We start from the raw sequence: 56788 nt of genomic DNA on the forward strand, positions 1-56788 counted from the left end.
TTTTTTATCATTTTGAAGTCGATGCTTTTCCCGCTCCGCCCTTTTGACCTTTTCCTTCATGAATGTACTGATATCAAGTTTTCTTATTTCATCATCAGAAACATCCAAGAATAATTCCTGTTTCACCTTTTCGATATTCTTTTCTTCCATCAGCCTTTCATGTTCCGCTTTTCTTATATCCAGCTCGAGCTTCTCCAGCAATGCACCTTGATCGATCGCATGTTCAATCTGCTCTTTATTTTCCTTGATGAACGGATTGATTTCGATTTCCGTGAGATTCCCCTCAAGTTTGGCCAATTTATCCGTCAATGCGGCCAGTTGGGCTTTCATGGGCATTCCAACTGCCTGTAACTGTTCAAGCCTTTTTAAACCATCAACAGGAAAACTCACATCCTTGATTTTACCAATTCCAGTTTCAAGTTTCCCCTGTTCTTCAACCAAGGGTTTAATTCGCAAAAAAGTATTCATGTTAACAAGTGTTTTTTCAATCTCTTGAATATCTTCCGTGATTTCAGAAAGGTCCTCCTTAAGCTTTGCCTCTTCCTGAAGTAATGACGTATACGACTGCTGTTCTTCTTCTGAAGCTTTTACTTTTTTCTGCAATTCCTTAAGTTCTTTTATTCTCACATTAAGCTGAGGTTTTTGGCCTGATGGCTTGAACCTTAAATCCAGCTCTTTTTGCAATTTCGTTTCTGCTTCAAGAAGTTTATCATTTCCAATCAACCCAGCGGAAAGAAGATATTTACTCATGGTCCCTTCACTTAGTGTATGTAAACCCTGCAGACCTTGAAGGTCGAAAGAAAAAATGGATTGGTAATAGTTTTTATCCACGCCGTGGAGAATCTCATTCAGTTCTTCCTCGCCGCCAACCCTTCCATCTTCGAAGGTCAATTTCACATCTCCAGTAGCTTTTCCCTTCACTCGTTCAATAATGACTTCCCCATCTTTTTTTGTTATGAGACTAAGCCTTCCCCCATATTTGGCATGCATTTTAGGCTCGTAACGCGGTTCATTTTGAACCTTTGTTGGAAAACCAAAAAGCATACTATGAATGAAGGACATAATGGTTGACTTGCCTGATTCATTTTCCCCAAAGAAAATCTGCAGCTGTTCCAATTCAGGAAAACGCTGATTTTCCAGTTTGCCGTAACCATAAACATGGAGGTCTTTAATAATCAAAGCCGTTCCTCCTCCCTACACTCATTTATTCGGTTCAAACACATGCAAAAGCCATCTTTCCGCTTCTTCCAAAAGCTCCCTCTGCTCTTCCAGCTCAATTGAATCAAGAAACCTTCTTGCACCCGGATGATTATAAAGCGGGGCCAGAGCAGCCTCCGTATCATCAAATTCAGAGGCAAGCATCGATACCTCAGCCATAAATGGCGATATCCTTTCATTGGACCTAAACATTGGCATGGACTGGATGACTTTTATTTTATACACCCATACAAACGATTCACCCTGCTCCTCTTCCTGCAAAATCCGGGTCAATTCCCCAAGATATTCCCCAAAAGCGTCTGCTGCGTCCCCAACATCCAGCTTCATTTCCAAAAGAAAGTTTCTCCCATCGAAACTCTTCTTTTCAATCACTTCCTTGCATTGCTTGAACAGGGCATCAAATCCACCATCCGCGGATATTTCAATTGTTTCACTTTCCCATATCACTTCCGAGGTTTCAATAAAGGTATGGCGCTTCGTGTCCCCGTCAAATTCGACGAGCAGACACCCTTTAACGCCAGACTCCTTTCTGTTCCTGCCTTGAATGTTTCCTGGGTAAATCACTAGCGGATCTTCTGAAACCACCTGATGCTTATGGATATGGCCTAATGCCCAGTAATCAAAGTCTTTAGCAGCTAGTTCCTTCAATGAAAAAGGGGCGTATGGGCTATGTTCGGAATTGCCTTCCAAATTCCCATGAAGCAGACCAATATGATAATCAGCCCCTTCGGCTTTTATGTAGGTTTCAATCATTCTCTCCCTTACATGACGGCGTGGATAACTGAATCCATACAGGTGGACAGTCGTCCCACCGATTTTTTCAAACAGTTTCACTTCGGTTTGCCCTGAAAATACGTGGACATTATCCGGTAGCTCCACAGTAATCCATGAGCCGCTGAGATGATCATGATTACCATGGATGATATAGGCAGGGATCTGATGTCGCTGAAGTTTTTCCATTTCCCTTCGAAAGCGGACCTGTGTCCGGAGACTCCGATTTTCCCCATCAAACAGATCCCCCGATAACACGATAAAGTCAACCTGATGGGAAATTGCTTCATTAATGATATTTTGAAACGCTTTAAACGGGCTTTCCCTCAATTCCTTTAATATAGTTGAAGGCAAATCCTTCAACCCTGAGAAGGGACTATCCAAATGGAGATCCGCCGCATGAATGAACTTTACACCGCTCAAAAGTATCACCTCGATTTCTATAAACATTTCACATTTAATTTTACCATGAATAGAACATACTTTCCCATTCATTATTATTTTAATACGTCATCATGGAATCCAGTATGGGCAAATTCAACAGGAAAAAGACCGAATGGCGTGAACATTGTTCCATGCACGGCATTCGGTCTTTTTCATTAATTAAAAATATCCATACTTAAATAGCGTTCGCCATTATCCGGTGCAATGCATAATACTCGTTTTCCACTTCCAAGACGCCGAGCTTCCTGCAGGGCAGTCCAGACAGAAGCACCGCCTGAAGGTCCAATCAATATACCTTCCTTCGAAGCCATATCCTTCATGGTAGAAATGGCATCTTCATCAGCCGCTTGAACGATTTCATCAAATACCTCTGTATTTAAAATGCTTGGGATAAAACCTGGGCTCGTACCCACTAATTTATGAGGGCCAGGCTTTCCGCCCGAAAGAACAGGAGAACCCTTAGGCTCGACAACGACAACCCTTAAATCCGGCAGCTGTTCTTTTAATGCTTCACCTGTACCGGTTATCGTTCCTCCCGTTCCAGCAGTAGCAACAAACACATCCAGGTTTCCATCCATCTGATCTAGAATCTCGACTGCAGTCGTCACTCTGTGAATATCAGGGTTTGCTTGGTTTTCAAATTGCTGCGGAATAAAGCTATTGGGAATCTCCGCGGCGAGCTCCTCAGCTTTACGAATGGCTCCAGGCATCCGCTCTGATGCAGGAGTGAGGACAACTTCCGCTCCGTATGCCTTTAATATATTGATTCTTTCTTTTGACATATTATCCGGCATGACCATAATGGCCCGATAACCCTTTGCCGCGGCATTCATTGCAAGCCCAATTCCTGTATTTCCCGATGTTGGCTCTATGATCGTGGCCCCTGATTGAATGATTCCATCCAATTCAGCCTGCCTAATTAAGTTGAAGGCAGCCCGATCTTTTACGCTGCGGCTCGGATTGAAATATTCAAGTTTCACAAATACTTCCGCGTCGCCCTCCGCTGTTAAATGATTAATTCTGACAACAGGTGTATCTCCTATCAATTCCGTGATATTATTAACGATTCTTACTGTCATTCAAAAAAACTCCCTTCGATCCATACACTATCCCTCAAGATTATTATATCATTTATGAATTTTCATTAAAGAGAGAATTCCTCTAGTATAAATAGGTTTTATTCTCATTCTAAAGGAAAAAAACTATAAAGTTTGTTCGGTATAGTTATTTTCCATCATTATTGAAGATATTCAGTTACTCTTCAATATTCTCAGTGTTAATACATTTCTCTCACATAATAATAGTCAAAATTAACAGATAATGATAAAATTTTTATAAAAGTACCTATCTTTAGACAGTAATATATTGAAAAGGGAGTTTTAAAAGTGAACAGAATATACAAATTAACCGTTTTTGAACCGTCAGGGGAAAAACTATTGGATGAATCATTTACAGCCGAGAATGATGAACAAGCAAAAGAATTGGGACAAAATCTATTGAATGAAAAAAACTATCAAGATCAAACACATCGCTGTACATCACCTTCAGGTGCACTATTACTTTTTCACCGCTGATTAATAATGGGAGCGCAATCATTTTCAAACTAGATAGAGAAAAGCCGTCACAATAAAGTGACGGCCTTTCTCATTCATTTTCCGATGAAGTTCGGTTTTCTTTTTTCCACGAAAGCTTTTATTCCCTCTTGGTGATCCGCTGTTTGACGCATTTTCATTTGAGCGGCTTTTTCAATCTCAAGCATTTTAATTAATAGTGGGCGATTTTTTTCACTAAGGATCTTTTTCGTTTTTATCATGGCTTGAACCGGGCTTTGCAGCCACGCTTTCACTTTCTTCTCTACCGCATGTTCCAAGGTTCCGTCTGCCACTTCATGAATGAGGCCCTTTTCTTTAGCTTCGAGCGCTGTCAGCACTTTACCTTCCCAGATCAACTCTTTTGCACCTACTTCACCAAGACGACGCTCAAGGAAAAAGTGTCCGCCGCCATCAGGAATTAATCCAATTCCGATAAAATTCATTGCAATTTTACTATCCGAATCTGCAATAAGATGGTCGGTTGCAAGAGCTATACTCAATCCAAGCCCTGCAGCTGCACCATGAATGGCACTGATGGTCAGTTTAGGCATGAAATATAAAGTGGTGACCAATTCACTGATTCCATCCATCAGGACATCGAAAGCGTTTTCTTCGCCAGGCGAGAGCATCATCTTAATATCCCCGCCAGCGGAAAATGCTTTCCCATTTCCTTTTAAAACGACGACGTCCACTTCTTCATTCTCACTTACTTCCTTAAGTGCATAAATAAAGTCATGCAGCATTTGTGGATTTAAAGAATTCATGGCCTCAGGACGGTTCATTGCAACAGTAGCCGTCCGGTCCGAATATGTGACTAAAACAGTGCCTGCAGGTGATGTCGATTCAATACTCAATTTATTTCCTCCTCTTTCCTTCTATAACTCTATTATATATTTTTCATCCGTTATCAGAATAGGGCGAAAAGTTACAATTAAACAAACATACTATTTCTTGATATATTTATCCTGAAGCTGATCACGCAAAGCCCTTTTCAAAAACTTCCCAACACCCGTTTTCGGAATATCATCCAAAAAGACCACTTCATCCGGCAGCCACCATTTTGCAAACTGCGGCTTTAAAAATTCGATGATGTCTTCTTGAGACACTTGTCCCTTGTATGCGTCCTTCAAAACAACACAGGCAATCGGTCGTTCCTGCCATTTTTCGTGAGGCACTGCAATCACTGCCGCCTCAAATATTCCTTCATGGGCCATTAACGCATTCTCTATATCTACGGAAGAAATCCACTCACCCCCGCTTTTAATCAAGTCTTTAGTCCGGTCGACGATTTTCACGAATCCTTCTTCATCAATCGTGACTACATCCCCGGTATACAGCCAGCCATCTTTAAACGTATCCCCTGACCGCTCATCCTTAAAATATTCATTCGCTATCCAAGGACCCCTGATTAGTAATTCGCCCATTTCCTTTCCATCAGGCTTTACTTCGCCTTCCTGACCGATCACTTTAATTTCAATCATTGGCGAGACAAGGCCCTGCTTAGCCTTCAACTCATAAAGTTCTTCTTCAGGGAGGTCTTCCTGATAGCTTTTTGGTTTGGAAACAAAAACGAGCGGGCTTGTTTCAGTCATTCCATAGGCATGCAGGAATGGTATCCCATACTTTTGTTCAAATGTTTTAATCATGCTTTTCGGGGCAGCCGACCCTCCGCATAAAACAGCGCGAATGCTGCTCGTATCATGGCTGCCTTCTTCTAGCTCCTTCAATAATCCCATCCATATCGTCGGAACCCCTGCTGCAATTGTGACCTTCTCCGTTTCTATAAGTTCAGCCAAAATCTTTGGGGTGAAATAAGGTCCCGGCAAAACCATCTTAGTGCCAAACCAAACACTGGCAAAAGGCATGCCCCAAGCATTTACATGAAACATAGGCACTACAGGAAGGGCCACATCACGTTCACTTAAAGCTGTAGAATCGGCAAGCCCCAGTGCAATCGCATGCAACAAAATTCCGCGATGTGAATAAACCACCCCTTTTGGATTCCCGGTCGTGGCGGAAGTATAACATATGCCGGCAGGAGCATTTTCATCCAAGGCTTGAATGAATGGCTGTTTCGGATTCCCTTCGGCTAATAGTTTTTCATAATGATAAATAGGTGAAAGGGTCGTTTCAGGCAGCTCATCTTTATCCGTCATTATGATATATCCTTCCACCGTCGTTAACTCATCTTTAATCGCTTCCAACAGGGGGATGACATCCGGATCTATCAGTAATAATCGATCTTCCGCACTATTGACGATATAAGAAACATGTTGAGGGGACAGGCGCATATTAATTGTATGTAGGACAGCACCATGACAAGGAATCGCAAAATAAGCTTCTAAATGACGATGATGGTTCCAAGCGAGCGTTCCAATACGGTCACCTGTTTTAATACCGAATTTTTCAAGGTTACTAGTCAGCCTTCTTGTACGCTCAGCAATCTCAGCATATGTAAAAGTGTGAATTCCACCATCCGTACGCGAAACTACCTCTTTCTTCGGAAAATATTTTTCAGCTCTCTCAATGATTTGAGTCATGATCAATGGTGTATCCATCATTACAATCTCCCCCTTATATTGAAAACGTCTTCATTATATATTCGACCAGAAAAAAAATAATCCTTTTTCCCTAGGTGCGTTTTACGATTATTTTGAATTTGGGGTTATCTTGAAGATATTTCAAATAAAAAAAGGATCTAAACCAGATCCCTTTTTTTGATATTCTATTTGCCTGATTTCTTAGAATGCGGAAGCTCGTCAATGTTCCGTTTTAGGATTATCCATTCGTCCATCGGACTTAGAAATTTAAACCATCATTAGTCCTTATCCAAAAAAACAAAATCTACTTCCTGTAATGACTTTACCTTCGATCCATGGAAAGCTCTTTTAAATAGAGTAAGGATTCTTCTGCATAGGTATAAATTAAATCGATTGCGGGATAACCTTTACTTGCTTGAAAAGGATCAGCGCCCGGTGCCATGCATTCCACTACAATATGTCCATTGAATCCAGATTGGTTAATACCGGATGTGATTTTTCCAAAATCAATATGCCCCCTACCCAGGGCTTGTCTATTGCTATCCGCTACATGGACGATTTCAAGATATTCTTTTGTTTTCAGGAATGGGGTTTCCAAATCTACTTCTTCAATATTCATATGATATGAATCCAATAGCATCCTTACCTTTGGACTTCCCACTTCCTGTACGAATCGCAAGGCATCTTCCCCACTGTTCACAAGGCAACTTTCGTACCTATTCAATGGTTCAATCACAAGTGTGATATTTAATTCACATGCCTTTCCCACTAATTCCTGAACTGAATCAACTGCCCATTTCCAGTCATCACCATTTAATCCCATTGGTGAAGTCTTTCCTACAGCGGAAGGACACACAACAAGATATTTCCCCTCTACCGCCTTCACTGCCTCCATCTGCCTTTTAAAATAGTCTATGGCTTTGCGACGATTTTCAATATGGGCATTAGCCAAGTCATGTGCTTGATTGGGCCAGGCTGAATCGCCTGTCAACCCTCCAATTTCCAAGGACAATTCTTTGGACAGATGTAAAATGTCTTTCCAGTCAAAGTCGTTCACGGCTGCCCGTATTTCTATTGCATTATATCCTGTTCCTGACACGAATCGCATGATCTTATCTATAGGCATATCTCCAAAAATCCAGCTGCATATTGAAAATTTCATATCATTTACTCCTTATGCGGTTAGTAAGAACACTACCGAATTGTATCCCCTTCTCTCATTTAATTGTTCTAGATGGAACTGTCCTTGATCTTCAATAGGTGATAATAATGCTGATTTCACTTTCAGCGAATAACATGTGTTCCAGGTTGTTCAGCCTGCTTTAAACTTACTGGCATCCTTGTTTCTAGCGACCGTTTCGCGGCCCTAGCAATCCGCTCAGCTTGTAAACCGTCAAATCCAATACAACTCACCTCATGGTTCTCTAGGCATGCCGAGGCAAACTCCGTCACTTCATCCATATATGCCTGGGAATACCGTTCAAGGAAAAAGTGAAGCGGCTTTTCTTTCTTCACGTGATCATTTGTAGAGATTTCAACAGTTGTTGCCCTGTTGTTATTAACTTGTGCAGAGCCCTTATCCCCGAATATCTCAAGGCGCTGATCATATCCATAGACTGCACGACGACTGTTATCGATGACACCAAGTGCGCCATTTGCAAATTTCATCGTAATGACCGCGGTGTCAATATCGCCTGCTTCACCGATGGCTGAATCCACAAGTACAGCTCCATATGCGAATACCTCGACAACTTCACTTCCCATTACGTACCGGGCCATATCAAAGTCATGGATGGTCATATCCATGAATAAACCGCCTGAATCCTTAATGTAATCCGCACTTGGCGGTTGAGGATCACGGGAAGTGATTCGCAGGATATGTGGTAATCCGATTTCACCTTCTTGAACAAGTTTACTAACCTTTCGAAAACTTGGATCAAAGCGACGATTAAAACCCACTTGAAGCTTTACGCCCGCCCTTTTTACTGCATTGAGTGCTTCTTCCGTTTCTTCGACCGAGAAGCTGACAGGCTTTTCACAGAAAATATGCTTTCCGGCTTCTGCCGCTTCTTTAATGATTGCTGCATGTGTATTAGTAGGCGAACATATGAATACCGCTTGAATCTCAGGATCATTCAGCAATTCATGGTAATCTGTTGTGAACACTTCGATTCGTTTCTCCATCGCCCATGGTTCTAGATGTTTGGCTGCAACATCAGAAACGCCTTTAATCCGGATTTCCTGAAGTCCCTTCAAATTATCTACATGTAATCTACCAATGCGTCCAGCACCAATAATTCCAACTGTCAGTGTCATTGACTCTCCTCCTGATTAAGCGCTTAACTTTAAATGCAAATCCACTGGGTCATAACCGGTGGAATATTTATTTCTATATACTTTTTATATTTTGTTTAAGTCTCTTACTGAATTACGTTCTATAAGTAATGGTGCAAGCATGATTCTATGTCCAGACCTGTTCGGTTGCTCAATCGACATCAACAGCTGGTTAATTGCGTAACATGCCAACTCATCAATTGGCTGAGCTATTGTCGTTAAACCTGGATCAGCTAATTCTGCATGTATGGTATTATCAAAGCCAATAACCGATATTTCATTCGGAATGAATACATTTTCCTTTCTGGCTTCATTCATGAAAATTGCTGCTATTAAATCGGTTGCAGCGAATATAGCAGTGGGTCTATCTTCTAACCGCAAAATTTCCTTGGCGGCCTTTCTTGCTTCTTCAATTTTCGATTTAGAGTGAATTATATGTTCTTCATTTAAACTGATCCCCTCATCGAGCAATGACTGTTTAAATCCCTCTAAACGCAAGCAACCGCTCGCCCTGTTTAATTCGGCAATCACTGCAACATGCCGATGCCCATTAGCCAATAAATACCGTCCGGCAAGATATCCGCCCCGAACATCATCCGTGGTGACAACATTGGTTTCGACGAAAGAGGGGTGGTCCACCGAAAACATCAAAAGTGGAATATTCCTGCTTTGAAGCTTCTTGAAAATCTTTCGATCCTTCGGTTCAGTGGCGATTATGATTCCATCCACCTGTTTTTTAATAAGAAGCTCTAAATAGTCATGTTCCCTTTCCAGTTGATAATCCGTACTGCATAAAATAATGGCATACCCGATTTCACGAGCATGGTTTTCCAATGCCCTGGCAACCTCAGCAAAAAAGGGATTTGAAATATCAGGGACAAGCACTCCGATAGTGAATGTTCTCTTACCTGTCAGCGCAGCTGCAACGGCGCTTGGGTGATATTCAAGTTCTTGCATGATTTCCGTTACCTTACTTCTCGTTTTATCGCTAATTCGGCCAGTATTATTGACCACCTTCGATACCGTGGCAATTGAAACGCCGGCTTTTTCTGCTACATCGTAAATCGTAGGCTGCTTCATGTGTTTTCAAAACTCCTCCAAATTATCCTTTACTTTATTTTAGCATGAAGGAATTTTACAGGTACTATAGATTTCCTTATTTTGAAATACTCTTTAAGAATTCCAATTTTTCTTCCGCATTTTTTATTGTTATGATGTCAATTCCGCTATCTAACCGCTTATCGACCTTATCCCCATTTATAGCTTTCAAGGCATTTTCAACACCTTGATAACCCATGTTATATGGACTCTGGGCTATGGTGCCAGTTAGTTTTCCTTCCAAAATGGATTCAACCGCTTCTTCGGTTCCATCAGTGCCAATGACTTTAATATCCAGTCCTTTAGCTTCAACGGCGCGTAAAACCCCCAATGCCATATCATCATTTGCTGCAAAAACTCCCTTAACATCTCCATTTTTTTGCAGAATATTTTCCATTACTGACATCGCTTTCGTTTTATCACTATCACCAGGTTGTTCTGCAACAACTTCCAGACCTGCCTCTTCAAGAGCTTCTTTTGCACCTTTTATCCGCGCATCCGTAGCCGGATTGCCAAGTGCTCCCGAAATTAAGACCACTTCATCTCCCTTCTGAAGCGTAGAAGCCAACAATTTCCCGCCTTCCAGACCTGCAGTTCTGTTTTCTGTACCGATAAAAGTCGTTTTCCCTTCAAAATCAGCATCTGAATCTATAAGTATCACAGGTACATTCTGCGCTGCGGTTTCTAACACCGGAACGACCGTATCCGGTTGCGAAGGTGCGACGACGATGGCGCCAGGTGACTGGTTTATTTGATCCTCAAGCATATTAACCTGCTGGATCACTTCCGACTCCGCAGAAGGACCTACCACTGATACCGTAACTCCAAGGTCCTTACCAGCAGCTTTCGCTCCTGCCTCAACATATTTCCAATAAGGGCTTGATAAGGTTTTTAAAACGACTGCGACACTTTCCTCTTCACTGCCGCCCGCTTTTTTATCCCCATCACCGCAGCCAGTCACTAACGCCATACACGATATCACTAATGCCGCTCCAAACCATTTTAGTTTCCCATTCATCCTGTTACCTCCAAGTTTCATATTTGAAATGAATTAACGATTGATCACCTTTTTTTTCCTTTGCGTTGTCGGAGTACGTCTACAAACACGGCTGCGATGATGACGAAACCGATTACTGCCATTTGGAAATCGGCAGGAACATTCAGGAGGTTTAATCCATTTCGGAGCACAGCTATGATCATTGCACCTATCAATGTACCCCAAACAGTTCCGACACCTCCCATGAAGCTTGCTCCTCCAATGATGACTGCCGCTATTGCATCAAGTTCATATGATTGACCTGCGAGAGGGAAAGCGGAATTGACGCGTCCGACCATTACAAGCCCTGCAAGACCTGCCATTAAACCACTGATCGTATATACAATGATCAATACACGATCAACATTGATACCCGAGAGACGGGCCGCTTCTTTATTACCACCGATCGCATATATATAACGCCCTGTCTGGGTCCTTGTCAGGAATATATGAAAGATGATATATACTACTATTACTAACAGGAAGCTAACCGGAATGGGACCTACAAATTCACGCCCCAAAAATTGGATCAAATATGGAAAACCGGCAATCGGGGCTGCAGCCGTGATGATCAACGCGATTCCACGTGCAATGTTCATCGTCCCCAGTGTCGAAATGAACGGATGCGGCAAACGTAATTTCGTTAATAGCAGACCATTGAGTAAACCGAACCCAGCTCCTACGACCAGGCAGGCAAGCAGGCCCAAGATCGGACTGAATCCCATCGTGACTGAAACGATTCCCATAACCATGATGGAGACCGCAAGAATGGAACCTACAGATAAATCGATGCCGGCTGTTAAAATCGGAAGAAGCATACCGATTGCAAGTATGGCATTTATGGAGGACTGACGGGCTATATTCATGATATTGTTCAATGTCATGAACTTGTCCGACAAGAATGTCAGTACCGTCGTTAAAAGGATAAGACCGATTAATGGCCCGAACTTACTTACGTAAGTCTTAATGGTTCTACTTTGTTTTGGTAAATCATTCTCTGGTTTTTGCATGACTGCTTCATTCATAATTTCATCCCCCTGTTGCCGCTTTCATGATCCGTTCTTGAGAGGCTTCTCCTATCTCCAGGTCAGCGGTCATTTTCCCCTCACTCATCACTAAGACCCTATCACATATACCAAGGATTTCCGGGAGGTCCGAAGAAATCATCAGTACAATGGCACCGCCTTCAACCAACTGATTCATTAAGCGATAAACTTCAACCTTTGCACCAACATCAATCCCTCTTGTAGGTTCATCAAAGATATAAACCTTTGCCTGTGTGCATAACCACTTGGCAATAACGACTTTTTGCTGATTTCCCCCGCTTAGATTTCTGGCATGAAGATCAATATTATTTGGACGCACCTTCAATTCCCTAATATAATTGTTTGCTTCTTCACGCAGACCTTTCAAATCAATGAGTCTGAATTTATTCGTGAATTTATTCATATTTGCCATGGCAATATTGAAATCAAGCGGCTGATCCAATAAGAGACCTTCGCTTTTCCTATCCTCCGTAATAAAAGCAATGCCTGCATCAATTGCATCCCTGGGTGATTTGATCCGAACCTCCTCCCCATGTATGTAGACCTTACCTTTTCCCCTGTCATCTGCACTGAAAATGGCTCTTGCCAATTCTGTCCGTCCAGCTCCGACGAGTCCGGAGATTCCGACGATCTCACCGTGTCGGATTGAAAAGCTTACAGGTTCTTTGGTTCCGGCCACTACTATGTTTTCGACCTTGAACCCTTCACTGCCAAGCGTAAACGATTGCTTAGGATATTTTTCATCCAGCGCCCGGCCGACCATCAATTCGATCCAATGATCGGTTTCCGTTGTCTTGACCGGCAGCGTTTCAATTTTAAATCCGTCTCGAAGGATGGTAAGCCTATCACCCATTTGCCTGATCTCATCCAACCGATGGGAAATGAATAAAATCGCTATGCCCTTTTGAGTAAGTTGTTCTACACATCGATATAACTGCTCCACTTCCGTTCCGCTAAGGCTGGACGTGGGCTCGTCCATAATGATTAATTTCACATCTAGGGTAAGCGCTTTCGCAATTTCCACAAGTTGTTGCTGCCCGATTCCTAGCTCCCCCAATTGCTTATCTGCAAGTTCAGGGCTTTGACCAAGCATTTTCAAACAGCGTTTTGCTTCCTGACGCATTTCCTTTTGATTAAGTAAAGAGAATTTTCCGCCACGCTTCAATTCCCTTCCGAGGAATATATTTTCATATACCTTTAATTCAGGAATGACATTCAATTCTTGATAAATAGTCGCAATCCCTAGATTCATAGCATCAAGAGGTGTATCAAGTTGGACAGAATTACCTTCCCAAAAAATTTCTCCGGAATCTTTTTCGTATGCTCCCGTTAAAATTTTTATGAGTGTGGATTTGCCTGCACCATTTTCCCCTAGTAATACATGAACTTCACCTGCCATTACATCTAAATCAATTCCTTTTAAAACATGGTTTTGACCAAAACTTTTTTTAATCCCTTTCATTTCAAGGAGATTTCCTGAATGATTAATCATGGGCAACCTCTTTTCGTCATTTACCATCAAAGAAAGCGCTTTCCTAACTAAAGTATAATTTTTTTATATTTACTTTTCGATATATTTATTGAATATTTCGTATTTTCTGAATTATCACCACAGAGATAATGAATTAAGCTCAACCTTTTTTCCCGTTTGATAGGATTCACGTGCTGCAAATGCTATTTCAAGTGCCTTTATGCCATCGTCCACTGTTACACTTGGTATTCCTCTATCCTCAACTACCTGGAAAAAACTCGCGAGTTCCAAATGGTAGGCATCGGTAAAACGAGTTGGAAAATCGGGTAAGATATCATGCAGGTTACCCGATTTCGTTAAAATCTGTATATCATGATTTCGAAGATTCCCTATAAAGATCGACCCCTCCGTCCCAATGACCTCTCCACGGATATCGTAGCCATAATGGGCATTACGACTTGCCTCTGCATCTCCTGCAGCCCCAGATGAAAACTCCAAATAGGTAAGAGATTGATCAATATCTTGGTATTTTTCCATGAACGGGTATTTTAGGATTCTTCCATGAGCATGAACTGAAGTCACTTCGGAATTCATTAAGTACCGGGCAATATCAAAATCATGAATGGATACATCGACAAACATACCGCCGCTATGTTGGATAAACGCTTCATGGGGTGAATGTGGATCACGGGAAATACCGCGGAAGTAAATCGGATCACCGATATCACCGGCATTGATCCTATTTTTCGCTGCAACATAAGCGGGATCGAACCTGCGCATGAATCCCACCTGGCAAATGGTATTGTTATTTTCTATTATTCTTTTAATTTCATTTGCTTCACTTAAATCTATCGTAAGTGGTTTTTCGACAAATATGGACTTGCCTGCTTCTGACGCTTTTTTCAACAAATCAAAATGTGTGCTTGTAGGAGAAGCTATGATCATTACTCCGATAGTATCGTCTTTAAGGATATCCTCTGGGTCGGTCGTGAAAAATGGCACGTCCAATTCAGTTGCAACACGCTTTGCCGTCTCCATATCGACATCACATATTGCCGCAAGTTCCGCGTTTCTAATTCTTGTAACTACATTCACTGCATGCCAATAGCCAAGTCTTCCAAGTCCAAGTACAGCTGCTCGAATTTTTTTTGACATATTATTTTTTCTCCTTTTAGTTAACTTCCGTCAACACGGACTCTCTGTTCAATGATTGGTAACTTTTTTCAAGATAACGGGCCATTTGAAGCGAATGATCGACATTATAATCAGGGTTCTTCCCTTCTAAAATACAGTCATGGAAATGTTCAATCTGATTTAAATATTGATCATCTTTATATCTCTCAAAAAGGATTACATTACCATTATCATCTTTTAAAGTTATTTTTCCGTGTTCATCATTCGATACGTCGGGTCGAAATGCAGAATCGACTGTAATGCATCCTTTAGGGCCAAAGATTTCATAACGATTAATAAATGGAAGTTCCAATGAAGCTGTAACTTCAGCAGTCCTTTTCTGAGCATCCAACAATAAACAGGTCGATGTCATGTCAACACCATTGCCTTGATTCATTTTGCCGCTCATTGTGATTTGAACAGGTTTAAAGCCAACGATTTGCGTAACTGCATGCAAGCCGTAACATCCGACATCTCTCATGGCCCCTCCCCCTAGTTCCGGTTTCAAACGAATATCCCCAGAGTCTTCAAGCATCCAGGAAAAATGCGCTTTAACATGGTTGTATTCCCCGATCTTGTCGGATTCAAGTAATTCCTTAACTCGTTTATGCTGACAATGAAACTGATACATGAAGGCTCCCATGAAGACAACATCATTTTCTCGGGCTGCTGTTTTAACAGCGTGCATATCGGCTTCCGTTAAAGCTGCTGGTTTTTCAAGAAGAACATGTTTTCCCTTTTTCATGGCCTTCACCGCCCATTCTGCATGAAGAGAGTTAGGTAAAGGGATATAGACTGCGTCAATAGATGAATCTTCAATAAGATGTTCATACTTTTCATAAATATAGGACGAATTGAATCGCTTAGCCTTTTCTAAGCTTTTCGATGCTACGGCTATTAACTCTGCACGGTTTGAACGGCTTATGGCTGGTAAAAATTCATCGAAGGCTATATTGGCAGCACTCACGATTCCCCAACGAATATTTCCCATCATTCACACTCCTCATATATTTTGGGAAAGCGCTTTCCTTTTTGCTATTGTAACTCACACATTTTCATTATTCAATTACATTTACAAAAATGTCAAAAATTATTTTTCAGAATTATCAGTCTAAATTATTTCAGTATAAAAAGCAATCTACTCTAAAGAAGATTAAAGAGACCACGACTTATTTTTTATGTTTCTTTCTAGAAAAAAGAGGAAATAGTAAAGATACAATTATATTTAGAGGGAGCTCATTTATGGTAAACAAAATAAACGAAGAACTAGAGGCTTATTGTGCGAGTGAATATTCAAAGTTATCACGGGTGATCGTCTGTGAACCTCGTCATATGGAAATCAGGGAGATCATTAACGAAACTCAAAAAGAGTTTCAAGAAGAAAATATCGATCAGGCACTTGCCTTGAAGCAGCACGCCCAATTTATAAAGGCTCTTGAACAAGAAGGGATTGAAGTCATAAAACTTCCGCCAGAATTTACATATCCAGAACAAGTCTTTACGAGAGATATCGGTTTCACTCTTGGCAATACCGTTTACGTTGCTGAGTTGGCAACAGGTATCCGGCAGGGTGAAGAACAAATATTGAAATCCTGGCTCGAAACGAATGGTATCTCATTTTTCAACCTCCTCAAAAATCATATTGAGGGCGGGGATGTCCTTATTGACGGAAAGACCATCTATATTGGAATCAGTGAAAGAACGGATGAATCATCCGTCAAGCATCTTCAAACCCTATTACCTGAATACGATATCATCGCGGTTCCTTTCATTGAAACATTCCTTCATTTAGATTGTGTTTTCAATATCATATCACCGACAGAGGCGCTTATTTTTCCAGAGTCCTTTACAAAAAAAGAGATGGATTTATTAGCTTCACGTTATGACATGATTGAAGTGACTAAAGAAGAACAATTCACATTAGGAACAAACGTGCTTTCGATTGGGAATAAAAAATTATTCAGTCTTCCATGTAATAAACAGGTAAATAGTGAGCTTTGTAAACGCGGATACGAAGTCATTGAAGTCGATATAAGCGAAATCATCAAGTCCGGTGGCTCTTTTCGTTGTTGCACAATGCCACTATTGAGGACAACGAATAAGAAGACTGACCCAGCCTGAGCAGAATGAAAGATACCCGACTTGTATTGAAGTCCGGTTTCTCAGGACAGTAGGCAAACTCGATCAAAATCGAGTTTACCTACTGTTTTTTTATGGCTTGAACAATTTGGACGTTGATTGGAAGTCTCGCACCTTCCGCTCCAATCAAATTAAAATTCAGATAGAAACCATACCTGAGGAGTTGAAGGTATTGCTTTGGGTTAAATATAATAAACGTGTTCTATCCCTAATATTTCCCTTTGAGCTTTTCTAATCTTGGATAATAAGTTTATGTAATCAACCTTTTCTGGTTCATTTAATTCGCATTTAATATGGCGTTTAGATACTAAAATAACTAAACCTTCAATGGGATATGCAACGTCTAGGTGAGCATGAAAATATTCAGATTCGACTATTACACCACCCTCGGCTTCTACTTCCCCACTTGTCAAAGCACAGCTTAAACATTTGACTTCAACCGTTTTTCCATTAGACAAAGTAATTTTCCTCATTTACCCCACCCCTTTAAAAGATGACTATGTTAAATAACTCTGTTGATATTCGATTAGAGCACATGAGAGTTCTATAAATAACAAAGTACTTGGTCTAGAGGTTTTTGAAAGTACATGCATTGCCTATCTCTTCCTTTAATTAGTGCAGCAGTCTTAATATTATTTCAGAATCCTTTCTATTTAACTGTACATACTGGCTATGTTCATCCTTCGTCAATTCTACAATATTTTCATCGGGATTAACCCAAACATAATACACGGCTATTTTACTTTCGTTTTTTTCATCATTAAAATAAAAGATGAAGTCCGCCTTAGAATGATCCTTCTCCAATGCGAATTCTTCCCAATCAGCATTTTTTACTATTTCTTTTGTTTTTTCTGTTTTCCCCATTTCTATCTTTTCTTTATATGCTTCGAATTTGTAGTTTTTTCCTTCATATTTTTGAATGGAAATATGTTCTTGCTTTGTTGTACAACCTGCAGTTAACGTTATTGCTAATAGGCTAAGTGCAAGCAGGAATGGTTTCCTTTTCATTACATGCCACCTCCTCATACCTAAATGGATTAATTATCCAATATATTTCATTATACTAGTCCATTCAAAAGAGTTATAGAAATGTTTATTGATTTATTAGCAGCAAAAAAACCCTCAAGCTTTTGACTTGAGAGTTCCTTACCCCGGTATTCCTTGGGCAGATAGCCTGCATTCAACCAAACCAAACTGAAAATAGTTCCTCGTTGATACCCAGATTGTACATATAATAGATTCCGAAAACCGTGCTTATCACACCTGTCAATCGGATGAGTGAACGATTGACTTTTTTGGAAGAAGAACTTGTGACAAAGGGGATGCTTAAAATCGTCGTGAACAGAAGCATGCCTATACAAGTACCTACACCAAATATGATAATGTAGATTACCCCCTGCCACGCTGCATCTATCGTACTCATAGTAAGAAGGACTATTGCAGCACTGCCGGCAAGTCCGTGGACGATTCCCACTAACATCGATTTCAGATAGGTAGCCCGTCCTGTATGATCATGCTGCTCCGTTTGCTTCCAAGAAAAAATCGTCGTGATACCTAAATATACCAACATGATTCCCACAAGAAATTCCAATGACATTGCCCAAGCTTCCGGAATTTCGTTTTTCAAAAGGATCAGGATGACACCGAACACCAAAAGAGTAAGTGTATGGCCGATTCCCCAAAATACGCCTGCAAGTGAAGACTTCCATATTTTCTTGCTTTGGCTCGCAATCGTAGAAACGGCAATGATATGATCGGGTTCCAGGGCATGCTTTATGCCTAATGCAAATCCAATCGCTAAAACCAGCAATAAACTCATTTCCATAAAACCCCTCCTTTCCCTTTGCTAATATTTACGATAAAAGATTGCATCCTCCCGCAGGACCCTCCTTCGGAAGAGATCCTCACAAACAGAAAATACCTTTTCTATCTGTTGAGTTTGATTTGCTAATATCCGCAGTATCAAACCACGTATTGGCAGCCGGGAAAAACCTATTCTAACATTGCTTCTTAACGGGGAAAGCATTTCATCCAGTTCGTTAATGATTTCCCCGTCCACCTCTTCATGTATCAATAATAATGAGCCAAAATGACTGTATCCTTCCAATAAGAGCACAGAGTCCATCTCGTCTGAAGGATTCAGAAGCAAGTGGTCCATTATAAGCCTTTTACCATCATGGAACACGTTTAGTTTGGAGCGGATCCAATCATATGTAAATTCCGTCTTACTTTCTGACCATCCCGGTGTAAATATATCCGTCAGCAACAATCCCGCTCCACTTTCCATATGTATCGTCATATTCTGAATATATCGAGCAGATTCATAGGCAATTATAGGGTCCTGCACATAGGTAAGAAAACTCCTTTTTTTTAATACCAGCTCGGTTTCCTGCAATGCCGGCTCACCCATCGTTTTGTATACCTTTGTCGCCGACTGTGTCGTCAACGTCATTGTAGCCCCTTCTTCCAAACAAAAGAGCTGATGGTACCTGTCCCCTCCTACATAGCCGCCCCCAACATGAATGAGAAAATAGGTAGGTGAAAGTTCATCAAGAAACACAGGACGGGACAATTTGAATGCCCCGTCATAATAAGTATCCTTCACTATTGTACGATCATTTTTCAGTACCGCTTTTAAGCGAATGCTGCCTGTCCAGCTCACTGCTCAAGTCCTATAAGAAATGCCTCTGACTTTATCCAGTTCACGACATCAGTCAATCCCTTTTCGTCTTTTAAGTTAGTAAAAAAGAAAGGTTTATCCCCTCGGGTCGTTAATGTATCCCTCTCCATCACTTCCAGACTTGCTCCTACATACGGGGCCAAGTCCGTTTTATTAATAATGAATAAATCCGATTTAATCATTCCCTGGCCACCTTTCCGGGGGATTTTCTCCCCTTGTGCGACATCAATGATATAGATGGAAAAGTCAACGAGTTCAGGGCTGAAGGTCGCGGCTAAATTATCACCGCCGCTCTCCACAAAAATCAAATCCAGTTCCGGATGGAGTTCCATCAATTCATCAATGGCTGCAAAGTTCATCGAAGCGTCCTCACGTATCGCTGTATGCGGACAGCCGCCGGTTTCCACACCGATGATGCGATTTTCAGAAAGTACACCATTTTTCATTAAAAACAGCGCATCTTCTTTTGTATATATATCATTCGTTACAACTGCCATGCTGAAGTCCTTTTCCATTACCCGTGTCAGCTTCTCGACAAGCATCGTTTTTCCGGCACCAACCGGGCCGCCTACACCTATTTTGACTACTTGTTTCATCTATATCGATTTACCTCCATATGAGGTAAATCTGTCACCTCTTTTCTGGTTAACTCATGAATAGTCTTACATGTAATTGCTCATGCCTCATTTGAGCGATTTCCAATCCCGGCAGTGTCCGTCCGAGTTCATCCTCCGGAAGTCCTTTAATGAATGCAACAGCTGTCTGGATAATATCATGTGTCCATAATAACAAGGATTGTCCAGCTGTCTGACCCAAAGGGATTCCTCTTACTGCATTTTGGATCAGCGAGGATACGCCTGCATACAAACAGGCATGAATGGCCATTTCTACGGTAATGTTCAGTTCGGTACATACAAGCGCGAATACAATGGCCGGATGTCCATAACATTGTTTTCCTTGGATTTTCTTCAAGTATGCAGATAACTCTTCGGACGGATATAAGTTCGAGCATAGTTTAGCCATCTGCTGTCCAATTCTTTTCGAGGCCTCCCTGGATTCCCGGGCCGAACATGCGGCATAAAGCTTCTCATCCAAATCCCATATTCCTTCAGCCCTATGACTACTTACGAATTCATATGCAAGCCGGCACCCCAGTCCATCTGTATAGGTTAAAGATTTTGAAATGTATACCTTCAAAAACGCCTTTAAAGAAGCTGCATCATGTACCTTCCCTTCTTGAATGTAGGTCTCCATCCCGAATGAATGGGAGAACGACCCAGAAGGAAAATTGGAATCACAAAGCTGGATCAACGGAAACAAACGTTCAATCATGTGAATGGCCGATGTGACGGAATGCCTGCTTCACCTTTCTCTTTTCACGGCGAAACGGTATATCAAGTTCCATTAAAAGCTCTTCCACCAGGTAATCATATTGAACAAGCATTTCATCGCCATCAAACTGGGCAGGTAAGTGGCGATTTCCCAATTGATGCGCTATATCGCCCATCTGCCCTAGGGTTGTAGGCATGATCGTCAAAATATCGTCATCTATCGTATTGATCACAATCATATTATTTTCATCCATATAAAGGATGTCCCCATCCATCAAATCCTTATTCTCTTTAAGGCGTATCCCAATTTCATTTCCATGATCCGTTTTAACCCTTAGTATCCGTTTTCTTAATGCATCGCTTTCCAGATAAACCTTTTCCATATGCTTCGCCTTTTTTTCAATAAACTCTATATTTCCCAATACTTCTTCAACTATCATGCCATCACCTCAGAATAAAAAGTATCGTTGCGCCATCGGCAGGATTTCCGCTGGCTCACACGTAATTAAATCACCATCCACCGTCACTTCATATGTTTGCGGATCAACTTCTATAACGGGGGTCTCCCCGTTTAACTTCATATCTTTTTTTGTAAGATTGCGAACGTTCGAGACAGTCTTCACTATTTTTTTCAACCCAAGGTCATCATGAATTCCCGCTTCATATGACGCTTTTGACAGGAACGTAATCGACGTACTCGCAACGGCCTTTCCAAAACTTGCAAACATCGGGCGATATAACACGGGTTGCGGCGTTGGAATCGAGGCATTCGGATCTCCCATCATACTGTGCGCAATCATGCCCCCTTTTAGAATCATGTCCGGTTTAACCCCGAAAAAGGCAGGATCCCATAGCACCAAGTCCGCGAATTTCCCTTCTTCCACAGATCCGACGACATCAGAGATTCCATGTGTGATGGCAGGATTTATCGTATATTTTGCAACATAACGCTTAACACGGAAATTGTCTCCTTCCCCTGCCTCCTCCAACATTTTGCCACGCTGCTTTTTCATCTTATCGGCTGTCTGCCATGTCCGCAGGATAACTTCACCTACACGCCCCATCGCTTGGGAATCGGAGCTGATCATGCTAAAAACGCCCAGGTCATGCAGAATGTCTTCAGCGGCAATCGTCTCTTTTCTTATCCGGGAATCGGCAAAAGCGATATCTTCCGGAACGGATGGATCTAAATGATGGCATACCATCAGCATATCCAAATGCTCTTCCAACGTATTGATCGTGTATGGACGGGTAGGGTTCGTCGAGGACGGGAGAATATTGGGATAACTAGCCGCCTTGATGATATCAGGGGCATGTCCCCCGCCCGCTCCTTCGGTATGATATGTATGAATGACACGGCCGTCGATGGCTTTGATCGTATCCTCGACGAAACCACCTTCATTTAGCGTGTCGGAATGAATCGCCACTTGAACATCATATTCATCTGCCACTATTAAACTAGTATCGATCGCTGCAGCCGTCGTACCCCAATCTTCATGTAATTTCAACCCGATCGCACCAGCTTCTATTTGTTCAACAAGCGGTTCTTTGGCCGAGGAATTGCCTTTGCCTAAAAAACCAAGGTTCATAGGGAAATGATCTGCCGCTTCGAGCATTTTATGTATATTCCAAGCACCCGGAGTACAAGTCGTGGCATTCGTTCCGGTTGCAGGTCCGGTTCCCCCGCCGATCATTGTCGTTATCCCGCTTGATAGTGCAGTCTCGATTTGCTGCGGGGCAATGAAATGGATGTGGGCGTCAATCCCTCCGGCAGTAACGATTTTTCCTTCAGCTGCAATTATTTCGGTAGCGGCTCCTATCACCATTGTCACCCCATCCATCAATAGGGGATTTCCCGCATTTCCGATAGCTGCAATATTTCCATCTTTCACACCGATATCCGCCTTATAAATGCCGGTATAATCGATGATGATCGCGTTGGTGAAAACAAGATCCATCACTTCATCTCTTGTAGCGGTTGGATGTTGCCCCATACCATCACGGATCACTTTACCCCCGCCAAATTTCACTTCATCACCGTACTTTGTAAAATCCTTTTCCACTTCTATGAAAAGCTCGGTATCTGCCAATCTGATTAAATCTCCTGTTGTCGGACCAAACATGTCGGCATATTGCTTACGTGACATTTCATGGCTCATATTTTCACTCCCTATCAAGCGGACCATTCGTTTTATTGCTTAATCCATAAACTTCCCTCTTGCCGCTGAATGGAACCAATTCGATTTCCTTCGCATCCCCCGGCTCAAAACGGACAGCAGTACCGGCAGGAATGTTCAGTCTTTTCCCAAAAGCATCCTCACGATTGAACTCCAGTCCAGGATTCACTTCATAAAAGTGAAAGTGTGAGCCAATCTGTATCGGACGGTCTCCCCTGTTGATGACAGTTATGACCGTTGGACTTTTTCCCTCGTTATATATGACCGGTTCTTTTTTCAAGATATATTCACCTGGTATCATGGGATTCCCCCTTTACTGAATCGGATTATGAACTGTCACAAGCTTTGTACCGTCCGGGAACGTCGCCTCAACTTGAATATCATGAATAATCTCTGGGATCCCTTCCATAACATCTTCACTTGAAAGAATCGTCCTTCCAAATTGCATCAATTCCGATACGGATTTCCCATCCCTGGCTCCTTCCACAATTTCATAGGTAATCAGGGCAATGGATTCCGGATAGTTCAATTTCAAGCCTCGATCTTTTCGCCTTCGTGCCAAATCTGCCGCCACTACAACCAATAACTTTTCCTGTTCTCTTGCTGTTAAACGCATACCCTCTCTCCTTTTACCAATCTATACCGTTAAATATCCCAAATACCTACCCCTTAAGTTCGGAAGCAACTCTTTCAATGCATCGTTTCAATTAATTACCATTATCCGACCCAACATTCCGTTCCTTAACTTTACATAGTGATGTAAGTTTACCTAACATTATTTTAATTATAATAAATTATCTGACAATTACAACCCTTAAAATGAAATTAATTGTAAATTGATAAGCCTTCCCCTTTTGAAAAGACTTATCTAAAATTTGATAATATTGAAATATCCTTGCTATAATTTCATGAGATAGTGTTTTGAAAAAAGGATTGAAAGGGGAATGTAAAATGAATTATGTGAAAAATCAACTGACAGCCATGCGCAGCAATCTTTTAAAAGAAATAGAGGGTATCAATCCAGAATTTATGGATGTGCAGCCTGAGGGTTTTAATAATACGATCCATTGGCACCTTGGACATGTTCTTACTGCAGCGGAAAAATTTTTATTGAACTCCAACAGTGATTTGCCAGAGAATTACAGCCAGTTATTCGGATATGGATCAAAACCCGCCGACTGGACCGGGGATGTACCTTCCGTTGAAGTTTTAAAGCAACAACTGCAAGAACAACTTGGTCGACTTCTTGAAATTCCGGAGGAACGATTGACAGAAAAAGCTGCACAGCCTTTCAATGGAATGGAAACAGTTGGAGAATTCATTAATTTCGTAGTCCTGCACGAAGCCAATCATATAGGACAAATTCACGCAATGAAACTCTTCATTAAAAAATCTACTAACTGATTTATCCACAAGCTGTCACTCTGTTTTTCTTGAAAAATGAGTGACAGTTTTTTAGATTTAAGTCGGCAACTTACCAGTCAAATATGATGTTTTAATCACCAAAGTTTCCTGACATGTAAGTATGGGTACGTTTACTCGTAAGTTTGAAGCAAATACTCGTGATTTTGAGCGTTACTCGTGAGTTCCGGGCTTTTACTCGTGAGTTTCGGGCTTTTATTCGTGAGTTCGAGCGTTACTCGTGAGTTCCGGGCTTTTACTCGTGAGTTCCGGGCTTTTACTCGTGAGTTTCGGGCTTTTATTCGTGAGTTCGAGCGTTACTCGTGAGTTCCGGGCTTTTACTCGTGAGTTTCGAGCTTTTACTCGTGAGTTTCCGGCTTTTACTCGTGAGTTTCGAGCTTTTACTCGTGAGTTCCGGGCTTTTACTCGTGAGTTTCCGGCTTTTACTCGTGAGTTTCGAGCTTTTACTCGTGAGTTTCCGGCTTTTACTCGTGAGTTTCCGGCTTTTACTCGTGAGTTTCGAGCGTTACTCGTGAGTTCGAGGCTTTTACTCGTGAGTTTCGAGCTTTTACTCGTGAGTTCCGGGCTTTTACTCGTGAGTTTCGAGCGTTACTCGTGAGTTCGAGGCTTTTACTCGTGATTTTGAGCGTTACTCGTGATTTCGGGGCTTTTACTCGTGAGTTTCGGGCTTTTATTCGTGAGTTCGAGCGTTACTCGTGAGTTCCGGGCTTTTACTCGTGAGTTCCGGGCTTTTACTCGTGAGTTTCGGGCTTTTATTCGTGGGTTTCGAGCGTTACTCGTGAGTTCGGGGCTTTTACTCGTGAGTTTCAAGCTTTTACTCGTAAGTTTGAACCAAATACTCGTGAGTTCGGGGCTTTTACTCGTGAGTTTGGAAGCTTTTATGGGGCAAATCCATGCAATGCTGCGTGTGTTCGATGCTTCAAGCCAATAAACAAATGAAAGCTCCCACTTTAAAGCAGGGGCTTTCATTTGTTCATTCTCTCCCAGTACAGCGAAGTAAACACCACTTCAAGTCATCTGATCGTAGTTATCCATATAATCACTGTATGCTTTTTCCGCAGCTGCTTCCGAAGAGAACAAAGCATCATCATCCTCAATCGTATGAAATGTATCGTTCAGGAATAAGGCTACTGCATTGGGATTTTTAGGATGCGGGACAATTTCCGCTGCCCTTATATTCGAAACGGTAGGAACATGGGGATTATTATAAATTACAAACACCTCGTCACCGACTTGTACTTCTTTCGCATTGATAATACCCATTGAATTCTTCCTTTCCATTACTGATTTTCCTTTAGTTTATGGAAAGTTGCTTAGAATTATTTATGAAAAATACCAGCCTTGCAAAGCGGCATAACGTGAATGAGGCCCCTTCCATATGAAGGAGCCCCACCATTCACTTAAGCATATTCATCTTCTGTAGAAAATCGATTGGATGCTGCTTCCGGAAAAATTCCCTAAGCATATAGGCAACACCATCTTGATCATTGGAGCGCGTCACCCATTTTGCCACTTTCCTTACTTCCTCATCCGCGTTGCCCATGGCAACACCCAGACCGGAACCCGCAATCATCTCCAAATCATCCAATCCATCTCCAATCGAGACGATTTCCGTTCTTTTCACCTCTAAATGATCAGCTAAATACAATACACCGCTCCATTTGGAAACGCCCTTTGGAACAATTGTTAGCTTATGGCCCGGATGTAGGATTGCATCCACCTCAGGGAACATTTCCTTTATCAATTTCAGCATTTCATTTTGATCACTTTTTTCTGAAAATATTATGTCCATTTTCGTCGGGGCCATCGGATTGTCAATAAGCTCTTCACTGATATCATCCACATAATTTTGAGCATAAATATTTTGATCATTCAAATACATAACCGTTTTGCCAAGCAAATTCTCCGGGAGGTTCACCCGATTGCCCAGCGAGTATTTTTCATGAATGAGCAAAATTTGGCATGTGGTCTTTTCAAGCATTTGCACGAGTTCTGCAGTCAGTTCTTCTGAAATTCTTTTTACCATAATGGGCTTTTCAATGGAAGCTCCGACAAACGCTCCTTGTTGAGCAACGATCATCGGATTTATTTTTAGGGCTTTGGCCACTTTTTTTGCTGAGTGATAGTTTCTTGATGTCACAAGTGCAACATGGACACCTTTTTGGTGTACATAATCGATTGCTTCTTTTGTCGATTTATTTAAACGTCCATTTGACTGGAGCAATGTCCCGTCGATATTGACCGCAAGTAGACGATATACCATGTTGATCTCCCCCATCTGTAATATCCTCTTTTAAATTTATGACTAAAATTTAGAGAGTAGAACAAATAGTAGTTCACACCCCTTGCATACGGTACATTTCGGGAACAAAAAAACTCCCAACCATTATAGAAGGGAGTCTCCAACTGCTTATTGCTGTTGTTCAGGCAAGCCATATAAATCTTCAAGCGGCTTCATGATAATTTTATTGAGGTCTGCGATGACCATGCTCATACGCTGTTCAGCTTCCATCAATTGTGAAATGGTTGGATTTTGTTGGACAAGCTGTACCGTCTTTTGTGCTTGCTCAACCTCTTCTGGAGCAATCTCCTGTCCCATCATTTGCTTTTGCTGCAATGACATTTGAAGATTACGGAAGTTTTCAAACATTCCTTTTGTTGCTTCATCAGAATTTACAAGATCATATAAGCGTTGCAAGTCCGCATATTCATTACTTGCCCTAATCGCCTTTTCCATTTCATACGCTGCATCATATACGTTACTCATGTATTTCCCCTCCCGGTAATCATTGTATTCCTACACCTTTTCAACTATAACAAATCCGATTGCGAATTACACGTCATCCTATCAAAACAGTTACGAAACCTTGAAATAATCCGATGATTCCACCAAGTAAGGCCCCAAGGTATGTGATCATCGACAACTCCTTTTTAGTGATGGAAACGACCATGCCCTCAAGCCGGGACACCGAAAATGACGAAACTTGCTCTTCCACGATATCGTCCAGACGAAGCTTTTGGAAAAGCGGCTGAAAATGTTTGATTAAATACTCGGCACCTTTTTCCACGAAGATCGGGACACCCTTTTCCACAATGTTGTTCGAAAAATTGGCAGTCAATTCACGAACCGGCTTATTCATCATGCCAGCGAGAGGCATCATTTCTGCCGTTTTTTCTTTAATCAATTGTTTTATCATTTCCTTACCGATTATTCCCTCGATTTTCTCTACATCCCATTTCTCGAGATTTCCCCACTCTTTCACCATCATCACTGACAATATATCAATTGTTCGAGATTGTTCTAAGAATTTAAGGATTTCCGGTTGGATCTTATCAATTAACTTTTCGTTTCCAATGAACATCTGAATTAAATTGATCAGCTTACCCCGTTCCTTGAAAAAATCATCCAACATATCTTCAAGACGGCTTTTGCCTTCTGCACTGTCAAAATACTCTTTTCCCTTTTTCACGATGAAACGTGACAAATCAGGAATCGAGTCGAGGGCTTTTTGCTGAATGTGAGACGGGACGATATCCTTCAGGCTCTTGCTCCGGTTCTCTTCCGACCATGTTTCATATTTACCAAGAATGAATGCTTGTAACCTCTGGTCTAACGTGAATGACGAATTCTTCATTCCCAATTGATCAAGCAATTGAGCTGCACTTTTTTCCGTGGACAATGCTTTCTTTACTTCTGCCTGAACAAAAATTTTCATATTCTGTAAAGAGGCTTCATTGATGACTTTGCTTTGAATGCTATCTGGGGTGATTAAATGATCAACCACCAATTTGCCTAACTGTTTGGCTAACTCATCCTGCCGCTTCGGAATCAACCCTGGTGTCAACGGCAGCTGTTTCCCGAAAATATAGATTGGTTTATAAGGTCTGAACAGCATTCTGATAGCTAATAAATTAGTGAAGCCACCTATTACAGCACCTACGACGACCATAAACAGTATCTTTACCCAAAACTCACCCATGAAATTTCTCCTTTTATTGCTTAAATAGAGGCTTGATGACACCTTCTAATTAAAAAAACATAGAATGTGTTATCCACATTTGCCCATCATTAAAGTATAAAAGGATATCAAACTTAGTGCAAACGGGGAATTATTATGAACCTTAACCATCAGAAAGTTTTCATTACGGTAAATCCCGCAGAGACTAGAAAGAAGGCGCTACTGTTTATCGAAGAAAAACTATTTGAGGAATGGGGCCTTCAATTTGGAGAACCCGTAACGATCATGGCTGGATGTCGTTCCGTTCCGGTACTTGTCCAGCCATTTCCATCATCCCAGCCTACATTGAAACTTTCATATGATATGAACCAAATTTTATCCTTACCCGTTTTTTCCGATCCAATCTCCGTCTCATACCATGCGGAGGGAAGGTCCATTAAAATAGGCCCATTCTTCGCTTCACTCATGAACCAGACTCCCTTGCAAGACGGGACATTCGGCGAGATGGAAAAATTTTATCAGGAAATGAAATCATATTGTAATCAGCAGGGCATCCCCTTCTATTTAGTAAAATTGCAGTCTCTTCAAGATGGAGTTGTGGAAGGCTACCTGCCAGGGCAAGATGGCTGGCAAACCTTGCCCCTCCCCATTCCTGATGTTTTTTATAACCGGATACATTCGCGCAAACTTGAGGAATCGCATTCTTTCAAGCTATTTAAAACTGAACTGGAGGAACGGTCAATACCGATGTTCAATGGAAGGTTCCTCTCCAAACATGATGTACATGAGCTGCTAATCTTAGAAGATGACCTGTTGCCAAATTTGCCAGAGACGATACTTTTTAACCAAAAGGAATCATTCTTGACATTTATAGAAAAGCATTCGGTAATCTACTTTAAACCCGCATCAGGCAGCCAAGGCAGGAATATTTGCAGATTAACGCAAGTGGCTGGAAAATGGAAAATCGAGCAATCCGGACATCTCCAGGATGTACATTTTGCTGATACGGATGAAAAGTTGTACGAAACCTTAAAAATATTTTCCAGAAAACAAGCCTTTATTCTTCAAAAAGGTATTTCCCTATTCGAAACCGATCAGAGAAAAGTTGATTTCCGCATACTTCTTCACCGGAACGATCAGCTTGAATGGAAAGTTTCATCAATGGTTGCCCGGATTGGGGACCCTGGTACTATCGTTTCCAATCTTGCACAAGGCGGATTGATGAAAAATGGGCCGGATTTTCTAAAGGAAGCATTTGACCTTCAGGACGCCAGCCGCATATATCAAAAGCTCGTACGGCTGGCTAACAACACTGCCCAGGCCTTGGTCGAAAACCATGACGATTCATTCGGTGAGCTAGGTATCGATTTAGCACTGGATACCGATACCCATCCATGGATCATCGAAGTGAATTCAAAACCTTCGAAAAAATTTCATGGCAACTATGAAACGTTTCGTCCATCAGTAAAATCCATCATAGATTTCATGCTTGCCCTTAACCGCGAAAACCATCGATAAAAGGAGTTGCTAGCACGTGTTAATAGGATTAATGGCCGCGTCGGATACACATGAAAACAACTACTTCACCGAAATAGCCAAAAACGCTAAATCATTTAATATGAAAGTTTGTAAATTCTCACCGGAAAATATTGATATGGATCTGAAAAAAGTGCGTGGCGAGCGTTTTGATTCCGAGAACGAAACTTGGATCACCACATCTTTTGATTTACCTGATTTTGTATATGATCGCTGTTTTCACGGATTAGTCCGTGAGTCTACGGAAACACGACACAAAATCGATTGGTTAAAAGAAAACTCGAATTTCTTAGGGCTGGGCCTTCCTGGTAAGTGGGAAGTGTACCAAATCCTAAAAAACCATCCACACCTACAGGCATTTTTTCCAGAGACCGTAAAAGTGACGACACCTGAAGATATTACCGGTCATTTGGAACGCCTGGATAAAATCATCATCAAACCTGAATTCGGTGCAGGTGGTACAGGAATCTATCTTCTTTCAAAAACCGAAGACGGGACCTTGGTATCCATGACGAAAAAGGGCACCAAATATGACCGCCAATTCCCCTCCAAATCTCAGCTTAACAAATGGCTGCAGCATTTATTAAATCGATACCGTTACCTCTGCCAGCCATATTTGGAACTTCGCAACCAAAATAACGAGCCATTCGATTTACGGATTTTACTTCAAAAAAACGAGAAGAATCAATGGATGGAACGGGGACGCGGAATTCGTACGGGACAAAAGGACGGAATTACCTCAAATCTTGCCACAGGCGGGGAAGCCATTTCATTGGATACTTTCAACAAAAGGAACCCGGAAACGTTTTCGAATGCTGTCGAACAAAAGATTCAGCATATCCTTCGCACCCTGCCCGTAAAAACCGAAGCTGTCTTTGAAAGGTTATTCGAGTTGGGGATTGATCTAGGCATCGATAAAAAAGGCCAAATATGGATAATGGATATTAACTCGAAGCCTGGAAGGAAAATCATTCAGGCACTTCAGCCGGAGACCATGAAAGATATTCATCGCGCACCGTTTCAATATAGCCAGTATTTAGCCGAACATCTTCAGAAAGCAGGTGAATAGAAAGTGAGAAAGACTTATCCTGCCGAAATTGCCGCTACCCCTGGCAATGTTCTCTACTATCCTTCAGAGCTTGGAGATTTGGCAGAGATTGAATTAATTTATTTCGGACGACATTCATGTCCTGCCATCGTCAAACAAAACCCGGCCGTCAATCAATCAATCGTCCTATCGGAAAGTCTTGCGGAATCGCTTATATTCGATCATACCGATATTCCCCTTCATTTATTCATATACGGCAAGAGCATCCATATCGGACCGCTTGTCGGAATCTTTTCCTCAGGATTCACCGGCCTTTCAAACAAACCATTAGGGGAGAGAACGGAATTTTTCGCAAAGCTCCTTTCGCTTAGCAGGACCACAGGCTGTATCCCCTTTGTTTTTGGAGAGAATGTAATCAATTGGGATGAGGAGACAATCAAAGGTTATGTGTTTGATAACGATGACTGGCACATTAATGAATTTCCTTTTCCTAATGTCATCTATGACCGTCTCCCAAACCGGTTGACGGAAAACCGCGATGGACCTAAAGAAGTGAAGCAGAAATTTCAAAAAGAATATACCATTCCATGGTATAATCCTGGTTTTTTCAATAAATGGGATGTAAATGAAAGGTTATGCGCAGATGAGCGGGCACTGCCTTATTTGCCGGAAACGTATCCATTTCAATCCATGTCCGTGGTGGAAACCCTTCTTTCCCATTACCGTCAAGTTTATATAAAGCCCATTCACGGCAGCCTCGGTCTAGGGATTCACCAAATTCTTTATGATAAGCATGAGGATGTTTACTATTGCCGCTATACAAATGAAGCAAAAGAAAATAAACTGCAAAAGTTTTCCACTTTGGAAGCCATTGTTAAACATATTTTTCACGACCGGCCGCTTGAGAACCTTATCGTGCAGCAGGGGATCCCATTAATTCGATCTGAAAAACGTCCAGTGGATTTCCGGGTCCATACGAACAAGGACAGTAATGGAAAATGGCAGGTGTCCGCGATTGCAGCAAAAATCGCTGGTGCCGGTAGCGTCACGACCCATATTAAAAGCGGGGGTGTCATCAAAACGGTCGCCGAATTGTTTGGAGATGACGATGAAGCGAAAGAAGTCGAACGAAAGCTATCGGAAGCCGCACTGATTCTAAGTGACAGTATAGAAAAGAACTTGGACGGCATCATTGCAGAAATAGGATTTGATTTTGGATTGGATAAAAAAGGGCAGGTTTGGATGTTTGAAGCCAATTCCAAACCTGGACGTTCCATCTTCTCCCATCCAAAACTCAAGGATTTCGAATTGCTGACCAGAAAGCTCAGCCTTGATTATGCCATTTATCTTACGGAACAGACGATTACGAAATCAATCAGTGTGCCGCGATGAACATTTTTTACGATATCCGCACTGAAAATTGGCACCACACTCATGAGAATGCGGATCTTTTCGCCGGGTCTGCCAAAGAGGAGATCAGCTATAAAAAGGACCATTCGAATCACCCCCTAATTCCTATCACCATATTTCCAGGTAACCGGATGCTTGTCGTCGGAATACTGACTGTTTCCAATCCCAAAAAGGAATCAGGTTTGGGTGGAAACCTGACCCTTTTTCGGGACCTATCCTTATATTTATTGAAACACGGGATTTTGATTTATGCATTCACAGGAAATGCCCTGCATTCCGAGTCGTTGAGAGGGTATGTTTTTTCCTCCACTTCAAACAAATGGATCGAGTGTAAGATGCCGCTCCCTGACATCGTCTATAACCGTATCCCATCGAGGGGCTATGAGGCTTCAGAAGAATTCCAGAGTCTCATCAACCACTTTAAAGAATATCGAATTAACCTTTTCAACCCTTGTTTTATAGATAAATATGTAATGTTCGAAGCATTAACGGAAGACGGGGCCCTCACCACTCACCTCCCCCCCACCATGATCCTGCGGAACAGCGATTGCTTGGATGCTTTCCTCGAAACCCACAGGCATATTTACCTTAAACCATGCAAAGGAAGCCAAGGGAAGGGCATTTATACCATCATCAAAAATCCTGATGGGACACTTTTTTTCAATAGCCTAAAGCATAGTGAGTCCTTTCCGGATTTCACTTCATTCTGGGAAACAAAAAAAAGGGATTTATTAAAAAGAAGCTACCTTGCTCAACAGGCGATCATACCGAAAAAAATTTTTGGTCATCGTTACGATTACAGGATTCTCGTCCATTATGAAAAAGGTTTTTATAAAGTGACCGGCAAAGCAGTAAGGATGTCACAAACTCAGGAAATCACCACCCACACTCCCCGAGGGGGTAAGCTTTTTCCTTATCAAGACCTGCAATCAAGAAGCTTAAATCAAAAATTAGCGAATATCGCCCAAAAATGCGGTGAGTCTCTTTCGAAAAAAATCGGGTTTCTCGGAGAATTTTCCATTGATATAGGGGAAGATGAATCGGGTTCGCTCTTCATATACGAAGTGAACTCAAAGCCCATGCAGTTCGATGAAGAGGAAATTGAAGCTAACCGGCTTTTGCATTTAAAAAATCTTTTCATTGAATTGACTTTTTCCAACCTGACAATAAAATGACACCTCCAGCTGCCGTTTTACATTATAATGAAATGAAAGACAGCATATATGGAGGTTATACATATGATCACCCATTTTCAGTGGGCACCACTGCATAAGAATCTGCCAGGATGGAAAATTTCATTTTATTTCAAAAAGGAGGCAATCAAAGCCTTGTACCATAAAGATGGATCCATCGAATGGACAGCCAACCCACCTTCCGAAACAGATGAAACCCAACTCAAAAGCATGATCCATGACTTAATGGTCTACCATGTATATGATTGAGCCCTTTCCCCTTTTTCATTCATTAACCCTCTGAACGGAATAAAAATCCCTCCTTTGCCTAAACTAAAGAAAAAGCTAGGAGGGATTTATTTTGGATAAAGAAAAAATGACATTTTTGAAGGATACCGAATATGATGGCAAGGATTCCGTTTTCCTCGATATCGACCGAATCATCAATGAAGGAATGGCAGGCGGAAATGTGTATGAAGTCGCTAACCTTCAGAACATCGAGGAAGCACATGATTTTTATGATGAAACAGATCCCAATATCAATAAATAAACACTCGTGGGCTCTCTTTTTGGGGAGCTCCACTTAAAAAAAGTGAACTTTCGTTCATGCGTCATATTCCCCACTAACAAATGTTTTTTTATGAAAAGCACCCCCTCCATAAAAAAACAACTTCCCGGATGGAAGTTGTTTGAGTGCAAATTAAATATTACAACATGCTGTCTTCTTGCCTTTTTCCAATTCCCGCACTCTATCCCCCGTAGGCATTTGATATTATGCTAAAAGCATTAATATCAGTGCTCGTCCTTTCAATATCTATTGTTAATATTCAAATAGTTCCATTATCCCTGGCATTCAAAACATTTTCGTTTAATATCGAAGTTATGATATGCTCTGAATCCCATTCATGTCCAGATATCTCGATAAGGGGATAGCGATTCGGTAAAACGACTTGCTGGATTTCATGGACTGTATGCCCTTGATCATGTAAGCGTAAAATTTCACCTTGGAGGTTTTCCAAATAATCGAGTTTATTTCGAAACATTTCCTTTCCGTCAGGCACATGCCCAGCATGGCAGCAAAACACTTCCCCAAAGTCATATCGGAGTAATTTTTTTATGGAATCGATGATGATCGGGACAGACTCTTCCCGTAAGATAAGCTTTGTTTTTGGTGTTACGAAAAGGTCTCCAGAAAAGAGCATGCCAGTGCTGTGATTCAAATACACCATATGGTCCTTCGCATGACCAGGGGTAAAAATCGGCTCCCACGTTTGGGTGCGGGAATGAATGGCCTTGCCTAGCGGCTCAGCCTTAAAGGCGTCTCTTTTTCCCCAAAACATTTTACGATATTCAGGATATTCAGCATCCTTCGCACAAGTATCAACCGACATCGGATGAATGAATATCGGAACCTTTTTATGTTCCTTTATCCAGGCAGCGCCTCCCGTATGGTCCTCATGATAGTGCGTCAGGGCAACTGTTTCGAAGTCTGCGGACTCATAGAATGGAATAAGTCCTTCCAATAAAATCTGTGCGCCAGTATCTATCAATAGCCCATCCGTTAAAAAAACATAAACACTCATCCCCGACTTGACCCCGTCAGGAGTCCCGTGCACACAAACCACATCATTTACCGTCTTAATCTCTATCATGCATTTCCACCCCATCATTGTACAAAAATAGTTTTTTCTCCCTTTTTCACTTTATTATAATAAATGTATTATCTCTTTACCCTTTTGACAAGGAAATAATGGAATATCTGGATATAAAAGACGGATTATTGACTAAGAGCCCTTTTGACAGGAATGGTTTTAATGAACCGCACGGAACATTATCGAAAAAAACCATCACCAAATCACAGAAACGATTGACATTGTGGAATTTTACAAATATTATAGATTATATTATAAAACTTGAAATATTCTAAAATAATAGTTTACTTATCAAGAGTGACGGAGGGATCAGGCCCTGTGATGTCCGGCAACCGCCCTTCGGGAACGGTGCCACTTCCTGCAGAATGTTTGCATTCTGAAAGATAAGACGAGATATAATTTCGCTGCCTCTTTCTGAATGATAGAGGCAGTTTTTTATGTTTAAGGGGGAAGGATCATGATTGAAATCCGTTCAGTCCGAAAGGAATACATCACGAAGAAAAACCGAGTTATCGGAGTGGATAACGTATCTTTAACCATTCAAAAAGGCGAAGTGTATGGAATTGTCGGCTACAGCGGAGCTGGAAAAAGCTCATTACTCCGCTGCTTGAATTTGCTTGAACGTCCGACAGCCGGAAATATCATCATTGACGGCATTGATTTAACCTCTTTATCAAGTAAAGAGCTTCGTAAACAACGTCAAAAAATCGGAATGATATTTCAACACTTTTCCCTGGTCAGTTCAAAAACCGTTTATGAAAATGTCGCTTTCGCCTTAAAGGCCGCGCATCAATCGAAGGACGCCATCAGGTTACGTGTATTGGAATTGCTGGAAATCGTAGGGCTCAGTGATAAAAAAGATGTCTATCCGGCACAGCTTAGCGGTGGACAGAAGCAACGGGTCGGCATAGCCCGGGCCTTAGCAAATGACCCCACCGTACTGTTATGTGATGAAGCGACTTCAGCCCTTGATCCAACAACAACAAAAGCGATTTTACAGTTATTAAAAAAGATAAGCAGGGAGCTCGGGATCACCATCGTGTTGATTACACATGAAATGGAAGTGGTCAAAGAACTATGCCACCGAGTCGCCGTCATGCAGGATGGACGGGTAATTGAAGAAGGTTCCGTTTATAAAATATTTTCACAGCCAAAGCAGGAGTTAACGAAGCAATTCATCAGCAGTGTATTGGATTTCGAACTTCCCTCACATTTGATTGAGGGAAGTAAAGGAACGATTATTAAAATTCAATTCGAAGGGCAAACCGCCGGTGAATCGATTCTCTCCGACGCTCTCCAATCCCATTCAGTAAAGGGGAATATCCTGCACGGTAAAATTGAGTATATTCAGGATGTCCCTTTAGGCATCTTGATCATTGAGTTAATCGGTGAGGCCGCTGAAATTCATTCGGCATTGGAATATATAAAAAATCGTTCCAGTTCTGTGGAGGTGTTAAAACATGTCATTTCTTGATTCCATCGTCAATATTTTACCTGATCTTAATAAAGCCTTTCTTGAAACGATTTATATGGTCGGCGTTTCCCTTGCGGTAGCCCTTTTGATAGGTTTACCACTTGGAGTATTGCTGTTTACGACAACCAGGAATTTATTCTTTGAAAATAGCGTCGTGAATCGATCACTCGGTTTCGCAGTCAATATTGTCCGTTCAATCCCGTTCATCATTCTCTTGGTCGCCCTCCTTCCTTTAACGGAACTGCTTACTGGATCGACGATAGGGCCAAGAGCGGCTTCTGTTTCCCTGTCCGTATCCGCGATACCTTTTTTTGCAAGGATCGTGGAATCGGCATTACGTGAAATAGACAAAGGAGTGATTGAAGCTGCAATTGCCGTGGGGGCCACTCCATGGATGATCATTAAAGATGTACTTCTTCCGGAGGCAAAACCGGGAATCATTCAGGGGCTGACATTAACGACCATTTCACTGATCGGTTACTCAGCAATGGCAGGGACAATCGGCGGAGGGGGAATTGGTGACCTGGCCATCAGGTACGGTTATTACCGTTATGACAACACGGTCATGATCACGACGATCGTCGTGTTGATCTGCCTTGTACAAATCATTCAAATGGTTGGTGACAAAGCCTCATACTTAGTTAACAAACGATAGAATCAGTCATTTTTTCAATGATTCAATACATATCATTTCAGGAGGAATTTCAAATGAAGAAAATAGCTTCGTTATTATCAGTCTGTGCACTTGCCCTTGGCTTGTCAGCTTGCGGAAGCGATGATGCATCCCCAAAAACTGAAGACAAAAAAGAATTGAAGATCGGGGCGACTACCGGGCCATACGCCGATATGGTTAAAGAAGCAATCCAGCCAGGTCTGGAAGATCTCGGTTACAAAATAGAGATCGTAGAGTTCACCGACTATATCCAGCCGAATAAGTCGCTTGGCAACAACTCAATCGACGCCAACCTATTCCAGCATAAAGTGTACATGGATAACTTCGCTAAAGAAAATGATCTAACGCTTTCCGACCTTATCATAGTTCCAACAGCACCAATGGGCATATACTCGAACAAATATAAATCGTTGAAAGAAATTAAAGACGGTACATCCCTTGCATTGCCCAATGATCCGGTTAACCTTGCACGTGCACTTAAAGTGCTGGTGGATGAAGAATTGATTGAGGTTGACCCAGATGTCGACCCTTTAAAAATATCTGAAAAGGATGTAACGGAAAATCCAAAAAACATCCAATTTAAGCCATTGGAATCCGCTCAATTGCCCCGCGCAACAGACAGTGTTGACCTATCAGCTGTCCCTGGTAATTTCGCTCTCGCAGCGAAAATGGACCTCCAGGATGCCCTTGTTTTAGAAAAGATGCCAGATATGTATCGAAACGTTGTTGCAGTGAATACAAAAGATGTAGACGCTCAATTTGCCAAGGATATTAAATCAGTAGTGGAATCCGCCCAGTTTGAAAAAGTGATTGATAGCAAATTTGTCGGATTCGGAAAACCAGATTGGATGAAATGATCAAATAATCGAGGCCTGCTTTCCCTTTTCAGGGAAACAGGCCTTTACATTAAGGAGAACGAATATGAATACCCTACTGGAAGTCCGCAGCGGCCCAGCCTATTATGCCTGTAAAGCTAATGTCCTTGAAACACTGGAAGCAAAACTGAGTAAAGCGAACATTCGTAAAGTGCTCGTTATTCATGGAAGAAAATCATGGAAAGTTGCTGAACCATTTTTTCCTTCTTTCGAAAATATTGAGACGATTTTTTTCACATACGACGGGGAATGCAGTGACCCGGAAATTGAACGCGTCAAGAAGTCAGCTCTTGAACAAGGTGTGGATGCATTAATCGGCATTGGGGGCGGTAAGCTGCTCGATCTCGCCAAATCGGCCGGAAACTCGCTTCAAAAGGAAATCATCCTCATTCCAACCCTGGCTTCCACCTGCGCTGCCTGGACACCGTTAAGTGTCATTTATGATGATAATGGTTCCTATGTCCGCTATGATATTCATGAAAAAAGCGCTTGGATGTTATTTATCGAACCGGGAATTCTATTGGATTCGCCTATTGGCTATTTACGGGCAGGAATCGGCGATACATTGGCGAAATGGTATGAGGGCAATGCACTGGTCGAAAAACTTGCCACAAAGTCCGTTTGTATTGAATTGGCACATATGGCCGCAAGGCAATGTCAGGAAGTATTATTGACATATGGCGAGGAAGCCCTAGCGGATTTGGAAAAGAGCAAATGGACAGACGCACTAAAGCGTGTAATTGAAACGAACATCATCACCAGTGGTCTAGTTGGCGGCTTTGGTGACCAGTACCTGCGCATTGCCGGTGCCCACTCCATTCATAATGGCATGACTTCCATTACGCAAACTCATCATTTACTTCACGGGGAAAAAGTGGCTTATGGCATTTTAGTCCAGCTTATGTTGGAAGGGAAATTCTCAGAAATCAAACAATTACTTCCATTCTACCAGGTGCTTAAACTGCCTATGACATTGTTTGATATTGGTCTGACGGTTGAACATAGGGCGGAACTTCAAGAGATTGCAGCCCACTCTGTCAAAGAAGGGGAAGGCATCCATCTTCTTTTCCCTGATATTAACCGGGAAAAAGTGACAGCAGCCATGGAAAACCTTGAAGTCCTCACAACCCACGCAAGCACATCCATGGACTGAAAAAGCGATGGGGTTTTTCCCCATCGCTTTTTAATACATAAAGGAATCAAATCATAACATTGCTTGTTTCAAATCACCCTTTTCTCTATGCACCTATCATTAAACATAATGTGGTGCCAATCCTTCAGTCTAATAAAAGAAGCTTTCATCAGACAGTCTGTTTCCATAATCGAAGGAGATCACTTTCATGTTGTCTGTGGATACCAGCTTTTCTATCAGCTGACTCTGGTCGGTTCTTTTCCCAATCCCAAATATCTTCGAGTGTTTCAGAAAGCGGACGGAATGTTAGTCCATTATTGATGGCTTTATTGTTATCAAAAGCCAAAAATCCATTCAAAGGTTCCTTGGCTCCTGGAAAAGGGAACTCTTCCGGTATCCATAAAGGCATCTCTCCCCACGGTTCGACTTTATTGTCCATCAAGAACTTTTCAGATACCCATGTAAAGGCAGCATTGCTTCTTGTCACCTTTTTACAGTCTTCAAGTAAACGACCCATAGTTAGAGTGTAATCCGGTCCCACGGCGTTATATGCACCTGTCATACTTTTTTCTATCATTTGTATGATCCATTGAGCTAAGTCCCTTGCATCGATAAATTGGATTGGACGGCCAGGGCGTCCCGGGGATAAAACTTCTCCCCCTTCCGCTATTCTCTTAAGCCAGTATGGCAAACGGTCAGTGTAATCATATGGACCTACTATTTGGCCAGCACGAATTGACAAGACTTTCCCCGGCAGTTCTTTTTCAGCTGCTTTTTCGCTCAATGATTTTAGCGGACCATAATATTCCCCGTATATCGGTCCAGCCGTTCCACGGGTGATTTCTTCTACTTTTTCATCATTTAGTGTATGAACCGCTCCATTTTCATCAATGCCCGGTTTGCTTGGATCCTTATAAACTGAGCAGCTTGAAATATATGTATAATGTTTAACCTGATTCAGTAATCTGCAAGATTTCTCTACAGTTCGAGGGATAAAACCCGATGTGTCAATGACTGCATCCCAATGTCTTTCCTTCAACATTTCCAGATCCCCGTCGCGGTCCCCTCTTAATTGTTCGATTTCGCCAAAAACATCAGGGTTGCTTCCACGATTAAAAAGTGTGACATCATGCCCTTTCTCAATCGCAGCTTTAACTAAATACCGGCCTATAAACCGTGTACCACCCAATATTAAAATGTTCATACAATCGCCTCCTCTTAAACGATATTCCATAAAGCATACGCAAAACCCTTGCCTAAAATTAACAATACTTTCAACTTTTCTTTCAACTCGCTTTTTAACCATGAATTTGCGTTACCGGAATGATTTGACCTTGTCAGGTGGTTTTTCTTAAAAACTAGTAATATTCTTAATCTTTTGCACTTTATTCTTTTTCGCTATAATGATATGGATATGAAGAAAGAAGGTGGAGACGATGCTTGAAAATCTTAAACAAAAATTCCCGAATACTATTACCAATAAAATGGATACTGATGAAATTTCTGAATATGTTTGGTTCGAAGACTCTAGAAGTATACTTGGGATTCCCCGTTCAGAAATCACCGCAGAAGAAATCCGTTTATTGGAACTGCTATTTGCTCCTTCCATAAACCCAAATAACCCAAAAACGTATCAAGACGTATCATGGAAAACTTTTTTATCCGAACCGAATGCACCATTGCCCTTAACAAGCTGGGAGAATGTTCGATTCATTCATTTCAAGCTGACTCATGCTGATTTTTCCATCTCCGATTTTGAAGACGCCTTCCTCGCTTTCGTTCCATCTGACGCAGCATTGGTCTGGGAAAATGAAACGTCAGGAATCTTAATTGAAACGGACAAGGATGAATCTTTATCAAATAATGAACTAATCGCCATTTCTTCCACGCTTGAAAGTGACTTTTATGTAAAGACACGTATGTTCACCGGGCGCTTTCACCCTGTAAATCAAGACCTTCATCATCACAGGAACCAGGAGAAAAAATGTTTTGCTTTGGCACAAGTGCATCTGCCGGATCTAAAGGTTGCTAATTTGGCAGACATCATCCCCCACTCATTAATAAATGACCCTTCCGTTACGAATGCAAGGTGGTATATCAATGAGATTCTCGGCAAGACCAAGCAGGATACTGAACTTATCAAAACGATCAAAACGTATATCGAATGTAATTCCAATGCCACCTATGCCGCCAAACAGCTTTATATACATCGGAACAGCTTACAATACCGGATAGATAAATTCTCTGAAAGAACTGGTCTCGATATTAGGAACTTTCGTCACGCCTTGACTGCGTACTTGATTCTTTTACTGAATGAATAATTTTCATTACAAACAGGGGTTTTTATCCTTTTTTGTGCAATGTGCCCATACTTTTTTCTAAACTGATAGCTTAGACTATATTTAATTGGTACAAGTAATCAAGAGTTTAAAAGGGGGATTTTTCATGGCAGAGTTAGTATTAGATCATATATTCAAGATTTATGATAAAAAGGTGACAGCTGTTAAAGACTTCAACCTTCGTGTTGCCGATAAGGAATTCATAGTTTTTGTGGGACCTTCAGGCTGCGGCAAATCGACGACTTTACGGATGATTGCCGGACTGGAAGACATTTCCCAAGGGGATTTATTTATAGACGGCAAGCGAGTCAATGATGTCCCCCCTAAAGATCGTGATATTGCGATGGTTTTCCAGAACTACGCCTTATATCCACATATGTCAGTCTATGACAATATGGCATTTGGATTAAAGCTCCGGAAAACGCCAAAAGCGGAGATCAAGCAAAGGGTCAATGAAGCTGCAAGGATCCTCGGACTTGAAGAGCTGCTAAATAGGAAACCGAAAGCCCTTTCAGGTGGTCAGCGCCAGCGTGTGGCACTAGGCCGTGCAATTGTAAGGGACGCAAAAGTATTTTTGATGGATGAGCCATTATCCAACCTCGACGCAAAGCTGCGGGTTCAAATGCGTGCTGAAATCGCAAAACTACATAAACGGCTGGACACCACAACGATATATGTCACACATGACCAAACAGAGGCAATGACCATGGCGACACGCCTTGTCGTAATGAAAGATGGTATCATCCAACAGGTCGGTGCCCCAAAAGACGTTTACGAGAAACCCATAAACGTTTTTGTCGGCGGCTTCATCGGATCGCCTGCCATGAACTTCTTTACCGGAACATTAAAAGAAGGCATGTTTAAAATTGGTGAACAAACGCTTGAAATACCCGGATTGAAGATGAAAATGCTGCGTGATCAAGGATATGTCGGAAAAGAAATGATCCTTGGCATCCGTCCTGAGGATTTCCATAACGAAGGAGATTACTTCACGGAGTCCCCCAACAGTACATTCACAACCCAAATTGATGTAGCTGAACTCATGGGCGCGGAGATCATGCTTTACTCCACATTAGAGGGGCAGGACTTCGTCGCACGGGTAGATGCCAAGAATATTATCCAGGCAGGCGAGAACATAAAACTAGCCCTTGACATGAATAAAGCACACTTTTTTGATAAAGGGACCGAACATCGCATTTTAGTTGAAGAGGACGAACAAATGCAGGAAAGCATGAAGTTATCTGCCAATTAAACGTAAAAAGACCCGTTCATGAATGGGTCTTTTTTTCGTTTATTCAAATATTAAATAAGGGTCAAATCTATTCCTGGACCAATACCACTTCATCATGTCCGCATTCAGAGCATTTCATAAGATGCGGGCATTGGCCTTTTTGAAGGGATTGAGGGTATCCGTCGTTCAGCTTAAGTGTGTCGATATCCATATAAGCACTGTAATCATCATCGTAATCCATGAATTTCCCTTTATCCTCAAGATTGCTGCTGCATTCCGGGCAATTTACATGAATTTTTCTTAGACCGTTGCAAAGCGGGCATAAAGACATTGTTATTCCTCCTGTTCCCGATACTTATGATCTCAGTATTTGTTGCTTTCATTATTTTAACACATGGAAACACCCTCCCTAAAACCGGCGGGAGGGCACTCCTATGGAATTATTTATTAACCATGTCAGCGGGATCGACCCATGCTTTGAATTCATCTTCCGTGAGGAACTCCAATTTCAAGGCCGCTTCTTTTAAGGTAGAGTTGTCCTTGAATGCAGTTTTGGCGATCTTGGCTGCTTTTTCATAACCAATATGCGGGTTCAATGCTGTTACCAACATAAGGGAGCGATCTACATTTTCTTTGATCTTATCTTCATTTGCAGTGATGCCAACCGCACAATTAATGTTAAAAGAGTGAATGCCTTCCGTCAATAATTTCACTGTTTGAAGGAAGTTATAGATGATGACTGGTTTGAATACGTTCAATTCAAAGTTACCTTGGCTTGCTGCAAATCCAATTGTAGCATCGTTACCAACGATTTGTGTCGCAATCATGGTAAGCGCTTCACTCTGTGTTGGATTGACTTTACCCGGCATGATGGAGCTGCCTGGCTCATTTTCAGGAATGGCTATTTCGCCGATTCCGCTTCTAGGACCACTTGCCAGCCATCTGACATCGTTCGCAATTTTCATTAAATCCGCTGCCAATGCTTTCAAAGCACCGTGTGCATAAACGATTTCGTTATGGCTTGTCAATGCATGGAACTTATTATCCGATGTGACGAAAGGATGTCCTGTATCCGCTGCAATTTGTTTTGCGGAAAGTCCCGGGAATTCTTTTTTTGTATTGATTCCGGTTCCTACTGCCGTTCCGCCTAGAGCCAGGTTCAATAATTTTTGGCTGCTTTCCTCAATCATCGCTAGATCTTTATCAAGCATCGCTTTCCAGCCAGAAATTTCTTGTCCTAATGTCAGTGGTGTTGCATCTTGAAGATGTGTCCGGCCAATCTTCACGACATCCCAAAACTCTTTTTCTTTTGAATCGAATGTATCACGAAGTGCTTTGATGGCAGGAACCAACTTTTCAGCGACCTCCATAAAGGCTGCAATATGCATGGCGGTCGGGAAAGTATCATTGGAGCTTTGTGCCTTGTTTACATCATCATTCGGGTGAAGTGTTTCCGATTCACCATTTTCTTTTAACCATTCATTCCCTTTGTTAGCGACCACTTCATTCACGTTCATATTACTTTGCGTCCCGCTTCCCGTTTGCCAAACTACAAGCGGGAAATGTTCATCAAGCGTACCTTCAAGGATTTCGCCGCAAATCTTAACGATGGCATTCTTTTTAACTTCTGAAAGATCACCGAGATCATAGTTAACCTTTGCCGCAGCTTGTTTAACGTATGCAAATGCACGAACCAATTCAATCGGCATTTTTTCATTACCGATTTTGAAATTGTTACGGCTTCTCTCGGTCTGTGCTCCCCAATATTTATCGGCAGGAACTTTCACTTCACCCATCGTATCTCGTTCGATTCTGTAATCCATGTGTTCTCCTCCTATGTTTGCACTATTCATCGAAGACCTTAAGTATATGAAATGAATAATGTCGTATTATTCTCTCTCCTTACATTGTACAAACTTTATTATTTTAAAGCAAAAATATCCGGCCAGGCCTCCCCTTTTTCTGAAAAATTCAATTAATTCATTCAACAGGATCATTCAGGATTATCCCTGACCACATGCAAATTCCGGATATTCTTTTTAGACACGTAAAGTGTTGACACCGCTAGGCTCCAATAGACCTAGTCATGAACATCGAAGCAATATCCATCAAACTTGTTCTTGACAGTATTTTGTATTTATAGTAAATTCAAAAGAAATTGAATAATCTAAACTCTTATCGAGAGAGGTATAGGGAATGGCCCGATGACACCTCAGCAACCTTCATTTGTTTCAAACCAATGAAAAGGTGCTAATTCCACAAGTTTGTGAACTTGGAAGATAAGAAGAATGACTCGTCCCTACTTAATCAAAGTCTTCTTCTTAAAGAAGACTTTTTTTATTTTATATAACTCAAAGGAGCAGTGAAAACTATGTACAAAACTGAAACATATCTTGCTCAATTAGGAAATCGCAGCGAAACGGCGACAGGAACAGTCAATCCGCCGGTATACTTTTCAACTGCTTTTCGCCACGAAGGAATCGGTCAATCGACTGGATTCGATTACACAAGGACAGGTAATCCTACACGCCAACTATTGGAACGATCCATCGCCGATCTGGAAAAAGGCGACCAAGGGTATGCCTGCAGTTCAGGAATGGCAGCCATTTCTACTATACTGGCCTTATTTAAATCAGGTGATGCATGGATTGTCAGCGAAGATCTTTATGGGGGTACATATCGTCTGTTAGAACAAGGTTTTAAGAAATGGGGGTTGCAGTGTGACTATGTGAACACTTGTTGTTTGGAGGATATCGAAAAAGCCATCACTCCTCACACGAAAGCCATCTTCATTGAAACTCCCACTAACCCTCTTATGCAGCAAACGGATATTAGCGCCGTTGCCGCATTGGCCAAACGATTTGATTTATTGTTAATCGTTGATAATACTTTTTACACGCCTCTTATTCAACAACCCATCCTGCTTGGAGCGGATATTGTGATTCACAGTGCTACCAAGTATCTCGGTGGTCATAATGATGTGCTGGCCGGACTGATCGTGGCCAGCGGCGCGGAATTATGTGATGCACTTGCCTTCCATCATAATGGTACTGGTGCTGTCTTGAGCCCCTTTGATTCTTGGCTGTTGATGCGCGGAATGAAAACCCTGGCATTGCGGATGGATCGTCATGAAAAGAATGCAAAGGTACTTGTAGATTACTTGTCGGAACATGATTGCGTTACGGACGTATTGTATCCCGGTAGGGGCGGCATGATTTCCTTCCGCATCATTGAAGAAGCGGCGGTCAACCCATTTTTACAATCACTCTCATTAATTTCGTTTGCAGAAAGCCTTGGTGGGGTCGAAAGCTTCATCACCTATCCTGCTACACAAACACATGCCGATATACCTCTTGAAGTCAGAACGGCCAATGGGGTTTGTAATCGCCTGCTTCGCTTCTCCGTCGGCATTGAGGACAGCGACGATTTGATTCAGGATTTACAGGAAGCATTCGCACACGTAAAAAGGGAGGCACTACGATGACCGATCATGATTTTAGCTTTGAAACCAAATTACTCCATAATCAACATAAATTCGATCCGGCAACAGGCGGTGTGAGCGTCCCCATTCAGCACGCTTCCACTTTCCATCAATCCGATATCGATCAATTCGGTAAATATGATTACAGCAGAAGCGGGAACCCAACTCGCGAAGCGCTGGAAGATATCATTGCCGAACTTGAGGAAGGCACACACGGTTTTGCCTTTTCATCAGGAATGGCAGCCATTTCAACAGCTTTCCTGCTGTTGTCTGCCGGAGACCATATCGTCATTTCCGAAGACGTGTACGGAGGAACGTTCAGGATGGTCACAAGTGTTTTGACACGTTTCAATATTGAGCATACTTTCGTTGATATGACGGATCTTGAAAGCATCAAAGCGGCCATTCAGCCAAATACGAGAGCCATATACATCGAAACGCCTTCAAATCCATTACTTAAAGTGACCGATATTAAAGCCGTTTGTGAAATCGCAAAAAAAGCCGGGGCCTTAAGTTTTGTTGATAATACATTCTTGACGCCAGCATTACAGAAACCCCTGAATCTGGGCGCTGATGTTGTCCTTCATAGTGCGACGAAGTTTTTATCCGGACATAGTGATGTGGTAGCTGGACTTGCTGTAGTGAAAGATCCGGAATTGGCAGTAAGACTCGGTTCCCTCCAAAACTCCTTTGGAGCGATTCTTGGTGTCCAGGACGCCTGGCTAGTAATGAGAGGTCTGAAAACCTTGTCCGTTAGAATGGAGCACTCCCAAAAAGGGGCAGAAAAGATTGCCGCCTACTTAAAGAAGCAGCCCTTGGTTAAAAAAGTGTATTATCCCGGCCTAGCAGATCATCCACAGCACGCCATCCAGAAAGGCCAGTCACTTGGAGCCGGTGCGGTCCTATCATTTGAATTGGTAAGCGAAGAAGTCTTCCGCTCTTTCGTGAACACTGTCGAGCTTCCTGTTTTTGCCGTAAGCCTTGGAGCTGTCGAATCCATATTATCCTACCCGGCCAAAATGTCCCACGCTGCCATGCCTGCTGATGAAAGGGAAAAGCGGGGCATCACGAACAGCTTGCTTCGTCTCTCTGTCGGACTTGAAAATCCGGACGATTTAATCAAGGACTTCGATGCGGCCCTTGTAAATATTGCAAAAGGGGAAGCAATTGCTGCGAAATGAAAAAAGGAGGGGTGCCCCATATTTATGGGCACCCTTTTTGTTTGCATCATTTAAATTCTTGTTCAACCCATCCATAACAAAAGGCTAACGATTTCCCGATGGCCTTACTCTCTTTTCTTCATATTATATTTATCCAGGAAACGATCCACCCGTCCGCCCTTTTCAGCAAACTTCTGCTTTCCAGTATAAAAAGGGTGCGTATCCGAACTGATCTCCACTTTTAATAATGGATACGTTTGGCCGTCTTCCCATTCGATCGTTTCATTGGATGTTTTCGTGGAACCTGTCAAAAATTTATAACCGCTGTTGGTATCCATGAATACTACTTGTCGATAATCGGGATGAATTTCTTGTTTCACTATTATCACCTCATCGTTAGTATAGGTATATGTTAAACGTAATGATTACTATTATCAAGTATTGTACTTGAAGGTGCCAATAACGGCACCTTCATTATAAGTTTAATCTTGATTATCCATACTTATTCAATTGTGTTTCAACCGGCCATCCCTTTATGCGGCCCAGCCTGCAGCTCATACATTTGATAGTACTTCCCTTTTAGTTCCATTAATTCTTCATGTGTACCTTGCTCAGCAATCCGCGCTTTATCCAGTACAAGAATTTGGTCGGCATTTTTAATCGTGGAGAGTCTATGTGCAATGATGAAGGTCGTTCTCCCTTTTTTCAGCACTTCCATTCCCTTCTGGATAATTGCCTCGGTTTCTGTGTCGATGCTTGCCGTCGCTTCATCCAAAATCAATATCGCCGGATTGAATGCAAGAGCACGTGCAAAAGAGATTAGCTGCCGCTGTCCAGAAGACAACGTTCCTCCTTTTTCAATCACAGGTTCATCCAGCCCTAAAGGAAGATGCTTCAGCACTTTGTCGCCCCCTACATCCCTTAATGATTTTTCAACCATTTCCCTTGTGATGCCTTTATGATTCAGACTGATATTGGAAGCGATGGTGCCAGTAAATAAATAGGGATCCTGGAGGACGATTCCCATATGCTCCCTAAGCGTTTGATGGGGAATATCCAAAATATTTCTTCCGTCAATTTTGATTTGCCCTTCACTACTGTCATAAAAACGGAACAATAAATTCATTATGGAACTTTTTCCTGATCCAGTATGGCCAACTAAAGCGATCGTTTCCCCTTGTTTAGCTGAGAAGGAAATGTCCCTTAACACATATTCATTATCCTTATAGCCAAAAGAAACATTTTCGAATTGCACGTTTCCTTTGTATCTGGATATGTTTTCATCACTGACTGCCAATCCCTGCTCATCCAATAAACTGAATGCCCGCTCCCCTGCAACAAGTGCCTGTTCTAGGTTAGCGAACTGATTGACGATTCCGTGAAGCGGATGAAGCAGGCGGCTGATTAAATCAACAATTGCATACATCATCCCTAAAGAAATGGCTGAACTCGCTGTAAGGGAAATCCCCCCGAAATACCAGACGAATGCCACTAGCGCCAGAACTTTAATGACACCAATTAAGTTTCCACCCGTCAACGAATTCAAATGGAGCATTTTATTTTGATAGGAATAGTGCTCCCGGTTCAAATTTTCAAAAGATTGCTTCGTCTCCTTTTCACGTCCAAATGCCTGAATGATGCTCATTCCAGAAATGGATTCATTGATCATCCCATTAATATCGCTGACCCGTTCCCGAATGATGTGATTATATTTTGAGGCGAATTTACGGTATACCGTCGTCCAGATAACGATGATCGGAATGAGTAAAAGCCCAATGGTACCGACACGTGCATCCAGAATGTACAAAGCAATCAGAACGCCGAAGATATTAATCGTACTCGAGAAGAAGTTGGCGAGCACCGTTACATATAATTCCCGGATCGCTTCCGTATCATTAGTGACCCTGGCTACCACTTTTCCCGCTGGCATATTATCGAAATAGCGTATCTGTAAACGGGAAATATGCGTAAAAATATCATTTCGCATCTTTTGAATGATTCGGTTCGCCGCTTTCTGCAAATAAAAACTCTGCCCATATTGAAAAATGGAGGAAATGATGACAAGGCCAAAATAAAAAGCCACAAGCTTAAAAATTCGCGGAATTTCCGGTTGATAAAACCGCATCACTTCCTGACTGGTCAATTTAACCGCTTGCACCCGTTGCTCTTTCCCGTCTTTCTTGATGATCAACGATTGGTTCTCCAAGCTTCTTCGGCCATCCATAGGCACGGCTTCATCTACGAAGACAAATTGATTGCCAACCTGCAAAACGCGGACTTCCCTACCTTTCATCTCACCTTCATTAAAGTAATCGGCCCGTTTATACCAATTTTCATCATACTTAACAGCATCTTTTCCTTTAACCGTTTCATACCAGGAAGATTCGATGCCAAGTATATGTGAATCGATGATTTTCTTGGCAATGAATGGACCCGTCAAATCGGCGGCTACCGAAAGTGCCAGCATGATCAGGGCGCCAATGATCAATTTTTTATATAGTGCAGCATAATTAAAAAGTTTCTTTACGACCTTCATGCCTTCACCTCCGTCCCTTGGTCAACCTGTTGTCGATCGTATTGCTCCCTATACCAGCCATTATTCTGCAGTAAATCTCCGTGAGTCCCCTCTTCGATGACCTCTCCGCTGTCCAACACGATAATCCTATCCGCGTGCTGAACGGCTGATAAGCGATGTGTTGTGATGATGGTCGTTTTCCCTGCCCGTTCATTTTGAATGTTTTCGATGATGGTCGTTTCCGTTTTCGCATCTACAGCGGATAAGGAATCATCCAATATAAGGATTTCTGGATTTTTGATCAGTGCCCTGGCAATCGAGATCCTCTGCTTTTGCCCTCCAGATAGAGCGACACCTTTCTCACCGACGAGTGTCTCAAGACGGTTAGGCAGCATCATTAAGTCCTTCTCAAAATCCGCAAGCCGGATAGCTTCAGCCAGTTCATCTTCAGTTGCATCCATTTTACCGAATAAGATATTTTCCCTAACAGACTTCGAGAATAAAAAATGGTCCTGTGGAACGTAACCGATCCAGTTACGAATATCTTCCAGATCCAGTTGCTCCAACGGAATTCCCGCAAAAGCAATTTCTCCTGTTCCTAGAGGATATTCCCGTAGCAATTGCTTCACGAATGTCGTTTTTCCACTTCCTGTTTTCCCGACGATACCCAATGTTTGACCACGCTCAAGCTGTACGGAAATATTGGATAGATTGACTACTGAAGAGGAAGGGTATGTAAAAAACACTTGATCGAATTCGATATTTTCCGGATTTGGAATACTCTCCAAACCCAATGGGTTCTTCACATCCGCTTCATATGAAAGGGTATCTTGAACACGATCCAGCGAAGCATTTCCCCTTTGCATGACATTGATCAGTTCACCCACCGCAATCATCGGCCAAATTAACATGCCTAGGTAAACATTGAACGAAACCAGTCCGCCAAGAGTTATGGCCTGTTGAAAAACAAGATAAGCCCCATAGCCCAAACCGATTAAATAACTGATTCCGATGATGATGCTGATCGTTGGATCAAAAAGGGCGTCGATTCTAGCCACGGCGAGATTTTTGCGATATACATCCTCCGTCATTTCATCAAATCGTTTTTCATCCTCCCGTTCCTGGACATAAGCCCGGATGACACGGATACCTGAAATGGATTCCAGGACCTTGTCATTTAAAGAACCGAAGGCAGCTTGTGCATCAGTAAAACGTTTGTAAATTTTTTTCACGTATATTTGCATCATCACTGCCATGATCGGAAGTGGCAGCACCGCCGCAATCGTCAACTGCCAGCTGATGGTGGCTCCCATCATGACCACAACCGTAATGGTGAACAGCACCGCATCAACTAGCGTCAATATCCCGAAACCAGCTGTGAGGGATATTGCCTTTAAATCATTGGTTGCCCTTGCCATTAAATCCCCTGTACGGTTTTTTTCATAAAAAGTCGGCGTCATTTTCAGCAAATGGCCCATAAATCCGGACCTTAGTTTTCGTTCGGCCAAGTTTCCGCCGCCGAATAACAGATAACTCCATAAGTACCCAAATAGGTAGCTGCCGCTCAGTACCAGAAGCAAATAAATAACGTATTTCATGACATCTTCCTGCGTCATGCTTCCACTGTTCATATCATCGATGGCATTCCCGACTAATTTTGGCGGGATCACCTCCAAGATATTCACTAGACATAGGAATAAAATGGCCAAGGTATAACGCCGCCACTGTTCTTTAAAGAACCAGGACAACTTTTTAAAAATCGCAAACATGAATTCCCCTCCCTTTTGTTCAAACCTTTCCCTTCGCTAACCGCTTTCTGGATCTCCGGGGTGCAGTAAGATTCCCAATTTCTTTTGTCTCATTTAAAATTCCTCCTATCTTTTATATGGAAAGGATGCTATTGCACCTGAATCCCAAATGCCAAAAAAGCCTCCGCCAATTAGCGGAAGCTTTTTTAGATGTGTAAGAACACATATAAAAGCGCAGGCCGCGAAAATTCCACAACCTGCGCTTAAAATGATGAATGAACACGTTCTCAATCCTTTGTCTAGAACGACAAAGTCTCAGGGCAGGCGGACGTATGATATTCGGTTGTAACATCCATATGCTTAACTGATTTAGTCATGACGTTCGCCTCCTTTTACATTGATTAATGGTAATTTTTAACTTATATTTAAAGATTACTACGTGTGTATATTTTTGTCAATTGTGACTTTTCTAGATTATTGATGGATAATCCTTTATTCTTATAAGAATGACGTAACCTAAGGAGGTTCAGCATATGCACTGGAGAAAATATATACTCCTGGCGGTTCCCTTTTTACTTTCATCCATTTTCATCTTATTTGCCGTACCGGTCCAATATAGACCGTTATCCTTCATTCCTGTGTTACTTTTCTGGATAGTTTATTATATTTTATTGTACAGGGAAAAGAAGAAGAAAAATAACTGATGACAAAAGAAAACCATCAAGGGCGTTGCAAATGTAACGCCCCTTTCTTGACGGCTCTGCATATAATGATCGAAAAACATTCGTGGTGATCGTATGTTCTCCCAATATGTGCAGAAGTTGTTAGGCAAAAACCCTGTCAAAACCAAACCCATCATCGATGCTGAAAGATATGACACGCTAAAATCCCATTTACAAAAAGAGCTATTTCAGCCTTTGGATGAGTCAAAAGTTTTTTTTCCGGAGGAAACCGCCCTTGTAAAAAGCATTCGTACCGAAACGGCTGCCTTGAACAGGAACAATATCACAAGAACACAAGCATATCTCGCCTTTTACAATCGTAATCCAGAGGTCCATTGGGCCTTTTTAGCACATATGGTTTCGAGGAATGGAGGATACCATATGACTGACTTGAAAAGTTCATCCATGACCCATCTTCTTGACAAGGCGGAACGGCATAAATTTTTCCTGTTCCTTGAGCGCGCCAATTCAGCCATATTTGCCGATGCCTTCCCCCAGCTCCTTTTATATGAACTTTCTAAACAAAAAGCACTTCCAATAAGGAAATATTTACAGGTATTCCGCATTTCAAGATTCATGGCCCCGATTTGGGAATCTTTCATCGAAGAACCACATTCACCCCTTTTGACAACATCCCTCATCATTAATGAACAAAGAATGCTTCAGGAAAGGGTACTAAAACGTACCCGCCATGGTGAAATCCTCCGAAGGCTTGATTTTCAGCTTCAGGAATACTTAGGCTTCATGAATGTGATCTTCCCTTACGAAAACAAGCAAGACGGACTCCATTCCTTGACAGGCCTGACCGTTGAACGCTTTGCCGATCCGAAACAGCGTATAGAAACGGGAAAATTCTTATATGGGCTTCTTTTTCAGCATCCGGTTGTTTTTCGCGGTGTTAGCCAATTTACAAAAGAGGTCCCACACACGGGTTCCAGAGAGGATTACTGGAAAAAAATATATACCTCAGACCCAACCACGGCAAAAGATGCTAAAGTCTACAGCCCCACTCTTCATGATGCATGGGCAGATCAAATAGTCTTTCCTCTCCCTCCCATTGATTGGTTCTCGAATGAAAGCTTCATAGAAGATTTACGAAGCTCACCGATTACTAAAAAGGCGGACCTGACCAACAAGGTGCTCGAAAATGTCAAGCAGCTCAAGACCCTTAACGGAATGAAAGCCATTTTCTAGCATCAGGCCTCTTACTTTGAATATCCCATCCTCCATTTGGCAAGAATGGTTAGCAAAAAGAATGGGTGATTCAAATGAGAGGCATTGTACTATTGAATCCAAACTACAGATTCGGGGATTTACATACTAACGAAAGCTTTACAATCCAAAAGATCATGACGGACAAGTATAGGGACGAAATGAATATTTCCCCGGTCATACTGAATCCGTATCAAATCCATCCTTATTACACCATCCCGCATGAGCTTCTATTCAATTTACAGAAGCGAAAAACGGATCAAATCGATTGCCTGATACTTCACTCTATAGAAACGATTGAACGTTTCATCTATATTTACCCGGAAAAATGGCTTGAGCTATGCGGATATTTCAAAGAAATTATCAGTGTGGCGACTCTAACTCCCGTTAGGAAATCTGAAGCAAATTAATGCTTGAATAAAAAATCATGTTACTTAAGGCATTGTGAATGAATTCTCGAAGGTTTAAAGTCATTGATCGTTCATTCACCATGACCATCTCTCCAAGTACTTTGATTTGAGCATCCCTTTTTCACATGAGCAACTCTATAAAGCATCTCTCCTCTTGATTGCCGCCGTGCTGCTTCCCCCACTCTTTATCTATTAGAACCCCACCCAAATCATTTGTCATATAAATTTAAATAAATTTTCCCAATTGCGAGACTACTAGGAATTTTATAACTCTTAAACAATCTTTTGGAAATATAGATAAATTTACGGATAAAGCATAGAAAAATAAGTTAATTTTATATATCATTGGAGATAGGAATTTTCTTATTTTTTACTTTTACTAGAAAGGAATGTTAATCATGGCCAAAGAAAAAAAGAAAAAAACCCCAATTCCTTTCCGACTGAACTTTATGTTCTTTTTAATATTCATTTTATTTTCAAGCTTAATAATCCGGCTTGGCATCGTCCAAATCGTGTATGGGGATGATTACCTTCGCGAAGTCGACCGAACGGAAAACGATGTGGCCAATACTCCCGTTCCCCGTGGTAAGATGTATGACCGCAACTTGAATCCGGTCGTTGATAATGAGCCGCGGAACGCCATCACTTATACGAAATACCCGAATACGAAAGCGGCTGATATGGTGAAGACGGCGGAGGTCCTTGCTACCTTGATAGAAAAAGATACAAAAAAGGTAACACTGCCGGATAAAAAGGATTTTTGGATTTTAAAACATCCAAAAGAAGCCGAATCCTTGATTACCAAAGCCGAGAGGAAGAAAGTAATCGAAAAGAAACTGGAGCAAAAAGATTTATACAAACTTCAAATGGAACGGGTAACCGATGAAAATATCAAGGAATTCACCAAGGATGAGTTGGAAGTGATCGCCATCTTTCGGGAATTCAATAGTGGCTATGCCCTCGCACCGTCAATCGTGAAGAATAAAGATGTCACCACAAAAGAATTCGCCAGGGTTAGTGAACATTTGGATGAAATGCCCGGCGTGGATGTAACGACGGATTGGGAAAGGACATATAAGTATGACGAGACCCTCCGGTCGGTTCTAGGCAAAGTCTCTTCTTCCGAAGAAGGCATTCCCAGTGAAAATATTGACTATTATCTGGCACGCGACTATACCAGGAATGACCGGGTCGGAAAAAGTTATATCGAAAAACAATATGAAGATGTTCTGCGCGGTCAAAAGACGCGGATTGAAAATGTGCTGAGCAAAGGGGAAGTCCTCAAAACGAATACCCTCACTGAAGGGCAAAGCGGAAAAGACTTGATCCTGACAATTGATATGGAGCTGCAGCAAAAGGTTGAAAAAATCATCGAGAGCGAATTACGCAGAACTAAAGCTAGGGGAAATACCTACTTATTGGATCGTGCCTTCGTCGTTTTAATGGACCCGAATACAGGTGAAGTGCTTACGATGGCCGGTAGGCAATACGGACGTAACAGTGAAACAGGCTTAACCGAAATGAAAGATTTCGCCCTTGGAAACATTACTACCTCCTATACGATGGGGTCATCTGTTAAAGGGGCTACGGTCTACACGGGTTTTCAGACTGGAGCCATCTCACCAGGGACGGCGTTTCATGACCATCCACTTTACTTAGCTGGTGCAAATCCAAAAAAATCTTATAGCCCTTTAGGGTATGTAACGGATGTCTCCGCTTTAAAAAAATCGTCGAATGTCTATATGTTCATGACGGCGATCAGAATTGGCGGCGGGCATTATATCCCTCATCGACCGTTAGGAATCAACAGGGAAGCATATGCGATCATGCGAAATCATTTTGCTCAATTCGGATTGGGTGTCCGTACTGGCATCGACCTTCCTAATGAGTCTGTCGGATTTAAAGGCGTCGATACTTCAACAGACGGATTGCTGCTGGATTTATCGATTGGGCAGTATGATACATATACTCCAATGCAATTGGCACAATACGCATCGACGATTGCAAATGGCGGAAAAAGGCTTGAGCCACATATGGTCAAGGAAATCAGGAATCCATCCAACGAACACAATGAATTGGGCAGTGTCTTTAAAACAATGAGTCCTAAAGTGTTAAACGATTTAGGCGGGAAAGACGTTTGGATTCAGCGTGTCCAGGAAGGATTCAGGCAGGTTGCCCAGGAGCCAGGCGGGACAGCATATAAATATTTCGGCGGGAAGTCCTACCATGCGGCAGCAAAAACGGGTACTGCCGAGGCCTTTTACGACGGACCGCGGAGGAATCAATATAGCTCGCCAGTCCCGACTATCAATCTGACACTTGCAGGTTATGCACCTCACAATAATCCGGAAGTGGCATTCTCTGTCGTCGTGCCCTGGGTGTATCAAGGCAAGCCCTCTGATGATATTAACAAACGTATCGGGCGGGACGTAATGGACGCCTACTTTAAATTGAAGGAAAAAAGAGCAAAAGGTGAATCTGATGCAGATAAGGCAGTAGAAAGCACTCAATGATAATTACAAAAAGGCCTGCTCGATTACGAGCAGGCCTTTTTGTAATGCTCCATT

Annotated in this window: 57 protein-coding genes and 2 riboswitches (1 of these 59 only partly in view); of the genes, 23 read left to right on the forward strand and 34 right to left on the reverse strand. The window is 42.0% G+C overall.

The genetic code is table 11. The annotated features are described in order from the left end of the window. The 3 genes from QUF86_RS26495 to cysK form a co-directional block, all read right to left on the reverse strand. Positions 1-1179: the 5' portion of an ATP-binding protein gene (locus QUF86_RS26495; protein WP_289336137.1), read on the reverse strand. It extends 1842 nt beyond the left edge of the window; the window shows 1179 of its 3021 coding nt (coding positions 1-1179); the start codon lies at positions 1177-1179; its stop codon lies off the left edge, out of view. A 21-nt stretch (positions 1180-1200) separates the two neighbouring features. Continuing rightward, positions 1201-2412 carry a metallophosphoesterase family protein gene (locus QUF86_RS26500; protein ID WP_289336138.1) on the reverse strand — a complete coding sequence of 404 codons (1212 nt, stop codon included), beginning with the start codon at positions 2410-2412 and terminating at the stop codon, positions 1201-1203. 176 nt (positions 2413-2588) lie between these two features. Next, entirely contained in the window at positions 2589-3512 is a 924-nt protein-coding gene (gene cysK / locus QUF86_RS26505; protein WP_289336139.1) for a cysteine synthase A, read from the reverse strand. Between the two features lie 306 nt (positions 3513-3818). Between cysK and QUF86_RS26510 the strand changes: the two genes are divergently transcribed. After that, positions 3819-4007, forward strand: coding sequence for a YhzD family protein (locus QUF86_RS26510; protein WP_289317553.1), 189 nt, complete (start codon positions 3819-3821; stop codon positions 4005-4007). Positions 4008-4081: 74 nt separating this feature from the next. Here the strand turns inward: QUF86_RS26510 and QUF86_RS26515 are convergent, their stop codons facing one another. The 10 genes from QUF86_RS26515 to QUF86_RS26560 all read right to left on the reverse strand — a co-directional run bounded on the left by QUF86_RS26515 (position 4082) and on the right by QUF86_RS26560 (position 15714). After that, the gene (locus QUF86_RS26515; RefSeq protein WP_421157026.1) at positions 4082-4873 is read right to left on the reverse strand and encodes an enoyl-CoA hydratase; all 792 of its coding nucleotides are present in this window, start codon (positions 4871-4873) and stop codon (positions 4082-4084) included. Between the two features lie 96 nt (positions 4874-4969). Next, a complete protein-coding gene (locus tag QUF86_RS26520; RefSeq protein ID WP_289336140.1) occupies positions 4970-6586 on the reverse strand; it encodes a long-chain fatty acid--CoA ligase in 1617 nt (538 codons plus the stop codon). 301 nt (positions 6587-6887) lie between these two features. Beyond that, the gene (locus tag QUF86_RS26525) at positions 6888-7727 is read right to left on the reverse strand and encodes a sugar phosphate isomerase/epimerase family protein (RefSeq protein WP_289336141.1); all 840 of its coding nucleotides are present in this window, start codon (positions 7725-7727) and stop codon (positions 6888-6890) included. A gap of 122 nt (positions 7728-7849) precedes the next feature. Next, a complete protein-coding gene (iolG, locus tag QUF86_RS26530; RefSeq protein WP_289336142.1) occupies positions 7850-8881 on the reverse strand; it encodes an inositol 2-dehydrogenase in 1032 nt (343 codons plus the stop codon). 84 nt (positions 8882-8965) lie between these two features. Further along, positions 8966-9979 carry a LacI family DNA-binding transcriptional regulator gene (locus tag QUF86_RS26535; RefSeq protein WP_289336143.1) on the reverse strand — a complete coding sequence of 338 codons (1014 nt, stop codon included), beginning with the start codon at positions 9977-9979 and terminating at the stop codon, positions 8966-8968. Positions 9980-10055: 76 nt separating this feature from the next. Further along, positions 10056-11015 carry a sugar ABC transporter substrate-binding protein gene (locus QUF86_RS26540; RefSeq protein ID WP_289336144.1) on the reverse strand — a complete coding sequence of 320 codons (960 nt, stop codon included), beginning with the start codon at positions 11013-11015 and terminating at the stop codon, positions 10056-10058. Positions 11016-11059: 44 nt separating this feature from the next. Further along, positions 11060-12043 carry an ABC transporter permease gene (locus tag QUF86_RS26545; RefSeq protein ID WP_421157025.1) on the reverse strand — a complete coding sequence of 328 codons (984 nt, stop codon included), beginning with the start codon at positions 12041-12043 and terminating at the stop codon, positions 11060-11062. Between the two features lie 19 nt (positions 12044-12062). Beyond that, positions 12063-13571, reverse strand: coding sequence for a sugar ABC transporter ATP-binding protein (locus QUF86_RS26550; RefSeq protein WP_289317560.1), 1509 nt, complete (start codon positions 13569-13571; stop codon positions 12063-12065). 114 nt (positions 13572-13685) lie between these two features. Beyond that, entirely contained in the window at positions 13686-14705 is a 1020-nt protein-coding gene (locus tag QUF86_RS26555; RefSeq protein ID WP_289336145.1) for a Gfo/Idh/MocA family oxidoreductase, read from the reverse strand. A gap of 16 nt (positions 14706-14721) precedes the next feature. After that, positions 14722-15714 carry a Gfo/Idh/MocA family protein gene (locus QUF86_RS26560; protein WP_289336146.1) on the reverse strand — a complete coding sequence of 331 codons (993 nt, stop codon included), beginning with the start codon at positions 15712-15714 and terminating at the stop codon, positions 14722-14724. 251 nt (positions 15715-15965) lie between these two features. Here QUF86_RS26560 and QUF86_RS26565 point away from each other — a divergent pair, with 251 nt between their 5' ends. Next, positions 15966-16844 carry a dimethylarginine dimethylaminohydrolase family protein gene (locus tag QUF86_RS26565; RefSeq protein WP_289317563.1) on the forward strand — a complete coding sequence of 293 codons (879 nt, stop codon included), beginning with the start codon at positions 15966-15968 and terminating at the stop codon, positions 16842-16844. A 200-nt stretch (positions 16845-17044) separates the two neighbouring features. On the opposite strand, the gene QUF86_RS26570 is transcribed toward QUF86_RS26565, so the two are convergent. The 10 genes from QUF86_RS26570 to QUF86_RS26615 form a co-directional block, all read right to left on the reverse strand. Continuing rightward, a complete protein-coding gene (locus tag QUF86_RS26570; protein ID WP_353957686.1) occupies positions 17045-17335 on the reverse strand; it encodes an HIT family protein in 291 nt (96 codons plus the stop codon). A gap of 139 nt (positions 17336-17474) precedes the next feature. Further along, entirely contained in the window at positions 17475-17870 is a 396-nt protein-coding gene (locus tag QUF86_RS26575) for a hypothetical protein (protein WP_289317564.1), read from the reverse strand. 172 nt (positions 17871-18042) lie between these two features. Next, positions 18043-18687, reverse strand: coding sequence for a HoxN/HupN/NixA family nickel/cobalt transporter (locus QUF86_RS26580; protein WP_289336147.1), 645 nt, complete (start codon positions 18685-18687; stop codon positions 18043-18045). Between the two features lie 21 nt (positions 18688-18708). After that, positions 18709-19524: an urease accessory protein UreD gene (locus QUF86_RS26585; protein ID WP_289317566.1), complete on the reverse strand. Its 816-nt coding sequence runs from the start codon at positions 19522-19524 to the stop codon at positions 18709-18711. Next, positions 19521-20138, reverse strand: a complete 618-nt coding sequence (gene ureG, locus QUF86_RS26590; protein WP_289336148.1) for an urease accessory protein UreG — start codon at positions 20136-20138, stop codon at positions 19521-19523. Before ureG ends, QUF86_RS26585 begins: the two co-directional genes overlap by 4 nt. Before the next feature lie 49 nt (positions 20139-20187). Then, on the reverse strand, positions 20188-20874 hold the full coding sequence (locus tag QUF86_RS26595; RefSeq protein ID WP_289336149.1) for an urease accessory protein UreF: 687 nt from the start codon (positions 20872-20874) through the stop codon (positions 20188-20190). Beyond that, a complete protein-coding gene (ureE, locus tag QUF86_RS26600) occupies positions 20867-21313 on the reverse strand; it encodes an urease accessory protein UreE (RefSeq protein ID WP_289336150.1) in 447 nt (148 codons plus the stop codon). Before ureE ends, QUF86_RS26595 begins: the two co-directional genes overlap by 8 nt. A 9-nt stretch (positions 21314-21322) precedes the next feature. Beyond that, positions 21323-23032, reverse strand: a complete 1710-nt coding sequence (gene ureC, locus QUF86_RS26605; protein ID WP_289336151.1) for an urease subunit alpha — start codon at positions 23030-23032, stop codon at positions 21323-21325. A 4-nt stretch (positions 23033-23036) separates the two neighbouring features. Further along, complete coding sequence (locus QUF86_RS26610; protein ID WP_289317571.1) at positions 23037-23351, reverse strand: urease subunit beta; 315 nt, start codon at positions 23349-23351, stop codon at positions 23037-23039. Positions 23352-23363: 12 nt separating this feature from the next. Next, positions 23364-23666 (reverse strand): urease subunit gamma, encoded by a 303-nt coding sequence (locus QUF86_RS26615; protein ID WP_289317572.1) that lies wholly within the window; start codon positions 23664-23666, stop codon positions 23364-23366. Between the two features lie 335 nt (positions 23667-24001). Between QUF86_RS26615 and QUF86_RS26620 the strand changes: the two genes are divergently transcribed. From QUF86_RS26620 to QUF86_RS26630, 3 genes are all read left to right on the forward strand, one after another. Beyond that, entirely contained in the window at positions 24002-24454 is a 453-nt protein-coding gene (locus QUF86_RS26620) for a DinB family protein (protein ID WP_289317573.1), read from the forward strand. A 238-nt stretch (positions 24455-24692) separates the two neighbouring features. Then, positions 24693-25070: a hypothetical protein gene (locus QUF86_RS26625; RefSeq protein ID WP_289336152.1), complete on the forward strand. Its 378-nt coding sequence runs from the start codon at positions 24693-24695 to the stop codon at positions 25068-25070. A 36-nt stretch (positions 25071-25106) separates the two neighbouring features. After that, positions 25107-25403 carry a hypothetical protein gene (locus tag QUF86_RS26630; protein ID WP_289336153.1) on the forward strand — a complete coding sequence of 99 codons (297 nt, stop codon included), beginning with the start codon at positions 25107-25109 and terminating at the stop codon, positions 25401-25403. A 77-nt stretch (positions 25404-25480) separates the two neighbouring features. Here QUF86_RS26630 and QUF86_RS26635 read toward each other — a convergent pair whose 3' ends face one another. From QUF86_RS26635 to QUF86_RS26650, 4 genes are all read right to left on the reverse strand, one after another. Beyond that, positions 25481-25753 carry a transcriptional regulator SplA domain-containing protein gene (locus tag QUF86_RS26635; RefSeq protein ID WP_353957687.1) on the reverse strand — a complete coding sequence of 91 codons (273 nt, stop codon included), beginning with the start codon at positions 25751-25753 and terminating at the stop codon, positions 25481-25483. A gap of 115 nt (positions 25754-25868) precedes the next feature. After that, positions 25869-26735, reverse strand: a complete 867-nt coding sequence (locus QUF86_RS26640; protein ID WP_289317575.1) for a Cof-type HAD-IIB family hydrolase — start codon at positions 26733-26735, stop codon at positions 25869-25871. Positions 26736-26882: 147 nt separating this feature from the next. Beyond that, positions 26883-27239: a YlbF/YmcA family competence regulator gene (locus QUF86_RS26645; RefSeq protein WP_034314741.1), complete on the reverse strand. Its 357-nt coding sequence runs from the start codon at positions 27237-27239 to the stop codon at positions 26883-26885. A 73-nt stretch (positions 27240-27312) separates the two neighbouring features. Then, positions 27313-28452, reverse strand: a complete 1140-nt coding sequence (locus tag QUF86_RS26650; RefSeq protein ID WP_289336154.1) for a DUF445 domain-containing protein — start codon at positions 28450-28452, stop codon at positions 27313-27315. A gap of 135 nt (positions 28453-28587) precedes the next feature. On the opposite strand from QUF86_RS26650, the gene QUF86_RS26655 reads away from it, so the two are divergent. From QUF86_RS26655 to QUF86_RS26680, 6 genes are all read left to right on the forward strand, one after another. Next, on the forward strand, positions 28588-29949 hold the full coding sequence (locus QUF86_RS26655) for a YheC/YheD family endospore coat-associated protein (RefSeq protein ID WP_289336155.1): 1362 nt from the start codon (positions 28588-28590) through the stop codon (positions 29947-29949). A gap of 16 nt (positions 29950-29965) precedes the next feature. Further along, entirely contained in the window at positions 29966-31036 is a 1071-nt protein-coding gene (locus QUF86_RS26660) for a YheC/YheD family endospore coat-associated protein (protein ID WP_289336156.1), read from the forward strand. A 3-nt stretch (positions 31037-31039) separates the two neighbouring features. Then, entirely contained in the window at positions 31040-32407 is a 1368-nt protein-coding gene (locus tag QUF86_RS26665; protein ID WP_289336157.1) for a YheC/YheD family endospore coat-associated protein, read from the forward strand. Continuing rightward, a complete protein-coding gene (locus tag QUF86_RS26670; RefSeq protein ID WP_289336158.1) occupies positions 32404-33600 on the forward strand; it encodes a YheC/YheD family endospore coat-associated protein in 1197 nt (398 codons plus the stop codon). The genes QUF86_RS26665 and QUF86_RS26670 overlap by 4 nt, the downstream gene beginning before the upstream one ends. A 63-nt stretch (positions 33601-33663) precedes the next feature. Then, a complete protein-coding gene (locus tag QUF86_RS26675; protein ID WP_289317582.1) occupies positions 33664-33867 on the forward strand; it encodes a YheE family protein in 204 nt (67 codons plus the stop codon). Positions 33868-33958: 91 nt separating this feature from the next. Next, complete coding sequence (locus QUF86_RS26680) at positions 33959-34147, forward strand: hypothetical protein (protein WP_061461991.1); 189 nt, start codon at positions 33959-33961, stop codon at positions 34145-34147. A gap of 277 nt (positions 34148-34424) precedes the next feature. On the opposite strand, the gene QUF86_RS26685 is transcribed toward QUF86_RS26680, so the two are convergent. Continuing rightward, complete coding sequence (locus QUF86_RS26685) at positions 34425-35249, reverse strand: MBL fold metallo-hydrolase (RefSeq protein WP_289336159.1); 825 nt, start codon at positions 35247-35249, stop codon at positions 34425-34427. A gap of 285 nt (positions 35250-35534) precedes the next feature. Beyond that, a riboswitch (SAM riboswitch) is annotated at positions 35535-35639 on the forward strand. Between the two features lie 67 nt (positions 35640-35706). Between QUF86_RS26685 and QUF86_RS26690 the strand changes: the two genes are divergently transcribed. The 4 genes from QUF86_RS26690 (at position 35707) to QUF86_RS26705 (ending at position 39424) form a co-directional block, all read left to right on the forward strand. After that, positions 35707-36723, forward strand: coding sequence for a methionine ABC transporter ATP-binding protein (locus tag QUF86_RS26690; RefSeq protein WP_289336160.1), 1017 nt, complete (start codon positions 35707-35709; stop codon positions 36721-36723). Continuing rightward, complete coding sequence (locus tag QUF86_RS26695; RefSeq protein ID WP_289317585.1) at positions 36710-37378, forward strand: methionine ABC transporter permease; 669 nt, start codon at positions 36710-36712, stop codon at positions 37376-37378. Before QUF86_RS26690 ends, QUF86_RS26695 begins: the two co-directional genes overlap by 14 nt. Before the next feature lie 53 nt (positions 37379-37431). Further along, entirely contained in the window at positions 37432-38253 is an 822-nt protein-coding gene (locus tag QUF86_RS26700; protein ID WP_289336161.1) for a MetQ/NlpA family ABC transporter substrate-binding protein, read from the forward strand. 64 nt (positions 38254-38317) lie between these two features. Then, positions 38318-39424 carry an iron-containing alcohol dehydrogenase family protein gene (locus QUF86_RS26705; RefSeq protein ID WP_289336162.1) on the forward strand — a complete coding sequence of 369 codons (1107 nt, stop codon included), beginning with the start codon at positions 38318-38320 and terminating at the stop codon, positions 39422-39424. A gap of 148 nt (positions 39425-39572) precedes the next feature. On the opposite strand, the gene QUF86_RS26710 is transcribed toward QUF86_RS26705, so the two are convergent. Then, positions 39573-40607 (reverse strand): NAD-dependent epimerase/dehydratase family protein, encoded by a 1035-nt coding sequence (locus QUF86_RS26710; protein ID WP_289317588.1) that lies wholly within the window; start codon positions 40605-40607, stop codon positions 39573-39575. A gap of 232 nt (positions 40608-40839) precedes the next feature. Here QUF86_RS26710 and QUF86_RS26715 point away from each other — a divergent pair, with 232 nt between their 5' ends. Then, positions 40840-41724 (forward strand): PucR family transcriptional regulator, encoded by an 885-nt coding sequence (locus QUF86_RS26715; protein ID WP_289336163.1) that lies wholly within the window; start codon positions 40840-40842, stop codon positions 41722-41724. 124 nt (positions 41725-41848) lie between these two features. After that, positions 41849-42994 (forward strand): ABC transporter ATP-binding protein, encoded by a 1146-nt coding sequence (locus QUF86_RS26720; protein ID WP_289317590.1) that lies wholly within the window; start codon positions 41849-41851, stop codon positions 42992-42994. Between the two features lie 67 nt (positions 42995-43061). Here QUF86_RS26720 and QUF86_RS26725 read toward each other — a convergent pair whose 3' ends face one another. Beyond that, a complete protein-coding gene (locus tag QUF86_RS26725) occupies positions 43062-43304 on the reverse strand; it encodes a hypothetical protein (RefSeq protein WP_289317591.1) in 243 nt (80 codons plus the stop codon). 109 nt (positions 43305-43413) lie between these two features. Beyond that, positions 43414-44796, reverse strand: coding sequence for a class II fumarate hydratase (fumC, locus tag QUF86_RS26730; RefSeq protein ID WP_289317592.1), 1383 nt, complete (start codon positions 44794-44796; stop codon positions 43414-43416). A 349-nt stretch (positions 44797-45145) separates the two neighbouring features. Continuing rightward, a riboswitch (SAM riboswitch) is annotated at positions 45146-45259 on the forward strand. An 85-nt stretch (positions 45260-45344) separates the two neighbouring features. On the opposite strand from fumC, the gene QUF86_RS26735 reads away from it, so the two are divergent. After that, on the forward strand, positions 45345-46457 hold the full coding sequence (locus QUF86_RS26735; protein WP_289317593.1) for a methionine biosynthesis PLP-dependent protein: 1113 nt from the start codon (positions 45345-45347) through the stop codon (positions 46455-46457). Next, positions 46454-47635 (forward strand): cystathionine beta-lyase, encoded by a 1182-nt coding sequence (gene metC, locus QUF86_RS26740; RefSeq protein WP_289336164.1) that lies wholly within the window; start codon positions 46454-46456, stop codon positions 47633-47635. The genes QUF86_RS26735 and metC overlap by 4 nt, the downstream gene beginning before the upstream one ends. A gap of 104 nt (positions 47636-47739) precedes the next feature. On the opposite strand, the gene QUF86_RS26745 is transcribed toward metC, so the two are convergent. The 3 genes from QUF86_RS26745 to QUF86_RS26755 all read right to left on the reverse strand — a co-directional run bounded on the left by QUF86_RS26745 (position 47740) and on the right by QUF86_RS26755 (position 51898). Beyond that, complete coding sequence (locus QUF86_RS26745) at positions 47740-47994, reverse strand: type B 50S ribosomal protein L31 (protein ID WP_289336165.1); 255 nt, start codon at positions 47992-47994, stop codon at positions 47740-47742. A gap of 137 nt (positions 47995-48131) precedes the next feature. Next, positions 48132-50150 (reverse strand): ABC transporter ATP-binding protein, encoded by a 2019-nt coding sequence (locus QUF86_RS26750; protein ID WP_289336166.1) that lies wholly within the window; start codon positions 50148-50150, stop codon positions 48132-48134. Next, a complete protein-coding gene (locus tag QUF86_RS26755; RefSeq protein ID WP_289336167.1) occupies positions 50147-51898 on the reverse strand; it encodes an ABC transporter ATP-binding protein in 1752 nt (583 codons plus the stop codon). The genes QUF86_RS26750 and QUF86_RS26755 overlap by 4 nt, the downstream gene beginning before the upstream one ends. A gap of 512 nt (positions 51899-52410) precedes the next feature. Here QUF86_RS26755 and QUF86_RS26760 point away from each other — a divergent pair. From QUF86_RS26760 to QUF86_RS26775, 4 genes are all read left to right on the forward strand, one after another. Next, positions 52411-52581, forward strand: a complete 171-nt coding sequence (locus QUF86_RS26760; protein WP_289317597.1) for a hypothetical protein — start codon at positions 52411-52413, stop codon at positions 52579-52581. 93 nt (positions 52582-52674) lie between these two features. Beyond that, positions 52675-53793, forward strand: coding sequence for a DUF2515 family protein (locus QUF86_RS26765; protein ID WP_289336168.1), 1119 nt, complete (start codon positions 52675-52677; stop codon positions 53791-53793). Between the two features lie 74 nt (positions 53794-53867). Continuing rightward, complete coding sequence (locus QUF86_RS26770) at positions 53868-54221, forward strand: hypothetical protein (RefSeq protein WP_289317599.1); 354 nt, start codon at positions 53868-53870, stop codon at positions 54219-54221. 398 nt (positions 54222-54619) lie between these two features. Beyond that, positions 54620-56734 (forward strand): peptidoglycan D,D-transpeptidase FtsI family protein, encoded by a 2115-nt coding sequence (locus tag QUF86_RS26775; protein WP_289336169.1) that lies wholly within the window; start codon positions 54620-54622, stop codon positions 56732-56734. Positions 56735-56788: the final 54 nt, after the last annotated feature.

Source organism: Peribacillus sp. NJ11 (assembly GCF_030348405.1).
GTDB lineage: Bacteria > Bacillota > Bacilli > Bacillales > DSM-1321 > Peribacillus.

What these genes read in the sequence shown, in the direction of transcription:
- QUF86_RS26645 (WP_034314741.1), bottom strand. Translation starts at nt 27,239, where the DNA reads ATGAGTAACGTATATGATGCAGCGTATGAAATGGAAAAGGCGATTAGG.
- QUF86_RS26770 (WP_289317599.1), top strand. Translation starts at nt 53,868, where the DNA reads ATGAGAGGCATTGTACTATTGAATCCAAACTACAGATTCGGGGATTTA.
- QUF86_RS26535 (WP_289336143.1), bottom strand. Translation starts at nt 9,979, where the DNA reads ATGAAGCAGCCTACGATTTACGATGTAGCAGAAAAAGCCGGCGTTTCA.
- iolG (WP_289336142.1), bottom strand. Translation starts at nt 8,881, where the DNA reads ATGACACTGACAGTTGGAATTATTGGTGCTGGACGCATTGGTAGATTA.
- QUF86_RS26640 (WP_289317575.1), bottom strand. Translation starts at nt 26,735, where the DNA reads ATGGTATATCGTCTACTTGCGGTCAATATCGACGGGACATTGCTCCAG.
- QUF86_RS26555 (WP_289336145.1), bottom strand. Translation starts at nt 14,705, where the DNA reads ATGTCAAAAAAAATTCGAGCAGCTGTACTTGGACTTGGAAGACTTGGC.
- QUF86_RS26675 (WP_289317582.1), top strand. Translation starts at nt 33,664, where the DNA reads ATGATCACCCATTTTCAGTGGGCACCACTGCATAAGAATCTGCCAGGA.
- QUF86_RS26655 (WP_289336155.1), top strand. Translation starts at nt 28,588, where the DNA reads ATGAACCTTAACCATCAGAAAGTTTTCATTACGGTAAATCCCGCAGAG.
- cysK (WP_289336139.1), bottom strand. Translation starts at nt 3,512, where the DNA reads ATGACAGTAAGAATCGTTAATAATATCACGGAATTGATAGGAGATACA.
- QUF86_RS26560 (WP_289336146.1), bottom strand. Translation starts at nt 15,714, where the DNA reads ATGGGAAATATTCGTTGGGGAATCGTGAGTGCTGCCAATATAGCCTTC.
- QUF86_RS26565 (WP_289317563.1), top strand. Translation starts at nt 15,966, where the DNA reads ATGGTAAACAAAATAAACGAAGAACTAGAGGCTTATTGTGCGAGTGAA.
- QUF86_RS26525 (WP_289336141.1), bottom strand. Translation starts at nt 7,727, where the DNA reads ATGAAATTTTCAATATGCAGCTGGATTTTTGGAGATATGCCTATAGAT.
- QUF86_RS26685 (WP_289336159.1), bottom strand. Translation starts at nt 35,249, where the DNA reads ATGATAGAGATTAAGACGGTAAATGATGTGGTTTGTGTGCACGGGACT.
- QUF86_RS26755 (WP_289336167.1), bottom strand. Translation starts at nt 51,898, where the DNA reads ATGTTTGCGATTTTTAAAAAGTTGTCCTGGTTCTTTAAAGAACAGTGG.
- QUF86_RS26765 (WP_289336168.1), top strand. Translation starts at nt 52,675, where the DNA reads ATGTTCTCCCAATATGTGCAGAAGTTGTTAGGCAAAAACCCTGTCAAA.
- QUF86_RS26670 (WP_289336158.1), top strand. Translation starts at nt 32,404, where the DNA reads ATGAACATTTTTTACGATATCCGCACTGAAAATTGGCACCACACTCAT.
- ureE (WP_289336150.1), bottom strand. Translation starts at nt 21,313, where the DNA reads ATGATAGTTGAAGAAGTATTGGGAAATATAGAGTTTATTGAAAAAAAG.
- QUF86_RS26540 (WP_289336144.1), bottom strand. Translation starts at nt 11,015, where the DNA reads ATGAATGGGAAACTAAAATGGTTTGGAGCGGCATTAGTGATATCGTGT.
- QUF86_RS26545 (WP_421157025.1), bottom strand. Translation starts at nt 12,043, where the DNA reads ATGCAAAAACCAGAGAATGATTTACCAAAACAAAGTAGAACCATTAAG.
- QUF86_RS26715 (WP_289336163.1), top strand. Translation starts at nt 40,840, where the DNA reads ATGCTTGAAAATCTTAAACAAAAATTCCCGAATACTATTACCAATAAA.
- QUF86_RS26690 (WP_289336160.1), top strand. Translation starts at nt 35,707, where the DNA reads ATGATTGAAATCCGTTCAGTCCGAAAGGAATACATCACGAAGAAAAAC.
- QUF86_RS26520 (WP_289336140.1), bottom strand. Translation starts at nt 6,586, where the DNA reads ATGATGGATACACCATTGATCATGACTCAAATCATTGAGAGAGCTGAA.
- ureG (WP_289336148.1), bottom strand. Translation starts at nt 20,138, where the DNA reads ATGAAACAAGTAGTCAAAATAGGTGTAGGCGGCCCGGTTGGTGCCGGA.
- QUF86_RS26575 (WP_289317564.1), bottom strand. Translation starts at nt 17,870, where the DNA reads ATGAAAAGGAAACCATTCCTGCTTGCACTTAGCCTATTAGCAATAACG.
- fumC (WP_289317592.1), bottom strand. Translation starts at nt 44,796, where the DNA reads ATGGATTACAGAATCGAACGAGATACGATGGGTGAAGTGAAAGTTCCT.
- QUF86_RS26720 (WP_289317590.1), top strand. Translation starts at nt 41,849, where the DNA reads ATGGCAGAGTTAGTATTAGATCATATATTCAAGATTTATGATAAAAAG.
- QUF86_RS26580 (WP_289336147.1), bottom strand. Translation starts at nt 18,687, where the DNA reads ATGGAAATGAGTTTATTGCTGGTTTTAGCGATTGGATTTGCATTAGGC.
- QUF86_RS26735 (WP_289317593.1), top strand. Translation starts at nt 45,345, where the DNA reads ATGTACAAAACTGAAACATATCTTGCTCAATTAGGAAATCGCAGCGAA.
- QUF86_RS26710 (WP_289317588.1), bottom strand. Translation starts at nt 40,607, where the DNA reads ATGAACATTTTAATATTGGGTGGTACACGGTTTATAGGCCGGTATTTA.
- QUF86_RS26705 (WP_289336162.1), top strand. Translation starts at nt 38,318, where the DNA reads ATGAATACCCTACTGGAAGTCCGCAGCGGCCCAGCCTATTATGCCTGT.
- QUF86_RS26700 (WP_289336161.1), top strand. Translation starts at nt 37,432, where the DNA reads ATGAAGAAAATAGCTTCGTTATTATCAGTCTGTGCACTTGCCCTTGGC.
- QUF86_RS26570 (WP_353957686.1), bottom strand. Translation starts at nt 17,335, where the DNA reads ATGAGGAAAATTACTTTGTCTAATGGAAAAACGGTTGAAGTCAAATGT.
- QUF86_RS26775 (WP_289336169.1), top strand. Translation starts at nt 54,620, where the DNA reads ATGGCCAAAGAAAAAAAGAAAAAAACCCCAATTCCTTTCCGACTGAAC.
- QUF86_RS26595 (WP_289336149.1), bottom strand. Translation starts at nt 20,874, where the DNA reads ATGATTGAACGTTTGTTTCCGTTGATCCAGCTTTGTGATTCCAATTTT.
- QUF86_RS26750 (WP_289336166.1), bottom strand. Translation starts at nt 50,150, where the DNA reads ATGAAGGTCGTAAAGAAACTTTTTAATTATGCTGCACTATATAAAAAA.
- metC (WP_289336164.1), top strand. Translation starts at nt 46,454, where the DNA reads ATGACCGATCATGATTTTAGCTTTGAAACCAAATTACTCCATAATCAA.
- QUF86_RS26635 (WP_353957687.1), bottom strand. Translation starts at nt 25,753, where the DNA reads ATGGAAAGGAAGAATTCAATGGGTATTATCAATGCGAAAGAAGTACAA.
- QUF86_RS26725 (WP_289317591.1), bottom strand. Translation starts at nt 43,304, where the DNA reads ATGTCTTTATGCCCGCTTTGCAACGGTCTAAGAAAAATTCATGTAAAT.
- QUF86_RS26615 (WP_289317572.1), bottom strand. Translation starts at nt 23,666, where the DNA reads ATGCGTTTAACAGCAAGAGAACAGGAAAAGTTATTGGTTGTAGTGGCG.
- QUF86_RS26610 (WP_289317571.1), bottom strand. Translation starts at nt 23,351, where the DNA reads ATGATACCAGGTGAATATATCTTGAAAAAAGAACCGGTCATATATAAC.
- QUF86_RS26620 (WP_289317573.1), top strand. Translation starts at nt 24,002, where the DNA reads ATGAATTATGTGAAAAATCAACTGACAGCCATGCGCAGCAATCTTTTA.
- QUF86_RS26650 (WP_289336154.1), bottom strand. Translation starts at nt 28,452, where the DNA reads ATGGGTGAGTTTTGGGTAAAGATACTGTTTATGGTCGTCGTAGGTGCT.
- QUF86_RS26695 (WP_289317585.1), top strand. Translation starts at nt 36,710, where the DNA reads ATGTCATTTCTTGATTCCATCGTCAATATTTTACCTGATCTTAATAAA.
- QUF86_RS26550 (WP_289317560.1), bottom strand. Translation starts at nt 13,571, where the DNA reads ATGATTAATCATTCAGGAAATCTCCTTGAAATGAAAGGGATTAAAAAA.
- ureC (WP_289336151.1), bottom strand. Translation starts at nt 23,032, where the DNA reads ATGAGCCATGAAATGTCACGTAAGCAATATGCCGACATGTTTGGTCCG.
- QUF86_RS26760 (WP_289317597.1), top strand. Translation starts at nt 52,411, where the DNA reads ATGCACTGGAGAAAATATATACTCCTGGCGGTTCCCTTTTTACTTTCA.